This is a genomic window from Rummeliibacillus pycnus, assembly GCF_050459865.1.
Lineage (GTDB): Bacteria > Bacillota > Bacilli > Bacillales_A > Planococcaceae > Rummeliibacillus > Rummeliibacillus pycnus_B.
The window spans coordinates 57,672-115,342 of record NZ_JBCMNM010000048.1; the positions used below are offsets into that span (position 1 = coordinate 57,672).

Annotated in this window: 53 protein-coding genes and 1 pseudogene (2 of these 54 cut by a window edge); 38 read left to right on the forward strand and 16 right to left on the reverse strand. The window is 33.9% G+C overall.

Annotated features, from left to right (window positions below):
* On the forward strand, positions 1–1,096 hold the 3' portion of the coding sequence (locus tag ABE048_RS12050) for a recombinase family protein (protein ID WP_430311517.1). The gene continues 497 nt to the left of window position 1, outside the view; the window shows 1,096 of its 1,593 coding nt (coding positions 498–1,593); the start codon falls outside the window, past its left edge; its stop codon occupies positions 1,094–1,096.
* Positions 1,097–1,180: 84 nt separating this feature from the next.
* Here the strand turns inward: ABE048_RS12050 and ABE048_RS12055 are convergent, their stop codons facing one another.
* Complete coding sequence (locus ABE048_RS12055; protein ID WP_430311518.1) at positions 1,181–1,798, reverse strand: hypothetical protein; 618 nt, start codon at positions 1,796–1,798, stop codon at positions 1,181–1,183.
* Positions 1,799–2,542: 744 nt separating this feature from the next.
* Between ABE048_RS12055 and ABE048_RS12060 the strand changes: the two genes are divergently transcribed.
* Positions 2,543–3,268 carry a hypothetical protein gene (locus ABE048_RS12060; RefSeq protein WP_430311519.1) on the forward strand — a complete coding sequence of 242 codons (726 nt, stop codon included), beginning with the start codon at positions 2,543–2,545 and terminating at the stop codon, positions 3,266–3,268.
* A 95-nt stretch (positions 3,269–3,363) separates the two neighbouring features.
* On the opposite strand, the gene ABE048_RS12065 is transcribed toward ABE048_RS12060, so the two are convergent.
* The 3 genes from ABE048_RS12065 to ABE048_RS12075 form a co-directional block, all read right to left on the reverse strand.
* Positions 3,364–3,735, reverse strand: a complete 372-nt coding sequence (locus tag ABE048_RS12065) for a DUF3888 domain-containing protein (RefSeq protein WP_430311520.1) — start codon at positions 3,733–3,735, stop codon at positions 3,364–3,366.
* 171 nt (positions 3,736–3,906) lie between these two features.
* A complete protein-coding gene (locus ABE048_RS12070; protein WP_430311521.1) occupies positions 3,907–4,353 on the reverse strand; it encodes a hypothetical protein in 447 nt (148 codons plus the stop codon).
* Positions 4,354–4,443: 90 nt separating this feature from the next.
* Positions 4,444–4,782 (reverse strand): DUF3889 domain-containing protein, encoded by a 339-nt coding sequence (locus ABE048_RS12075; RefSeq protein WP_430311522.1) that lies wholly within the window; start codon positions 4,780–4,782, stop codon positions 4,444–4,446.
* A gap of 198 nt (positions 4,783–4,980) precedes the next feature.
* On the opposite strand from ABE048_RS12075, the gene ABE048_RS12080 reads away from it, so the two are divergent.
* The 8 genes and pseudogenes from ABE048_RS12080 to ABE048_RS12115 all read left to right on the forward strand — a co-directional run bounded on the left by ABE048_RS12080 (position 4,981) and on the right by ABE048_RS12115 (position 14,079).
* On the forward strand, positions 4,981–6,453 hold the full coding sequence (locus ABE048_RS12080) for a WD40/YVTN/BNR-like repeat-containing protein (protein WP_430311523.1): 1,473 nt from the start codon (positions 4,981–4,983) through the stop codon (positions 6,451–6,453).
* A 148-nt stretch (positions 6,454–6,601) separates the two neighbouring features.
* On the forward strand, positions 6,602–7,165 hold the full coding sequence (locus ABE048_RS12085; protein WP_430311524.1) for a DUF3888 domain-containing protein: 564 nt from the start codon (positions 6,602–6,604) through the stop codon (positions 7,163–7,165).
* 125 nt (positions 7,166–7,290) lie between these two features.
* Positions 7,291–7,923 (forward strand): annotated as a pseudogene (locus tag ABE048_RS12090) (SpoVR family protein); the annotation flags it as partial.
* Positions 7,924–8,301: 378 nt separating this feature from the next.
* Entirely contained in the window at positions 8,302–11,295 is a 2,994-nt protein-coding gene (locus tag ABE048_RS12095) for a S8 family serine peptidase (RefSeq protein ID WP_430311525.1), read from the forward strand.
* A gap of 157 nt (positions 11,296–11,452) precedes the next feature.
* The gene (locus ABE048_RS12100; RefSeq protein WP_430311526.1) at positions 11,453–11,890 is read left to right on the forward strand and encodes an SRPBCC domain-containing protein; all 438 of its coding nucleotides are present in this window, start codon (positions 11,453–11,455) and stop codon (positions 11,888–11,890) included.
* Between the two features lie 261 nt (positions 11,891–12,151).
* Complete coding sequence (locus tag ABE048_RS12105; RefSeq protein WP_430311527.1) at positions 12,152–12,340, forward strand: cysteine-rich CWC family protein; 189 nt, start codon at positions 12,152–12,154, stop codon at positions 12,338–12,340.
* Between the two features lie 86 nt (positions 12,341–12,426).
* On the forward strand, positions 12,427–13,275 hold the full coding sequence (locus tag ABE048_RS12110) for an AraC family transcriptional regulator (RefSeq protein WP_430311528.1): 849 nt from the start codon (positions 12,427–12,429) through the stop codon (positions 13,273–13,275).
* A gap of 198 nt (positions 13,276–13,473) precedes the next feature.
* Entirely contained in the window at positions 13,474–14,079 is a 606-nt protein-coding gene (locus ABE048_RS12115) for a DedA family protein (protein WP_430311529.1), read from the forward strand.
* A 114-nt stretch (positions 14,080–14,193) separates the two neighbouring features.
* Here the strand turns inward: ABE048_RS12115 and ABE048_RS12120 are convergent, their stop codons facing one another.
* Complete coding sequence (locus ABE048_RS12120; RefSeq protein ID WP_430311530.1) at positions 14,194–15,543, reverse strand: uracil-xanthine permease family protein; 1,350 nt, start codon at positions 15,541–15,543, stop codon at positions 14,194–14,196.
* Between the two features lie 287 nt (positions 15,544–15,830).
* Between ABE048_RS12120 and ABE048_RS12125 the strand changes: the two genes are divergently transcribed.
* Positions 15,831–16,808 carry a Rieske 2Fe-2S domain-containing protein gene (locus ABE048_RS12125; protein WP_430311597.1) on the forward strand — a complete coding sequence of 326 codons (978 nt, stop codon included), beginning with the start codon at positions 15,831–15,833 and terminating at the stop codon, positions 16,806–16,808.
* Positions 16,809–17,661: 853 nt separating this feature from the next.
* Here the strand turns inward: ABE048_RS12125 and ABE048_RS12130 are convergent.
* The gene (locus ABE048_RS12130; RefSeq protein ID WP_430311531.1) at positions 17,662–19,335 is read right to left on the reverse strand and encodes a ribonuclease J; all 1,674 of its coding nucleotides are present in this window, start codon (positions 19,333–19,335) and stop codon (positions 17,662–17,664) included.
* Positions 19,336–19,589: 254 nt separating this feature from the next.
* Positions 19,590–23,039, reverse strand: coding sequence for a S8 family peptidase (locus ABE048_RS12135; RefSeq protein ID WP_430311532.1), 3,450 nt, complete (start codon positions 23,037–23,039; stop codon positions 19,590–19,592).
* 617 nt (positions 23,040–23,656) lie between these two features.
* On the opposite strand from ABE048_RS12135, the gene ABE048_RS12140 reads away from it, so the two are divergent.
* A complete protein-coding gene (locus ABE048_RS12140) occupies positions 23,657–24,094 on the forward strand; it encodes a universal stress protein (protein ID WP_430311533.1) in 438 nt (145 codons plus the stop codon).
* Between the two features lie 246 nt (positions 24,095–24,340).
* On the opposite strand, the gene ABE048_RS12145 is transcribed toward ABE048_RS12140, so the two are convergent.
* The 3 genes from ABE048_RS12145 to ABE048_RS12155 form a co-directional block, all read right to left on the reverse strand.
* Entirely contained in the window at positions 24,341–25,087 is a 747-nt protein-coding gene (locus tag ABE048_RS12145) for an amino acid ABC transporter ATP-binding protein (protein WP_430311534.1), read from the reverse strand.
* 15 nt (positions 25,088–25,102) lie between these two features.
* Positions 25,103–25,762: an amino acid ABC transporter permease gene (locus ABE048_RS12150; protein ID WP_430311535.1), complete on the reverse strand. Its 660-nt coding sequence runs from the start codon at positions 25,760–25,762 to the stop codon at positions 25,103–25,105.
* Positions 25,763–25,908: 146 nt separating this feature from the next.
* Positions 25,909–26,685, reverse strand: coding sequence for an amino acid ABC transporter substrate-binding protein (locus ABE048_RS12155; RefSeq protein ID WP_430311536.1), 777 nt, complete (start codon positions 26,683–26,685; stop codon positions 25,909–25,911).
* A 546-nt stretch (positions 26,686–27,231) separates the two neighbouring features.
* Between ABE048_RS12155 and ABE048_RS12160 the strand changes: the two genes are divergently transcribed.
* The 19 genes from ABE048_RS12160 to ABE048_RS12250 all read left to right on the forward strand — a co-directional run bounded on the left by ABE048_RS12160 (position 27,232) and on the right by ABE048_RS12250 (position 47,510).
* The gene (locus tag ABE048_RS12160; RefSeq protein WP_430311537.1) at positions 27,232–28,401 is read left to right on the forward strand and encodes a PLP-dependent aminotransferase family protein; all 1,170 of its coding nucleotides are present in this window, start codon (positions 27,232–27,234) and stop codon (positions 28,399–28,401) included.
* Positions 28,402–28,864: 463 nt separating this feature from the next.
* Complete coding sequence (locus ABE048_RS12165) at positions 28,865–29,116, forward strand: DUF2935 domain-containing protein (RefSeq protein WP_430311538.1); 252 nt, start codon at positions 28,865–28,867, stop codon at positions 29,114–29,116.
* A 239-nt stretch (positions 29,117–29,355) separates the two neighbouring features.
* On the forward strand, positions 29,356–29,877 hold the full coding sequence (locus tag ABE048_RS12170) for a YbaK/EbsC family protein (protein WP_430311539.1): 522 nt from the start codon (positions 29,356–29,358) through the stop codon (positions 29,875–29,877).
* A gap of 126 nt (positions 29,878–30,003) precedes the next feature.
* A complete protein-coding gene (locus ABE048_RS12175) occupies positions 30,004–30,789 on the forward strand; it encodes an alpha/beta fold hydrolase (RefSeq protein ID WP_430311540.1) in 786 nt (261 codons plus the stop codon).
* A gap of 453 nt (positions 30,790–31,242) precedes the next feature.
* A complete protein-coding gene (locus ABE048_RS12180) occupies positions 31,243–31,380 on the forward strand; it encodes a teichoic acid D-Ala incorporation-associated protein DltX (RefSeq protein WP_430311541.1) in 138 nt (45 codons plus the stop codon).
* A 19-nt stretch (positions 31,381–31,399) separates the two neighbouring features.
* Positions 31,400–32,902: a D-alanine--poly(phosphoribitol) ligase subunit DltA gene (dltA, locus tag ABE048_RS12185; protein WP_430311542.1), complete on the forward strand. Its 1,503-nt coding sequence runs from the start codon at positions 31,400–31,402 to the stop codon at positions 32,900–32,902.
* A complete protein-coding gene (gene dltB, locus ABE048_RS12190) occupies positions 32,899–34,062 on the forward strand; it encodes a D-alanyl-lipoteichoic acid biosynthesis protein DltB (protein ID WP_430311543.1) in 1,164 nt (387 codons plus the stop codon). Before dltA ends, dltB begins: the two co-directional genes overlap by 4 nt.
* Positions 34,063–34,082: 20 nt before the next feature.
* A complete protein-coding gene (gene dltC, locus ABE048_RS12195) occupies positions 34,083–34,316 on the forward strand; it encodes a D-alanine--poly(phosphoribitol) ligase subunit 2 (RefSeq protein WP_430311544.1) in 234 nt (77 codons plus the stop codon).
* Complete coding sequence (gene dltD / locus ABE048_RS12200) at positions 34,313–35,488, forward strand: D-alanyl-lipoteichoic acid biosynthesis protein DltD (protein ID WP_430311545.1); 1,176 nt, start codon at positions 34,313–34,315, stop codon at positions 35,486–35,488. The genes dltC and dltD overlap by 4 nt, the downstream gene beginning before the upstream one ends.
* A gap of 221 nt (positions 35,489–35,709) precedes the next feature.
* The gene (locus ABE048_RS12205; RefSeq protein WP_430311546.1) at positions 35,710–35,895 is read left to right on the forward strand and encodes a hypothetical protein; all 186 of its coding nucleotides are present in this window, start codon (positions 35,710–35,712) and stop codon (positions 35,893–35,895) included.
* 313 nt (positions 35,896–36,208) lie between these two features.
* On the forward strand, positions 36,209–37,954 hold the full coding sequence (locus ABE048_RS12210) for a methyl-accepting chemotaxis protein (protein ID WP_430311547.1): 1,746 nt from the start codon (positions 36,209–36,211) through the stop codon (positions 37,952–37,954).
* Positions 37,955–38,568: 614 nt separating this feature from the next.
* The gene (locus ABE048_RS12215; RefSeq protein WP_430311548.1) at positions 38,569–39,165 is read left to right on the forward strand and encodes a VanZ family protein; all 597 of its coding nucleotides are present in this window, start codon (positions 38,569–38,571) and stop codon (positions 39,163–39,165) included.
* Positions 39,166–39,220: 55 nt separating this feature from the next.
* A complete protein-coding gene (locus tag ABE048_RS12220; protein ID WP_397540036.1) occupies positions 39,221–39,373 on the forward strand; it encodes a Fur-regulated basic protein FbpA in 153 nt (50 codons plus the stop codon).
* A gap of 145 nt (positions 39,374–39,518) precedes the next feature.
* Positions 39,519–41,345 carry an asparagine synthase (glutamine-hydrolyzing) gene (gene asnB / locus ABE048_RS12225; protein WP_430311549.1) on the forward strand — a complete coding sequence of 609 codons (1,827 nt, stop codon included), beginning with the start codon at positions 39,519–39,521 and terminating at the stop codon, positions 41,343–41,345.
* A gap of 33 nt (positions 41,346–41,378) precedes the next feature.
* Positions 41,379–42,377, forward strand: coding sequence for a C39 family peptidase (locus tag ABE048_RS12230; RefSeq protein WP_430311550.1), 999 nt, complete (start codon positions 41,379–41,381; stop codon positions 42,375–42,377).
* Positions 42,378–42,981: 604 nt separating this feature from the next.
* Positions 42,982–44,196: an ATP-grasp domain-containing protein gene (locus ABE048_RS12235; protein ID WP_430311551.1), complete on the forward strand. Its 1,215-nt coding sequence runs from the start codon at positions 42,982–42,984 to the stop codon at positions 44,194–44,196.
* A 3-nt stretch (positions 44,197–44,199) separates the two neighbouring features.
* Complete coding sequence (locus tag ABE048_RS12240; RefSeq protein ID WP_430311552.1) at positions 44,200–44,901, forward strand: aspartate/glutamate racemase family protein; 702 nt, start codon at positions 44,200–44,202, stop codon at positions 44,899–44,901.
* An 87-nt stretch (positions 44,902–44,988) separates the two neighbouring features.
* On the forward strand, positions 44,989–46,278 hold the full coding sequence (locus tag ABE048_RS12245) for a DEAD/DEAH box helicase (RefSeq protein WP_430311553.1): 1,290 nt from the start codon (positions 44,989–44,991) through the stop codon (positions 46,276–46,278).
* A 2-nt stretch (positions 46,279–46,280) separates the two neighbouring features.
* Positions 46,281–47,510 (forward strand): aminopeptidase, encoded by a 1,230-nt coding sequence (locus ABE048_RS12250; RefSeq protein WP_430311554.1) that lies wholly within the window; start codon positions 46,281–46,283, stop codon positions 47,508–47,510.
* Positions 47,511–47,827: 317 nt separating this feature from the next.
* On the opposite strand, the gene ABE048_RS12255 is transcribed toward ABE048_RS12250, so the two are convergent.
* Positions 47,828–48,181 (reverse strand): DUF4870 domain-containing protein, encoded by a 354-nt coding sequence (locus ABE048_RS12255; protein WP_430311555.1) that lies wholly within the window; start codon positions 48,179–48,181, stop codon positions 47,828–47,830.
* A 367-nt stretch (positions 48,182–48,548) separates the two neighbouring features.
* Between ABE048_RS12255 and map the strand changes: the two genes are divergently transcribed.
* Positions 48,549–49,301: a type I methionyl aminopeptidase gene (map, locus tag ABE048_RS12260; RefSeq protein ID WP_430311556.1), complete on the forward strand. Its 753-nt coding sequence runs from the start codon at positions 48,549–48,551 to the stop codon at positions 49,299–49,301.
* Positions 49,302–49,457: 156 nt separating this feature from the next.
* Here the strand turns inward: map and ABE048_RS12265 are convergent, their stop codons facing one another.
* Positions 49,458–50,186, reverse strand: coding sequence for a tryptophan-rich sensory protein (locus ABE048_RS12265; protein ID WP_430311557.1), 729 nt, complete (start codon positions 50,184–50,186; stop codon positions 49,458–49,460).
* Positions 50,187–50,343: 157 nt separating this feature from the next.
* Between ABE048_RS12265 and ABE048_RS12270 the strand changes: the two genes are divergently transcribed.
* Positions 50,344–51,114, forward strand: coding sequence for a polyphosphate kinase 2 family protein (locus ABE048_RS12270; protein ID WP_430311558.1), 771 nt, complete (start codon positions 50,344–50,346; stop codon positions 51,112–51,114).
* 75 nt (positions 51,115–51,189) lie between these two features.
* Positions 51,190–51,735, forward strand: a complete 546-nt coding sequence (locus tag ABE048_RS12275) for a GNAT family N-acetyltransferase (RefSeq protein ID WP_430311559.1) — start codon at positions 51,190–51,192, stop codon at positions 51,733–51,735.
* A gap of 158 nt (positions 51,736–51,893) precedes the next feature.
* On the opposite strand, the gene ABE048_RS12280 is transcribed toward ABE048_RS12275, so the two are convergent.
* The 3 genes from ABE048_RS12280 to ABE048_RS12290 form a co-directional block, all read right to left on the reverse strand.
* On the reverse strand, positions 51,894–52,454 hold the full coding sequence (locus ABE048_RS12280; protein ID WP_430311560.1) for a beta-class carbonic anhydrase: 561 nt from the start codon (positions 52,452–52,454) through the stop codon (positions 51,894–51,896).
* 85 nt (positions 52,455–52,539) lie between these two features.
* On the reverse strand, positions 52,540–53,538 hold the full coding sequence (gene mreBH, locus ABE048_RS12285) for a rod-share determining protein MreBH (RefSeq protein ID WP_430311561.1): 999 nt from the start codon (positions 53,536–53,538) through the stop codon (positions 52,540–52,542).
* Positions 53,539–53,889: 351 nt separating this feature from the next.
* Entirely contained in the window at positions 53,890–54,030 is a 141-nt protein-coding gene (locus tag ABE048_RS12290) for a hypothetical protein (protein WP_430311562.1), read from the reverse strand.
* Between the two features lie 409 nt (positions 54,031–54,439).
* Between ABE048_RS12290 and motA the strand changes: the two genes are divergently transcribed.
* The gene (gene motA / locus ABE048_RS12295; RefSeq protein ID WP_430311563.1) at positions 54,440–55,243 is read left to right on the forward strand and encodes a flagellar motor stator protein MotA; all 804 of its coding nucleotides are present in this window, start codon (positions 54,440–54,442) and stop codon (positions 55,241–55,243) included.
* The gene (gene motB / locus ABE048_RS12300) at positions 55,227–56,042 is read left to right on the forward strand and encodes a flagellar motor protein MotB (protein ID WP_430311564.1); all 816 of its coding nucleotides are present in this window, start codon (positions 55,227–55,229) and stop codon (positions 56,040–56,042) included. Before motA ends, motB begins: the two co-directional genes overlap by 17 nt.
* Before the next feature lie 55 nt (positions 56,043–56,097).
* Here the strand turns inward: motB and ABE048_RS12305 are convergent, their stop codons facing one another.
* On the reverse strand, positions 56,098–56,319 hold the full coding sequence (locus ABE048_RS12305; protein WP_430311565.1) for a DUF1128 domain-containing protein: 222 nt from the start codon (positions 56,317–56,319) through the stop codon (positions 56,098–56,100).
* A gap of 165 nt (positions 56,320–56,484) precedes the next feature.
* Here ABE048_RS12305 and ABE048_RS12310 point away from each other — a divergent pair, with 165 nt between their 5' ends.
* Positions 56,485–56,844, forward strand: coding sequence for a YtxH domain-containing protein (locus ABE048_RS12310; protein ID WP_430311566.1), 360 nt, complete (start codon positions 56,485–56,487; stop codon positions 56,842–56,844).
* Between the two features lie 27 nt (positions 56,845–56,871).
* On the forward strand, positions 56,872–57,671 hold the 5' portion of the coding sequence (locus ABE048_RS12315; protein WP_430311567.1) for a YihY/virulence factor BrkB family protein. 211 nt of this gene lie beyond the right edge of the window; 800 of the gene's 1,011 nt are visible here — the first part of the coding sequence; its start codon is at positions 56,872–56,874; the stop codon falls past the right edge of the window.

A 57,671-nucleotide genomic window follows, 5' to 3' on the forward strand; every position in this document is an offset into this window, starting at 1 on the left:
TGGATTTCAATACGAAAAGGATAAAAATGGAAATTCAATTATGATTCCAATACCTCATCAAATTGATAATGTGAAAGAAATCTTCAATTACTATAAAAGAGGATATGGTTTCAAGCGTATTGCAGCCCTTATGAATGAAAAACACCCAAAAGACACAATGGGAAAATGGGTGGCAGAAAGTATTAAATCCATCATTACCAATCCTTATTATGCGGGATATACTACAAGTCAAAGAATTGTACCTGGTTCAGGAAATTCAGTTCAGGATAGGAGTGAATGGAAAAAAGGTAAGTGTGATAAAATTCCAGCTGTTATTCCAGAAGAAGAGTGGAATGAATGCATGGAACTGTATGAGGAGAAAAAGAAGGGGAAAATAACTCGAAATAAATATATAACCCCCTATTTATTCATTGATATACTTCATTGTAAATCCTGTAAACAAAAAGTGATCGGTAAAAATTACACTCCAGGGAAAAGAAAAAAAGATGGCGGAAAATATGAAGACCAAAGGTTTTATATCTGTAAAGGGTGTAAACAAAAGTGGGATGTTAATAAGGTACACGAGTATTTATTTAGTGAAATTATGGGTGGATGGCATTATCAATATCTTTCAAGAAAAAAAGAGGAAATACAATCTGATATTATGGAAAAAATCCAAGAAGAAATACAAGAAATAGAAGAAAGTATAAAAACCTTCAAAAAGGATTTATTTAAATATACGGATAAACTAAAGGAAGTTGAAATAAAACAAAAAGCATTAATGGAAAAGAATCCAGAACCAGATGATCTTCAACATGCACTAGTTCAATATCGAATAAGTGTTCAGAAAAGAATTGATTTGTATGAAAAAGAAATACAAAAGAAAGAAAATGAAAAGCAGCAACTTTATTTGTCTTATGGTGATGTTGAAAATTTCAAAGAAATCACCAAACAATTTACAGGTTTTAAATATGATTTTACGCAACCTGAATTCAGAAAATTGGTCTTATTTTTATTGGATAAAGTAACAATTAGCGGAAAAGAAGAATACCAGTACGAAATAATGGCTAAAGTAGATCTTAGCGAAAGAGGAACCATATTCTTAGGATTTAATTAATGATTGAAGCAAGGATGGAATCAATCCATTCCTTGCTTTTTTCTTTTGGTTTGCTAAATAAGATTGATGTATTACATCTTGTAATTACTCATATTCACATAGCTTAGGAACCACAAATTCGGGAAAAGTTTTGATTATTTTTTCATATGTTGAGAAATGAGATTGGTTTGAGATAATTACAATATCGTCTCCATCATAGCCAATCCAAAAGATGCTTGTATCATCTTCTACTTTAACTACTATTGCTTCTGCAATTTCGTTTCCCCAATTTCCTTTCCATTTTCTTTTTTCTACACTAAATATATCTTTTTTTGTGGACCATAAAGCTAATTCATTCTCACTACCAAGACTAAAGTAGATAGGGAAAATCTCCTGAAACTGCTTTTCGGTCTGGATTTCAGCAACTAGAACGGATCTTTTCTTTTTCTTAGTTAAGTATCTGCAACTGATATTGAATTCCTTGCAAGTTTGTTCAAACTCATCTTTCCAATAGGAAGGAATTTCAGAACAAAAATAAAGTGGAAATGATTTAATATTTTTCATCCACCAAGAGATTAAATTCCTATCACATACTGCTTCATCTAAGCTATCAATAGAGAAAACATATGGTGTAGTGCCTTCTAACGCAAAGGGGAAAAACCCTCCAGCTTCAGGGTTTGAGTCATAGTAACTCTTTGGAAAATAACCTACTTCTATCTCCAATTTTCTCTCCTCCTTAATTCTAATATTTTATTTGTTTTTTTTCATAAGTGACAAACGCCCTCTAATCATTAGTTCAAAGTGTATTGTCAACAGAGTTAATTAACATAGCTCTGAATTAAACCTTTAGTAAAGTTACCATAGTAAAATTATTTGGCAGTTTTTATTATAGTAATGTTATGAAGCTAATAAAAGATAATCTTTGAATTATTAGGACAAGTGGTAAACAGGTAGTAAAGTTCGGCAATGGGATAGGAACAGCTATTAGTAAGCATTTCGCAGTTCGGCAAAGGGATAGGGTTGGGATCCCGACCCTATCCCTTTGCCGAAACAGCTTGTCCTAAAAAATAGGCTTGTCCTATATATATCAAGGCTTTGATACTCAATTATTTATAAGGAATTTCATTGTTGCAAAATAAGGTTCGGCAAAGGGATAGTATCGTGATTTAACAGTTCGGTACAGGGGTAATTATTCTAATAATGTTACGATAGTAAAATCATAATAGATGAGAAATACTTGTTGTTGAATGACAACAAAGGCGGGTACTGACATTCAACGATATGTTTGGCAGTCAACAAATTAAAATCATATTTAAAACTCGATCCATTAGTCATGGGTCGAGTTTTACGATTATTGTAATTGTCAATTAAAGGTCTTTGAATATTTGCAGAACAAATTCTTTAACGACGGAGTTTAGTGGAATAAACAGTCAGTTATAGAGAACACTAAATATGAGGTGTTTTCTTATGAAAAAAGTTCTTATATTAATGATTGCCATTTCTCTTTTTACTGGTTTAACAGAAACTAAAGCAATGATAAATGGATATGATGAAATTGCAAAGTCTGATAAAGCGGATGTTACTCTTTATGCTAAAAAGATGAATGGAGTATATACAGATTTTAAAATTGATTTTCAAGGCGGAGTTCTTACAAGACCTTATTGGATAAATACAACAAGTCCTACGTGGTCCCCTCAAATTATGTATGAGGACATCAATAAGGATGGAAAAAATGAGTTAATAATAATTTTGACCAAGGGTACTGGTACTGGCATATTAGAACGAGAAGTTCACGTTTTCCATATCCAAAATCAACTCTTAAATAAGAAGCTTGTTAAAGTTCCAGTTGAAATCCTTGTTGATGACCCAATTGCAATTGTATTAAAAAACGTAAAGACCGATTTATCATCCAACAAGGCTAATATTAGTATAGGCGACAAGAAATATACAATTGATATTAAACCTTTAGGTATTAAACCCGAACATCTCTTTACTGATATTTACTTTGGCAATATTATCAACTTTGAAATAAAAGACAATCAACTTATTGCAAAAATCGGAGGTCAAATTTCTCCAGCAGGTGGGAATATAGGCGATATTCTAATTACGTATAAGTTTAAGGATAAAATGTATCAAGCAAAATCAATTGAATTTAAACCAAATGTGTTGAATGACAAAAAAATCGGGAACTGACACATTTGAGCACGATTCTATTTTATTTGAATCGTGCTTTTTATTAGTTTGATTCATAATTAACGGGGCAGTTTAGTTGAAGGGGTTAAAAGGAGTTACTCGTTTGCTTTCAACCTTCTGCTTTTGAAATCAATAGCATGCCAGTCTTCAGAACCCGTATTACTAAAAGTAATGGTCACTAAATCATATGGAGGATTATGAGCTCCTTCGAATGTTGTTACCTGCACGGTGACATTAAACCAATAGCTACCTTCTCTTAATTTCTTGATTTGTAAAATTCCTTCATTATAATACTGCTTAGGTTCGCCATAATGTTTCTCGATTTCTTTATCAATAAAGGGAAATAGCAAAGCGAGAATCACGTCATCGCGCAACTGTACATCATTTTTAGTTACGGTTTCAGCTTTGGCAGGTGAATAAGAGAAAAGAGTTAAGCAGGCAATCAATATTAACATGCTTTTTTTCATAAAAATCCTCCATCCATTTTCTCTTATCATGAACAATTAAGAAAATCTTATTAAGTCAACTGGAGCAGGTTAGAAGATAAAAAGATTAGGGTTAAATTATCTAGTAACAATCAGTCCTAAAAAGTAAATCTCGATCATAAAATCGGGATTTACTATTTCAAATCTAAATAGTTATCGAGGGTTCTCGTTGGAAAATTCCTCTGTTCCTGCTTGTTCGCTCCATCCCTTAAATTCACCCTTCAATACAGCCTCTTTTTTAGCTAGACGACTAAAACTTCCTCCTAGAAAGTTTCCTTTCATATCGTAAAAAATGGCTTTCTCTACAAGTACTTGAGCGTCTTCATATACAGAAGCAAAAAAATATAGTTCTGTCCCTTTATAATCAGTAGGTAAAGAGTCGAGAGCGTATTTCCCTAATTTCTTTTGTATTTCATCTAAATTACTACCGTTTACTTTTTCTCTGATATTCAAAGTTGCATTTTTATACTCTTTGTAAGGATGCTCATTTTTAGATAAAGAATTATAAAATTCATCTGCTGAATTATCTTTCGCTTGAACAAACGTAATATTTAAACAAGTAAATGCTAGGATCATTATTAAGAAATACTTTATCTTCAAAAGATCACCTCCTTTTGTATTATTATTATCGATTTAATAAAATCCATTCGATAATTTGAACGCTTAGTTGGCTTTATTATTTTGATGTGGTTACTTAGTAGTTTCTCTTAACTTAACATCGATTATTTGTTCGGTTTTATTGTCTAATTTAACATCAACATATACTCCAAATTCTTTGTTGTTATCCTTTAACCAAAGCCTGAACTTTTCTACAGAGTAGTCTGTTATAGAAACTCTTCCTATATGAAAATAATCAATAATTGTCGCTTGGGGGTACTTTTCTTTTGTCTTTTGAATAGCAACCTGTCCCCATTTATAATAAGGGGAAATTGTTTGTTCCAAACTTTTAGATTCATTCAAAGTTATTGTTGAAAAATCTCCAAAAAATAATGTATGAAGAGCAAATTGTATTGATAAAATTGTTTTCATGATTTATAAACCACCTCTTTAATTTAGTCTTTACTTATTTGAATTAAGTCATTCGTAAGCCTCTTGTTCACTTATTGGTGAAAAAAAGTAAACAGTTAACACTTGTGGAAATAGCAATATCATTTCAAGAACGATTTATTTACTAAAACCAATTAAATTGGGCAAACTACCTTAACTATTAAAATTAGGTGGAAAAACATGGGGAAAATCCAATTAACTTTATACGTTTTGATATTTGTTTTATTTCCAACAGGGATACTGTTTACCTCTACAAGTGCAGCTGGTCGTGAAGTAATCGTTTCAGATGGTGAAGCTACGCTAAAAGAAGCGATTAACATTGGATTCCAGAGAGCAAAAAAATGGAATGTAAACGCAACACTTTCAAGAGTAAACAGTGTGGATGAAACGATGGGAGGTTCGAGAGGAGAAACAGGAAAACGCTTTAAATGGTTTATGACCTTTGTGGTTCCAGGTACAGATGATTTTGTACTAATTGGTATCTCAGAAAAGAAAATCACCTTGTTTAGACCAGGTAAACAATCTCAGGATCCAACAATACCCTACGATAAGATTAAGTTTGATAGCTCCGATGTTCTTCAGCTGGCAAAGGATAAATATGGACTAAAACAAGGAAAAGATTGGGCAACAGGATATCATTTTACACTTGATAATATCGATGGCAAACCCATTATAAATGTGTTTGGAAATGATAGAGATAGTCGTTTTACTTCAATTTCATTCAATGCCCAAAATGGAGATGTGGTCAGTGCCGATCATAAATTACCATACGGTGGAGGTTTAATATCCAAACGTATTGGTACCGATACCGTAACAAAAAAAGGAATGGCGATTATGGGGGTTGTCGCTAGAAATAACAATTTAGTGGTATGGGGAGACAAAAAGCCAACACAATTTAGTACAACCAAGCAACCTTTTATTGAATTGAGTCATAACAACGGAGAATCATGGACAGAACTCCTAGTTAATAAATATGTAACACATGCGTGGTTTAATAAGAATGATCAATTATACGCAGCAACCGAAAAAGAATTATGGGCAGGCATTACATCAAAAAGTAAGGGAACAAAAATCCTTTCATTAGACCACAAGATTGAGCGCATTGATTATTCGATCAACAACCATATAGCCGTGATATCAAATGGAAAGATTTACTACACAAACAATCAAGGGGAAAATTGGAAACAAGCCATTGTACCTCAACCATTTTTTGTGATTCAAATCTCGAATAATGGTGATTTGGTAGGATTAACAGAAGAAAGGAAGGTTTTGCTAAAGACAAATGATGGTTGGAAAGAGATAACTATGCCGAATCGTAATGATGAACCTAATGATATGATAGTGATTAATAATAGGCTATTTATTACAACACAAAGTGGAATTTGGACCCGAGATCTTCAAGAGGGAAATTGGAGAAAAATTAAAGTTGATGAAGAGATAGTTAAATTCATTAAAAAAGGCGAGAAATTATTCGGATACACACATAGAGGTGAAGCTATTTATTCCATCAACACGAAAGACGAAAGAAAACCTGAAAAAGTGTTTGATGCGGTTGATTTAGTCGTTATGGATGTGGATATCATAGGAGATACGTTATGGATTGCAACTATACCAGGCTATTCATGGGAAGAAATGGATAAGAACAAGAGATAATAAAAAAATAAATTAAAAAGGGGTGCCAATCTAAAAAATTGGTGCTTTTTTATGTTGAACTTTTGTACTAAAGAATAGGATTGTTCAAGGAATAGTTGTAGTTAAGCTGGAGAAAATAATCCTAAAAAATAATTTAGGAGAGGTAAAATTGAACAAAAGCATTTCACTTATCTTGTTCTTATTAGTTATCTTTGCGATGAAAAATGGGACAGTATATGCAAATACAAGTGATTTTCCTCAACCATTTGAAGAAATACTCCCTGAAATTGGGTATGTAGCAGTGGAAGAAGCATTAGAAGATGCTGAACAACATTTAAAAAAAGAACTCAAGCTACCGATTAGATTACCCCCGATAACTTTTTCTAACCATCCTACAGAAACAAAAGCCACACGAGAAAATTTATTAGAAGATGTAGTAATTGACCTTTTACGTCCACAAATGGAAAAAGTAATAGAAGACTATTATGGAACCGCCTCCGAAATAGGAACCATTTGTGAAAAGATTATTGATATTAAGAAGCTGGATCATCCAGGTTCTTGGCTTTTTGAGACTAAATTAGAGTTTACAACTTACACAGGAGCTCATAACCCTTTAGATATTTTTACGGTTGCATTAAAAAAAGATTGGGATACAAACGGATGGATTATTCAGGATTACAAAGTAAAAAAGTTTAACCCAAACAAAAAAGATAAATGTAGAAGTCCTGTGTAAGTGTAAACTTCATGGAGGATATTTGTTTAAAAAGTATAAACTTCAACTGTAGATAGGTTAGGTTTTTATTTCATAATTCGGAACAAATAGTTCACTAATCCATATAAAAAACATCTATGCGATAGGATGGCTGGGCTTCTTACTGGCATCAACGTATCATGAGAGAATTAAATTTAACAACGACTGAAACAATTGATTATGCGAAGTTAAATGCGGGCGTTGTTCAGCCATCTAAAACTTCGATTAACCCATATTATTTAGGGATAAAAATTTATGAAGATATAGAAAAGAGATATGACAACCCAACAGAAGAAATGAAAAGATTAGGAGTCAAGCCGAACTCAGGTCGTGAGAAAATTTTTGAAGTAAGAGAAGTTGAATCGGATATGTCCTTTATCCGAAACTATTTGACCAAAGATTTGGTTAAACAAGAGGACCTTTATTTATTTGAGAAAAAGGGATTGGACTACCGAATTACAGACAAAGATTATAGAGCAGTACGTGATCAACTTGTATCGATGAGAGTGAATGGTGGATTCCCATACATCGTTGTGGAGAATGGAGATTATTTAAGAAATGGCGAATTGTATCTAGTTCACGGCTATGAAGGGATGGAACTCGATCCTAAATATTTAGAACATGTCCTACCGAATATTTATCAATTATGGGGACGCCCTGTGCATTTAAGAACAGTTGTTGAGGAGAAATTTGTGCTCTATTCATATGATGGTAAAAAGAATTCTAAGAAATTTTTATAAAGCTAAATAGGGAAAACGTCAGCCCATGAATGGTAGATTTCATGGGCTTTTTATGATTTTTTAAACGATTCTTGAATTTTATATATAAAACAATCATATTCCTTCCAGCATCCAATTAACATTCAAAAAGGCAAATAAGACGAGCCTATAACGTTATGACTATTATTAGTAGTAATTGATTTTGATTGAGTCTACAATATTAGGTATTAAGTAATGGTTTATATATTAAAATATTCCAAATTTGTATTTTGTTTTATTGAAATATAAGAAAATAGTTTAGATTATATAATTAACAAAATATTGTTTTGAAGTATTCGATAATTACAGATATGATAAGTGAGGAAGGATTTTCCTTAAAAATTACGAGGGGGTTATTATGTGAAGGTTAACAAATTAAGTAAAGTAACTGCTTGGTTACTTGTTTTTGCTTTGATATTTGGATTCATGATTCCGCAAACTTATCATGCAGAAACAATCTTTGCGACATCAATTACAGATGCAACAGCTATTACAGAGGGAAATGCAATTGATGGAACATTTGAACAGCCTGGAGTACATTGGTATAAAATCACGCCAACAAAAGAACAAATTTCAGAATATTCTCATCTGAAAATAGAAGTAAATAGTGATCAAGTAGTGAATGTATCTGTCTACTCTAGTAAAGAAAATGCAGAGAAAGATCAAACTTTTGAACAATATTCTACAGGAACAATTCCTGGAACACCAGCAATCATTCAATTTCCATATGCTTGGGACAATACTTACTACATAAAGGTTGAGTATTACGGACTAATAGAAAATATTGATGAAACAGGAAACCAAACAGTAACTTCAGTTGCACCACCACTTGATAGTGCTGATTTTGGAAATGCTAGTTATACTTTAAAAACAAGCTCTGTAAAATTACCACCAATTACAGAGGATGCAACAGGAGCAACATGTCCAGTTGAATTTAGTGTAAACGGTAAAAGCAGTGCAAAGGAAATGTTGAATGATCTTCGTTTATTCCGTGATGGAATTCTTTCGAAAACTGAACAAGGTCGTCAATTATCATCTCTGTACTATAAAGCAGCGCCATTCGTTCTTGCGAAGTTAGCATTCAACAAAAATATTAAAGATGATCTTTTTAATAATTTAGTTGTTCTTCAACCTTTAATCGATGATTTAAACACAAATGGTGCAAGTAGCTCTCGTGTAATTAGCAAAAGCGAAGCTAAAGCTATCAATGCATTATATAAAATCGCAAATGATGCAGTACCAACTAAATTAAAAACAGAAATGGAAAGTCTATCGAAAAAAGCAAATCTTACTAGCCTTGCAGGTGAAAGAGTAGTAGACGTTGTTAATCGAGTAGGTATTAAGTTACCACAATCTTCAAGTGGTAAATATATTGTGAAGTTAAAAGAAGGTAAAACATTAAATTCAGTTCAATCAAAAATCAAAGGAAGTAACACGTTATCTACTTTATCAGCTGTAGATGAAAAAGATGAACTATTTGATAATATGTATGTTGTTAAGATGAATAATCAAAATTCAGGAATGAGTGCTAAGGCACAAGCAACTTCACTTCAAGCTACTGTTTCACAAGTGGAGAAACTTCCTGAGGTTGAATTTGTTGAGCCTCTTCAAACATATCATGCTCAATCGAATGATATTGAATCAGCCTATCAATGGTCATTGAAAAACCTTGGTGGAGATGAAGGAATAAAAGGTGCTGATATTCGTAACGATAAGTTACAAAGCCTTTTAAGTAAACGAAATGTAAAAGATACACTAATCGCAGTTGTTGATACAGGTGTTGATTATACACTTGCTGATTTAAAAAATCGTGTCCGTACAGATATTGGTAAAAACTTTGTAGATAAAGATCAACCTCCGTTAGATGATAATGGACATGGTACGCATGTTTCAGGAATTATTGCAGCAGAATCTAACAATGGCTATTCGATGGAAGGAATTGATCAAAAGGCAAAGATTATGCCTGTTAAAGTTCTGAATGCAAGTGGTTCAGGAGATACAGAACAAATTGCTTATGGTATCAAATATGCTGTTGATCATGGAGCAAAAGTTATTAACTTAAGTCTAGGTGGAAAATATAGCCGTGTACTAGAATATGCTCTACAATATGCTGCTTCAAAAAATGTTGTTGTTATAGCTGCTAGTGGAAATGATGGACAATATGGAATCTCTTACCCTGCCTCTTCAAAATATGTTATATCTGTAGGAGCAACGAATACTTTAGATATTGTCTCTGATTATTCAAATTATGGGGAGGAATTAGATTTAGTTGCACCCGGAACTAAAATTCCTAGTATTGTACCTAATGGAAATGTAACTTATATGAGTGGAACATCAATGGCTACACCACATGTAACGGCTGTAGCAGGATTACTTTTATCAGAAAATCCAAAATTGAAAGTAGCCGATATTCGTAAAATTTTACACGAATCATCCGATAATGTAGCATTTGAAGAGAAGGATAATGAAGAAGAAGATAGTGGTAGTATTGTAGATATAATCGGCGGTGGATCCGGTGGTGCTGATTCGGAAGATTTATATATTCCTATAGGTAGTGATCTTGTTTCAGGTTATGGAAGATTAAATGCATTTAGTGCAGTAAGTACTGCTGATTTAAAAGTAAAAGTAAACCCAATTATTGTGGGGAAAACTTCAGTAACAGGAAATGCTATAAAAGGTGCCAAAGTTGAAGTTAAAAAGGGAACAAAAGTAATTGGAAAAGCAACAGCTTCTTCAAAAGGAACTTTCTCAGTGAAAATTCCAGCACAAAAAGTAAAACAAAAACTTCAAGTTACTATTTCCGATTCAACTGGTCTTGCAAAATCAACACTTACTGTATACGTTGAAGAAGAGAAGTTAGCAGTAGCTCCTTTAGTAAATACAATTAGTAACAAAACAACTTATGTAACCGGATATGCTATGCCAAAAGATAATGTAGTGATTAAGGATGCTTCAAAGAAAATCATTGGCCAAGGTAAAGCCGATAGCTACTATGAATTTAAGATTAAAATCAAGAAACAAAAAGCTGGTACTAAACTTTATATTACAAGTGTAGATTCAGCAAAACGATCAAGTAAGATTATTAAAGTTGTGGTAAAAGACAAAATCGCACCCGCAACAACAAAAGTAAATACAGTAACTAGTAAAACAACAGCTGTTAAGGGTAAAGCAGAAAAAGGCTCAACTGTAACAGTAAAAGCAAAGAGCAAAACAATTGGAAAAGCTAAAGCAACTAGTAAAGGAAACTTTTCAGTTAAAATCAAGAAACAAAAAGCTGGAACTTCATTGTATGTAACAGCGAAAGATAAGGCAGGAAATACAAGTAAAGCTAAAAAAGTAATAGTGAAGAAATAATAGAGGTATTTACAGTCTTTTATTATGATTTGAACTCCGACTAAGGTCGCTTTTAAAATGGACCTTAGTCGGGGTTCTTTTTAATCTTTCTAGTTTGCTAATTAATTTATTCCTATTATAAAATTATAAGTGAAATGGAAAGTGAGGAGACAAATGGATGAACAACCTAACGAAAATGAAAATATTAAAACCAGCTTATGAAGTTTTCGAAGCCTTTGTTGACCCTTCAAAAATAGGCAATTTTTGGTTCTCAACGAGTTCAGAAAGATGGGAACAGGGCAAGACCATTACGGTAAGATATGATGAGTACAATGCTCAACTAGAATTGACGATAATAGAAATTATAGAAAATGAAAAAATCGTTTTTCAATGGGGCGAAGATGGAGAAGCGCATATCGTAACCATTACTCTCGAAAAAATAGATCAAATGAGTACGATTATTGAAATTATTGAAGAAGGCTTTAAAGAAAATGATGATGATTTTGTAAACCGAATACTAGAAAATAAAGAGGGCTGGGTATATATGTTGACCTGTTTAAAAGGATATCTAGAATTTGGGGTCTACCAATTAAGAAGTGCATTAGTGTTGGATTAGCCAATAACCAGAAAAGGGCCAATTTCTAAAGAAATTAGGCTTTTTTGTTTTGTTGAAAATAGCCTTCATAAAATAGAGGTACTATCTTTACATACAAAGTAGTTTTATATAGATTTTTTCTTAAAAGAAAGGGCAAACTTTTACCCTCTTTTTGATAATTTGAATTTATAGGTAAAGGGGAATTCTACGTTTTGGTAGAATTTATGTATGGATAGATTGATTAGAAAAGGAAGTTTGATACTGTTGAAAGGAGTGCCAAATTTGCAACTGGATAAAAAGCATTGTCCGATATGTGGTGAGGAAAACCATTGTAAGGCTAGTACTAATGAACAATACCAATGTTGGTGCATGAAAGAAAATATTCCAAAAGAAGTTCTTCAGTTGGTTCCTAAAGAATTGAAGGGGAAATATTGTATTTGTCAAAATTGCATTGGAAAGTATAGAGAGTAAATTAATTACTGTCCAAAAAAAGCAATAAAAGACCAGCGTATTTTATCTAGAATCTTTAAGATATGTATAAGGAGTGAAATCATAGCATGTGGCTACAATCCATTCAGCAGGCGATTGACTATATCGAGGAAAATTTGATGAGAGATTTACATTTTGAACAAGTAGCGAGTGTTGCGAATTCTTCTTCCTTTCATTTTCAAAGAGCATTTTCACTTTTAACGGGGATGACTCTGGGAGAATATATAAGAGGAAGAAGATTGACATTGGCAGCCCAAGAGATTGCAGAAACTGATTGCAAAATAATCGATATAGCATACAAGTATGGCTACGAAACACCTGAAGCATTTGCTAAGGCATTTCGAAAGCAACATGGTATGAAGCCAACAGATGCAAGAAATCATTCAAATATGATTCATTCTTATAATAAGCTTGTCATACAAGTACAATTGAGAGGAGCGGAACCAATGAATTATAAGATTATTGAAAAGGATAGTTTTCATGTGTTAGGTGTAAAGCGTACTTTTTCAAGTGCAAATGGGGAACAATCAAAGAAGATAGCTCAATTTTGGCAAGATGTAAATCAAGATGGCACAAGTGGCAGGTTAGCAGCGCTAATTGATGGTACAGTTCAAGGGTTAATAGGTATTTGTGAAGTTACCGAAAAAAATGTAATGGATTATTGGATTGCAGCAAGCCATGAAGGTGAATATGCTGGAGATTTTGAAACCTATTTAGTGCCTGCCTCCAAATGGGCAATTTTCGAAGTACATGGTGCAATGCCAGCTGCAATGCCGATCATGTGGCAAAAGATATTCCAAGAATGGCTTCCTTCTCACCCATATGAATTAGCTGAAACACCAGAATTAGAAGTATACGGAGAAGGAAATCCATCAAGTGATGATTATTATTCGGAGATTTGGGTTCCTATTAAGTAAGAATATAAAAAAGAAGAACTGAAGCTCATCAAATTTTTTGATGGGTTTCTTCATTTACAGCAACTATTGCATTAATCTTTCGGAATAATAGTATTTACTTTACATTATTTAACCTACAATCTAAATTAAATAAAGGATGCTGAAAATTCAATCGACTGATTGAAAAGCAAGAATTTGGATTCGTAGGTGGGATGTTAAGTGGAGCAGCATTTGGATTATTTAATTGAACATTTCGGGTACTTTGGCATCATTATTGTGCTAGTTGGAGGAATTGTTGGAGTTCCTATACCTGATGAAGTTCTTTTAACATATGTTGGATATAATGTGTTCCAAGGAAAGCTATCGTACATAATTTCATTAATCAGTGCCTTTATAGGGGCTACGGGAGGAATTTCGCTTAGCTATTTTGTTGGTTACAAATTCGGCTTACCTTTATTAAAGAAGTTTGGTCCTAAATTTCACATTACAGAAGAAAAAATCGATAAAACGAGCGCTTTGTTTTATAAAATTGGACCCGCTTTATTATTGATAGGCTATTTTATCCCTGGAGTACGGCATCTTACTGCATATATAGCTGCTATAGATAAATATCCATTTAAAAAATTCGTAGGTTATGCTTATACCGGTGCGCTTTTATGGAGCTTTACTTTTATCACTTTAGGCAAAATCCTGGGTGAAGAGTGGCATAAAATTGGATTTTATCTGTCAAAATATCATGTATATCCCATTTTAGTGATTGTTCTGAGTATGATCATAATTGTTTATTTGTTTTTGAAAAAGAAATCAAATAAATTGATGGAATAACAAGTAATGAAGGTTGAGATTTTGCAGATAGTTCGAATAACTATAACAAATAAAAGGTTGATTCAAAACTGTTTTTGAATCAACCTTTTTTTATCAAAGATGCTTAATTTTTTATTAGTTGTGGACTGTAGATTCTTTCACTTTTGCAACTTTAGCATCCTCTTCGTTTGGAATGAGAAGATTAAGAATTAGTGCAGCAAGGGCACCTACAGCTGTACCAGAAGATAAAATATAATTCACAAATGGTGGTACGCTGTTAAGAATTTCTGGTGGAAGAACGATAGTGCCAACTGTTAAAAGGATAGGAAGTCCAATAACCATCATATTACGGTCATTGATTACTACGTTTTGGATTACTTTTAATCCGTTCATCACAATGGCAACACAAACAATACCAAAAATTGCATTGATAACTGTAACAGGAACACATGTAATGATTGCTGATAATTTAGGGATTAAGCCTAAGATTACAAGAATAATTCCTGCGCTAATAATCGCTCTTTTACTAGCTACTTTTGTGATAGCAATAATTCCTGCATTAGAAGAATAACCAGTCATTGGAGTACCACCAAAAAGTGAGCCAACAAAGCAACCAAGACCTTCTCCAACAGCTCCACGATTTAATCTCTTTTCATCTAATTCGCTATCAGTAACCGTCGATACTACAAACCATGTTCCCGTTGTTTCGATTAATACAACTAAATAAATGAAAACCATCGTTAAAATAGCCTGTAAATCAAAAACTGGTTTACCGAATGGGAAGAAACTAGGTAGTGAAAACCAAGCTGCATTTTTTACAGAGGAGAAATCAACTTCACCGAAAAATGATGCTGTAATTGTTCCGAATACAATAGCAAGAACAACAGAAGTCAAACGGAAGAATGTACCAAAGCCCTTTGCTTTTCGACCCAATAACATGAAAATAACTAATACTGCTGCAGAAACAAAAGCGATGAAAACATTATGTCCAACGTTACCAGGTGCATGGTAAATACTATTAAATGCACTTGGCATTAACGAAATCCCTACGATAACAATAACAGTGCCACCTACTAGAGGTGGGATGACTTTCTTCACAGCCTTAGCAAACCATTTTAGTGGATAACCAAGAAGTGCAATGATTAATGCGCCAGGCAATAGACTACCAAAAACAGCTCCTAATCCAAGTTTTCCTCCAATAGCTGCTAGTGCGCCAATTGGAATATAAGAGGGGCCTTGTACAACTGGCAATTTAAGCCCACCAATTGTTTGAATAAGTGTCGCCATCCCTGCTGCTAAAAAACACATTTGAATAAAGAATGTTGTATTCGATGTACTTAATGATAATAGTCCAGCGATAATGATTGGTGCAATATATAAGTCCATGGCAAGAACATGTTGTAAACCTAATAAAAAGGCTTTTCTCCAATTAATCTTCTCATCGACTCCGACCATAATGTTCGGATTTTCGTTGTTTTGTTCCACTGTGTTTTCTCCTCCATTTTTATAGATAGATAAAAATAAATATAATAAAAGCCTGTGGTGAAGATACGTAATAATAGTGTTTGTATGTATTTCTAAGTTTATTACTATTATTTCTATGGTAATTTTTTTAAAACCATACCTGCATTATAAAGAACCGTTATGCTTATGTAAATACCAAAAATACATACAATTTAAAAATTCGTTAAATAATTGTTCGTGTTTTTGTATTGACTTTACAAATTTTACTCCATAAAATATAGCTAAGAGATATAAAAGGGAGAAGTGAAATAATGATAGAAGATCAAGTGTTACGCAGTGGCTGGGTTGTTGCTTGTAAAGAAGAAGATGTAAAAGAAAAACCATTACAAGTAATAATTTTAGGGGAGAGAGCTGTTCTCTATAGAAATGAACAAGGAATCCATGCTTTCAAGGATTTATGTATTCATCGTGGTGCTGCTCTTTCACTAGGCTGTGTAAAAGATGGCAATCTTGTATGCCCTTATCATGGTTGGCATTATGACTCTGAAGGAAAATGTACGAAAATTCCGCAACTTCCTGAAGGCCAAAATATCACATCAAAAGCGAAAATATTTAAATTTGGTTGTAAAGTTGCTTACGGATTTGTATGGGTTAACTTAAATAATAACAATCCGGATTTCTTCCAATATCCTGAATATAATGATAGTAACTTCCGTAATGTTCTTTGGGGCCCACAAGAAGTTAATGCAAATCCTCCTCGTATTGTGGAAAATTTCTTAGATGTTAGCCATTTAGCATTTGTTCACGAGGGGTATCTAGGTGTTCAAGAAAAGCCAGAGATTAATGACTATAAAGTGCACTCAGAGGACGGAAGAATCTATACAGATGAGATTATCATTTACCAACCAGATCCAGATGGTACGGGTGTGGCAAAAGATGTTCTTTATACGTACGAAGTTCTTACGCCAATGACAGTTCGCTTCACAAAACGTGAACCTGAGAATAACACAAAAATGACAATCTTACTTACCATTTTACCGATTGAAGAATGCAAATCAATCGCATATGGAATCTTATCTTTCGACTATGAAACGGGTCAAACAGATGAAGAAATCATTGAATTCCAAGACATGATTTTTGCACAGGACAAGCCAATTGTTGAAAATCAAAAGCCAGAAGAATTACCACTTGATCTACAAGTTGAACTATCATTAAGATTTGACCGATTAAGTATTGCTTACAGACAATATCTAAAACAACTTGGCGTAACTCTAGGAGTAGAATAGGTAGTATTAATTAATGTGATAAATTACAAATGCTCTTCATTATTCGTTAAACAACGAATAATGAAGAGCATTTTTTCTTTGTAATGAGGACGTAAATTGCTGAGAGAGCGAATACAATTTGAAAAAGAGCGAATAAACGGAGTGAAAGGGCGAATAAATAGAAATAAAGAGCGAATAAACAGAAGTAAAGAGCGAATAAATAAATTAGATACAATCTGCGAATAAACTAAAGAGAATGGTAAATACAGAGTAGCATTTTCCTTCATGAGGAAGACTTAAATTGCTGAGAGAGCGAATACAATTTGAAAAAGAGCGAATAAACGGGTGGAAAGAGCGAATAAACAGATGGAAAGAGCGAATAAACAGAGTGAAAGAGCGAATAAATAGAAATAAAGAGAAATAAAGAGCGGATAAATAAATTAGATACAATCTGCGAATAAACTAAAGAGAATAGTAAATACAGAGTAGCATTTTCCTTCATGAGGAAGACTTAAATTGCTGAGAGAGCGAATACAATTAAAAAAAGAGCGAATAAACGGATGGAAAGAGCGAATAAACAGAGTGAAAGAGCGAATAAACAGAGTGAAAGAGCGAATAAACAGAGTGAAAGAGCGAATAAACAATAACAAAGAGCGAATTAATCCATACACAGAGTCAAAAAAATAAAGCAGTCAATGGAATGATCTATTCAATCATCCTATTGACTGCTTTTTCCCCTCATAAAAGGGCAGTACCCCCCACCTCAAGGTTTTTGGAAAACCGAAGAAGTATAGGTGGGGATTACTTCCTGTAAAAGCCCGATTGGTTCAACTAACAATTAGTGGAAAAAACCACTGATTGAAGTTTCACTTTATTAAATTTCAATGATAATTGGTAAGATCATTGGTTTTCTTCTCGTTTGAGTGAACAAGTATTGACCAACTGCTTTTTTTACTTTTCTTTTCACTGGATTCCATTGTTTTGCTTCCTCTGTCTGTATATCCTCAACCGTTGCTACCACTAAACGATTAACATTTCTTAAGAGATTTTCGAAGTCCTTTGCGTAGACAAACCCACGTGAAATTGTATCTGGTTCAGAAATAATAGATCCATCCGTTTTACTGATAGTTAAAACAATAACGAGCATCCCATCTTCGGAAAGCTGTTTACGGTCACGTAATACGATTTCTCCAACTTCCCCAATATCAACACTATCCACATACGTATCACCAGCAGGGATTTTACGCGTTTGGCGAGCCTCTCCATTTTCAATATCAACGACATCACCATTTTTGATAATAAATGTGTTTTCTCTTTCTACCCCTACGGATTCAGCTAATTCTCGATGAATATATAGCATTCTATATTCACCATGAATTGGGATAAAATATTTTGGCTTCATCAGTGACAGCATCAGTTTTAAATCCTCTTGATAGCCATGACCTGAAACATGCATTCCTGTTATGCTTGAGGAACCATAAATAACTTTGGCACCAAGCTGAAATAGGTTATTCACGATACGTGATACATCTTTTTCATTGCCAGGAATAGGGGAGGCAGCTAGTATCACTGTGTCATCGGGTAAAATTTGTACATCTCGATTTCCTGAATTTGACATACGGGAGAGTGCAGCAAGTGGTTCACCTTGACTTCCTGTACATAGGACCACGACATCTTCTGGTGGAAGCTGCATGACTTTTCGAGCATCGATAATCATTCCGGGAGGAACATTTAAATAGCCACGTTCAATTGCTACAGCTACAACATTCACCATGCTACGACCGAGTAAAGCTAATTTCCGATTTGTAATTTTGGTAGCCTCAACTATTTGTTGAATCCGGTTTACATTAGAGGCAAAAGTAGAGATGATAATTTTCCTTTTGGCACTTAAAAAGGCTTCGTCAATATGTTTTCCAACTAAACGCTCAGAAGGCGTTGAACCAGGTCGTTCAGCATTTGTACTTTCAGAAATAAGTGCTAACACACCTTTTGTACCAATCTCAGCCATTTTATGAATATCAGAACATTGATCATTCACCGGGGTTAAATCGAACTTGAAGTCACCAGTATGCACGACAACTCCCTCTTGAGTATGGAAAACAATTCCAAGGCAATCAGGAATACTATGGCTTGTCTTAAAAAAGGTTACCTTAATATTGCCAAAATCCAAATCTGAATTGGAGTCAATTTGGATTAGTTCTGTCTCTCTGAGAATTTTATGTTCCTTTAATTTTATCTCAATTAATCCAAGCGTAAAGCGTGTGGCATAAATAGGTATGTTTAATTTTTTTAAGAAGTAGGGAATACCTCCAATATGGTCTTCGTGTCCATGAGTTACAATTAAAGCCTGAACTTTATCTTTATTTTCAAGTAAATAGGTGATGTCGGGAATGATTAAATCGATTCCTAATAAACTTTCATCGGGAAATTTCCCCCCACAGTCAACTAGGACAATTTCATCTGCGTATTGAATTGCATACATATTTTTACCAATTTCGTTTATACCACCTAAGGCGAATATGGATAATGCATTCTCTTGCTTAGCCAAAAATATTACCTCCTACTATTCAAAACTATTCCAACAGTTTTAATATATCTTGCTATATTGGTTGAATATTACATCATCCTTTAGTATGGCTAGCTATTCTTTGTCTTATACGAAAATGCGTATGTAAAAGTTTAAATAAGAGGGTTTTTTAACTATCAAATCAAAATTGATCACTAAAGGATGAAGTTTACGCTCTTAACAAAAAGATGACCCAATAAAGCTACCTTTAATAGCCTTCTTGGGTCATCTATTTTTTACTTGATTTTTAGTGAAAGTTTGTACGGATCTATTGAACTGCGACCTTTGGAATCACGAACTTTTACGTAGTATGTTCCTTTATTCAAATTCAAGGATACGATTTCTTTGTCACCTTGTTCATAAATATCTGATTTTGCAACTCTTTTGCCATTACGGTAGATTTCAATCATGCCGTCTATTTCTTTTCCTGCATCAAGTGAAAGTGTTACTTGATTTGCTTTCTTAGATTCATAAACGTACCAATCAGAATCGCCATCTTCATATCCTGAGTTGAAGAAACCTGTTGCAGAATATAATTTACTGCTGTTTTTCTTAAACTTAAGTGGTTTAGATGGTTGGTTTTTCGTTATTTTCGATTTTGCATCTTCATCTTGTTTATTTACAGGATTAATTTTTAACTGATATGGCCATAAGGTAATACCAGCCATTGAATCGACAAAACTATGTGCAATTACGAAATAAGATATGCCTTTTTTCGCTTCAAAGGAGCCAGTGTTTGTTCCATCTTCTGTTATGTTCATGATGTATGATGAGCGATCAATATCTTGTTCATCAAGCTTATGGTTTTTATTTACATCTTCTGAAATTTGTATCAATCCGAAAAATGGAGCTAATAATTCTTTCGGATATTTCGATTTAAGTGACGATGTTAGTTCCGTTCTAGAGAATTTGACACCGTATATAGAATCTTTAGGCGCAGTAAAATAATAAGAGTCGATATCATTTGCTGTAGAAAAGTTTGCTGTTACACCTGTTGTAGGGAAAGTTTTTGCTTGTTCTGGTTTATCATTTTCTTCATACTTGTCACTTTGATTACTAACAAGTAATTTTGATGTAATTTGGTATCCATCGTATGGGATTTGGAATAAATTATAATTTGGACTTACTGACAGATAATATTTTTTATTTGCTTTTAAACTTGCAACAAAATGATCTTTTATCCAATCTTCTGAATCCCAGTCCTCGTTTGTTGCAACAGTTGAAAGGTTTTGATATGTTTTTCCATCTTCACCTTCTTCAGTAACAACCTCGTATAAACTAACAGTTGGAATATTCTTTGATGGAGTAGGTAAGTTAAATTGATAAATACCATCACTAGTTGGTGTTAGTTTAAACCAATCTTGGTCTGAAGTATTTTGAAGATATCCTGTTGCAGATCCACCTAATTGATATGAACGAGCACCGGACTCCAATAATTCAATTTGCTTTGAAGAATCACTTGGTCCCATTTCAAGGAATGTGGATGCAAAATTACCACCATAGATTGTGATTCCTTCTCCTTCTTCTTTATATAGTGTTGATTCGTCAAGGCCGTCTTCATCTTCGGGAATTGCCTTTCCTTCCAAGTTTACGCTATATGGAATTGCTGAAGCAGCAGGTCCTTTATCCCCAATACCGCCAAAATTACCGAATAGCAATTGGAGGATGTTAAAATCTGAAAATGAAGAGTTGTTTGTTACTTTTAGGTAATATTCCTTATTAGGTTCTGTTTGGAACATTAATGTTTCGCCAACACTTGTACCGCCATTATTGCTTGAGAATAGAGGATATATCTCTTCACTAGGAATTCCTTCTGAAGGAATTTCTTTGCCGCCTTCATCTGACATTGATGGGAATATCTGTTCCTTTTCATAAACAGAGAGACTTAAATCCACGCCTGGGATTCCAGTTACACTAAATTTCATTAATTGTGCTTCTTTTGAAGTAAAGTGGAAGTAGTCTTCATCACTTTTTTCACCTGTCATAAGGAGGCCGTCTTTGCTATATGGCCAGTTTTCAATTTTAATAGGTGTTTCTAATGTAGTTTCATCTTCAGGAAGTTGGTCTAATTTATCTACTTTTAATGTAGCATGTGATTGTTTTGCATTTGAATCATCATAGCTTCCATTCACATCTTTAATACCAATGGCAACTGTTCCACTAAAAGGAGCCTGGATTAGTTTACCTTCTGTTTTGCCTTCTGTTACATCATTGACTTCCGTTTTTTGTTGCTCATTATCACCAAAGAATTGAATCGTCATTTTGTAGTCATATTGAGATGCACCAGCCAATGAAGCTTGAATATATTGGCCTTTTTCTACAGGAAGTTTCACCCATTTTTGTTCTGATGGTTTGGTAAAGTTATGTTTGATTTCTGCAGGTGCTACAATTTTCTCTGCATTATTTAAGATTTCCTTTTCTCCCCATTTAGCTGTTACTAGGGAAGGGATTTTCTTGACGTCAAATTTTAATGCTGCAACTGGGTTAATTAGACCACTACCATATTTATTATCAAATCCTTTTTCACCTAAATCTGTTGCTGTTTTTTCTAGAATATATTCTACTTCAGCTGGCTTAAGATTTGGATGCTTGGATAATAGTAACGCTACTGTTCCCGCAACAACTGGAGATGCCATGGATGTCCCACTTAATTTTGTAAAGGTTGATCCTTTTTGAAGATCGTAGAAGGAAGAATAGACATCTTCACCAGGTGCTACTACGTCAGTTGAAGGGCCATATGATGAATAGTAACTTAGTTTTTTCTCTTTATTAATAGAGCCAACGCTAATGACACCTTCATATTTAGCTGGATAGACAGCCATATCAGATGCTTCATTTCCAGCAGCGGCAACGACTACAACACCCTTGCTAATTGCTTTATCTATTGCTTCTTTTAGAACATCAGAAGGAAGGGAGCCGCCCAAACTCATATTAATAACGTCTGCGCCTTCATCCACTGCCTTAAGAATGGCATTTGCAATTGTATAATCGAAAGTCCAAAAATCGCCATTAAATACATCTAAAGAAAGAATTTTTGCAGCTGGATCTAAGCCGTAGCCACCGATACCATTATCTTTTTTACCAGCGATAATTCCTGCAACGTGTGTTCCGTGAGTATCGGGTGTAGTTGGATTCATTGGGTTAATAATGTTTGTTCTTTTAATGATAGAGTCTTTCAGTTCAGGGTGATTATGATCAATCCCAGTATCAATGACAGCTACTTTAACCTGATTTTTCCCTGCAAGCTTTTGTGCATCTGCCGTTTTTAATAGGCTATGCATATATTGCTCGCTTACTTTTGGGTCGACTGTTCCTGAAAGTTTGTATTTTGGACTTAGGCCTACAGATATGACTTTCTTATTCTTTTGAAGTTTTTGGATTGTCTGCTGTAGGTTCTTTTTATTTTTGACTTTAACAACTACATAATTAAGACTTTTAATATCGCTTATTACAATATTTCCACCAAGATCACTGTTAGATAATTTACTTGAATATTTAATAATAATCGTGTCATCACTATAATTTCCTGTTTTTTGGGTAGTTTCTGTCTCGTCAGTTTTACCAAGCGTTTTTAGCATAGTTGATGCGGAGCCAGTTTTTGCGGTTGCAGCAAAGCTACTAATCGGTGTAAGAACTAATGCACAACTTAAACTAGCCGCTGCAAATTTTTTTGTAATAGATTTCATAAGATTCCCCCTTAATGAAACAACTATAAAATTATTAATATAGTGTTCCTATAATGTTAATATATACCATTATAGTTTATATATTCTTTAAAAAATATAGAAAATTTGAAATATTTTTAACAATTTATAAAAAATGTAAATAAATTAATCGAAATCCATTTTAGGTTTTTTAATATGAACATTTCATATATCCGATTATTTCATTGTGGAGCGAAAGACGGCGAGTCCTCGAAAATGCATTCGCATTTCCTTCTTGCGACGAGTAATCGCAGGAGCACATCTTTTAAAGAACAAAGCCTAAGAACGCCACTTCCTGTGGCAACGGCTTCGTGACCAACATCGTGTTGGCTCGAGGAGATTGAAGCCAAGCCCGTGGAAAGCGCCGTCTGTAGCGAAACATTTAAATCTGAATAATGAAAAGTGAATGTGTTGAAATAAAAAATGCATTCTAAGTGAAGCTGTATAAAAATTATCAGTACTCTTTAACAATCCCAATATAAAGTAAAGGAAATAGTAGTAGGTGAATGTAATTTTGGTGATAAATGTTCATAATATAGATTCTTCGTGGTTATAATTTTAGGTGGTATAATTAGCTTATAAAAGGGAGGTATAAAGTTATGTTATTTACTTATAAAAACATTATTGTTGGTATTGATGGTTCAAAAGAAGCTGAGGTTGCATTTAAAAAAGCTGTAGAAATTGCCAAACGAAATAACGCTACGCTACATTTGGTTAGTATCATTGATTCTCGTGTGTATTCTGCGCTTGAAGCTTATAATTTTTCAGAAGAAGAAAAACGCGCTGAAGAATTTGCTACAACTTTGTTGGAAGACTATAAAGAAGCTGAAACCGCTGGTATTGAAAATGTCAATATAATCGTACAATACGGTTCTCCTAAATCAGCAATTACTCAAGATATTGCTAAAAAAGTGGAAGCGGACTTGATTGTTTGTGGTGCAACTGGTCTTAATGCAATTGAACGCTTCTTAGTCGGCAGTGTTACAACAGGTATCGTTCGCTCAGCTGATTGCGATGTACTTGTTGTCCGTCCATAATAAGCACAGACAATTTGCAACAAAGCTATAATATGTCAGTATTAAAAATATAGAACAATAAATTTTGTGGAGAAGAAATGGAACTGTTTCTACTAATTTAAAGTATAAAAGAATTGCGAGTATCGTTATTTTTATTTCTTAAAATATTTCCATACTCCCAAAAGGTATAGAACCAATAAAAAAGCTGACCAAAGAATTTTATTTCTCTGGTCAGCTTTTTATTTTATTCCTTCTATAATCTGATTACTATTTTAAGCTTCGGTTAAGGAACGCTTTTGTTCGTTCGAATTGTGGATTGTCAAATAATTCTTGAGGAGTACCAGACTCTAGAATCTCACCGTTGTCCATGAATACGACACGGTTAGCAACTTCTCTAGCAAATCCCATTTCATGGGTTACGACGATCATCGTCATATGTTCTTCTGCTAAATCTTTCATAACTTGAAGTACTTCACCAGTTAGTTCAGGGTCTAGAGCAGAAGTTGGCTCATCAAATAACATAATTTCAGGATCCATCATCAATGCTCTAGCAATCGCTACACGTTGTTTTTGACCACCCGAGAGTTTTGCAGGGTATGCAGAAGCTTTGTCAGCAAGTCCAACTTTCTCTAAAAGCTCCATGCTACGACTACTAATATTTTGGGAGGATTCTTTCTTTACTAAACGTGGTGCCATTTCGAGATTCTCTTGGACCGTAAGATGTGGGAAAAGATTAAAATGTTGAAATACCATGCCCATTCTAGAAGTGACGCGTTTAATCTCTTGTGGTTTTGCATAAACCCCATCTTTTACAAGATAATCACCCGCTACTGCAATACTTCCACCATTTATTTCTTCGAGATGAACAAGACTTCTAAGCATTGTACTTTTACCAGATCCAGAGGGTCCAATGACCGCTACTACATCATTTTTATTTACATCAAATGTAATTTGTTTTAATACATCAAGATTGCCAAATGATTTTTTTAACTTGGATACTTCAATGATAGCCATAATGACCACTCCTCTCTATTCAAATGTAAACCGACGTTCAATCCATTTAAAGATTAATGTAAGTATTAGGGTCATGATAAGATACATAAATCCTGCAACAAAGAATGGAACGATCGTAAAATCACGGTTTACTGCAGCTTCTGCATAGTGTAATAATTCAGGAACAGCTACTGCATAGAGTAATGCTGTATCCTTCACAAGTGTGACCGATTCGTTTGCTAACGATGGAATAGCAATACGGAACATCTGTGGCAGAATAATACGTGTTGTTGTTTGGAATTTATTTAACCCAAGGACTTGTGCGGCTTCATATTGGCCTTTATCAATTGCTAACAAACCACCACGGAAGATTTCTGCAAAATAAGCAGCATAGTTAAGAACAAATCCGATGCATGCTGCTGTAAAGCGGTCTAATACTAAATATTGACCAATACCTGGAATCATGGGTAGTCCGAAGCAAATTATTAATAATTGAAGTAATAGTGGCGTACCACGCATTACATAAATATATACTTGAGCTAACCATGAGATTGGTTTAAAGCTACTTTTCACAGCCAATGTTAATAAGAAACCAAGGGGTATAGATAATACAATGGCGATTAGAAATAATAGTATGGTCATTTGTGATCCTTGTAGCATTGGTTTAATGACCGTAATGAGATAGTCTAAATTCATACAAGTGTTCCTCCTAAATGAAACTTGTCGATTGACAAAAACGATTGTGCTTTATCAGAATTAGGGAAATTGCATTTTTTATTCCGATAAGATAAAAACAAAACAGGTTTCCAAAAAAGGAAACCCGATTTTGACTGTTAATTATTTTACTTTAATACTTTGTTTTCACCAAACCATTTTTTGGAAATTTCAGCAGCTGTACCGTTTTCGTTCATTTTATCAAGTGCTTTTTGTAATTTGTTAAGTAATTCTTCATTACCTTTTTTAACTCCTACACCGTATTCTTCAGGCGCAAGGGATTCATCAAGAACTTTGAAAGTACCTTTTTGTTTTGACATATAATAATCAATTACTACTTCATCAATTACTACTGCATCTGTACGACCACTTTTTAAGTCATTCAAGGCCATTACATTATCAGAATACTCACTGACATTTTTTATTTTTGATTTAATAGGACTAGCATCTAATGCATCTGCTGCTGAAGATTGTGCTTGTAAACCAACTACTTTACCATTTAAATCATCTAATTTATTAATTTTTGAATTGGCAAGTGTTACGACTACTTGAGAATTTTTTAAATATGGTTTTGTAAAGTTAACTTGTTTTTTACGTGCGTCCGTAATCGTATATCCATTCCAAATTAAATCGATTCGACCACTGGATAACTCAGATTCTTTCGTTTTCCAATCAATTGGTTGAATTTGTACTTTATAACCCATTTCTTTTGCTGCAGCTTTAGCGTAGTCAATATCAAAACCAACGATGTTATTTTTTTCATCGCGGAATCCCATTGGAGCGAATGTATCGTCAACACCTATTACAAGTGTTTTATCATCTTTGGAAGCAGAGTTAGATGAACAGCCGGCCATCACACTGAAGATCGCTACGATGAACATTGTCATAATTGCAAAACGTTTCATAGTTGAAAACCACCTTTGATTTATATTATTAAATATTGGTTCAATTCACTTTAGTTCACTAGTGCGTTAATACATTATTAAGTTAGTACAGTATATCATTGTTTTGTAGAGAATGACAATAGCTTTTTTGATATATGAATTCAAGTGAATTAATGTTAGATTATTCAGTATATTATTATTCAATTTTTAGGCATCTTATTCGTAGTAGGGTATAAAAAAACAGGAGAATAAGCTTCTACTTCCTTTATTGTTAAAAACGTTCTGCTAACTTCAATAAATAAGGAAGTTTATTATAATTATTATTCAGTACCCACAGAATAATTGCGACTCTTACTAGCTGCGATTTTATAGCAACGCCACATCTAATATATAGTATACTGAGACTAATATATTTGAAGATATAAGTAAGCTAGTAAATTAATCTACAACTGATTAATTTACATTTCTATTTTACTTAAATATTCTAAAAAATATTGACAATTCCCAATGTTTTGTGATTTGCTATGATATAAAACAAATAAATATAGTTCAGAAGGAGAATGGATTATGGTGCAAATTTTTTCAGATAGAATGTTAAAAACAGATAGCTCATTTATTGCACAAGTTATGCGATTAACTGAGACAAAAGATATTATTTCTTTCGCAGGAGGATTACCAAATCCAATTTCTTTCCCAGTAGCGGAATTCCAAGAATCCATGAATCGCGTTTTACAACAATCAGGTGAAAGAGTTTTCCAATATTCAGGAACACAAGGCTATTTGCCATTACGTCAATGGATTGCAGATCGTTATAAAAAAAGATTTGATATAGACGTAACTGCAGATGACATCTTAATTACAACTGGTTCTCAACAAGGATTAGATTTGATGGGGAAAGTGTTGATCAATAAAGGGGATAATGTAGCTGTAGAAAGCCCTTGTTATCTTGCGGCTATTCAAACCTTTTCACTTTTTGAACCAAACTTTTTGCCAGTTAGCCTTGAAGATGACGGCTTAAATTTAGAAGAACTAGAAGCTACACTGAGAAATGATAATGTGAAATTATTATATACTGTTCCGAATTTCCAAAATCCTACTGGGTTAACGTATTCAAGAGAAAAAAGAGAAGCTATTTATGAAATTATCAAGAAAACGGATACGATTTTAATTGAAGACGATCCATATGGTGAACTTCGTTATGAAGGAGAATCATTACCATATATTGCAGGTGGGAAATCTGACAACAGTGTATTATTTGGTTCATTCTCAAAAACATTATCACCAGGAATGCGTATTGGTTTCCTATGTACAACGAATAAAGAGTTAATGGGTCATTTAATCGCAGCAAAACAATCTTCAGATTTGCATACAAATGTAATTTCTCAATATGCAATCTATGATTATTTGGCAAATAATGATTATGATAAGCACATCAGCCAAATTACAGAATTGTATAAAGAACAATGTAATTCGATGATTGCTTCTATGGAAAAATATTTACCAGCTCATGTTACATTCACAAAACCAGAGGGTGGTATGTTCTTATGGGCTGACCTAGGAGAAGGCGTATCATCCGTGGAAGTCTTTAATCGTGCGATTGAAAATAAAGTAGCCTTTGTTCCGGGGGATCCATTCTATACGAATGTAAAAGGTGCAAGCACATTACGACTAAATTATACGAATTCAGATCAAGCAACAATTGATGAAGGAATTAAGCGTTTGGCATCGGTATTATAAATAAGAAAGGAGGGTAGATTTGAAATAATCTATCCTCCTATGTTAAAAAATCATTTGATTACTACGCTTAGAGCATAAATGAAAAAGAAGTGAATTATTTAAACGTATGGAGAGTTCTTTTAAATCCATGCGTTTTTTCATTGCGTCAAATAAAAAAAGCTTCTTTTAGAAATGCAACTCTCAAAAATATTCAGTTTCGTTTTTCAGAGGTAAAGAAAGTTGATTTTAGTGGCTCTACAATGGATAAATTAACATATAACTTTTTGAAGGCAGGAAAAGCTGATTTGAGTAATGTAACGATTTTGTAATTTTAATTACAGTGACTCCAAAAATAAAAATGCAGACTTATACAAGATATTTGTACATTGTCCTGCATTTTTTTCTATTGGAAAAGTTTCGACTAGTACAATCCTTATTTGAATATATTTAAGTGATGAAAAGAATAAAGGAGATGTAAATTTTTTTGCCTGAATATTTGCAGAGCTCAATGTTTGAACATCAATTTTGGCTTGAAATTTTAATGAATCACGGGCAATTTATCCGTGACTCTCTTTATCCATCTGAGAAGGAGGATATTGAACAGGCAAAGACATTTATCCAGCGCTATTCTAATCTTCACATGCAAGTAGGCTCCTTAAATGAATTAAATGCAAGCTCATTTGCTGAAACAGCAGACGAAGCAGCAGAACAGTTAAATAGGAGGAGATTTCCTTAGCATAATAGTTATTAATATGAATTTGCCTATTCTTCAGAAAGAATTTTTATAATGGAGAATAGGCATTTTCCTATTAGGATATAAATAGGATGGTGGAATAATTACTTCCTTGAAACAGTTATGAAGCAAATGATAATAGATAAATATTTAAATCTAATTATTTTGATGTAAAATATAATTATCTGAATAATCAATTTAATAGTAGACGTTGCAAAAGAAATAATATTGGGGTGATTAAAATGGCAATCGAACTAGTAAGAGAACATTTTAAAAAGTATGGCCTGGAGCATAAAATTATGGAATATGAAGCTTCAAGTGCAACAGTAGAACTTGCTGCAGATGCTTTGGGAGTAAAACCAGAACGCATTGCAAAAACACTTTCTTTTATAAATGAAGATAGCTGCATTTTAGTAGTAGCAGCTGGTGACGCAAAAATTGATAATGCCAAGTTTAAACACAAATTTGGGGTAAAAGCCAAGATGCTTACACCAGATGAAGTACTTGAAAAGGTTGGGCATGCGGTTGGTGGTGTTTGTCCTTTTGGCATACCAGAAAGTATTCCTGTCTATTTAGATGTATCCCTTAAAAGATTTAAAACGGTATACCCAGCATGTGGGAGTAGTAATAGTGCAATCGAGCTTTCATGCGATGAAATATTTACATATGCCAATGGACAAGATTGGGTTGATGTTTGTAAAGGTTGGCAAAAGGATGATTTCAAAGATGGAGATTTAATAAAAAACACAAGAACATATTCTTAGTGGTAACACACTTGTTTTGTTTAATTTTGAATATCCTAATGAAAGATCTTTGGTAGCAGAGATTCACCAATTTTCCTTCAGATGAATAAGGTATGTTAGAAAATACTATTCAAATGGAGGGGTGTTGTGGGGTATTTTGTTTCTGTAGAGTCAGGAGTCAATTTATATGTTGAAGATCTAAACCCAACTGGCGAAAAGACCATCCTATTTATACATGGGTGGCCATTGAATCATAAACAATTTGAATATCAATTTAATGTTCTTCCTGAGAGAGGGTATCGATGTATCGGTATTGATTGGAGGGGATTCGGTCAATCAGATAAACCCATGAGTGGCTACGATTATAATAGGTTAGCAGATGACATTGCTTCTGTAATCACTACTCTTCAATTGGAGAATTTCACGTTAGCTGGACATTCAACTGGAGGAGCAATAGCACTTCGTTATATGGCAAGGTATAATGGATATGGCGTTCGCAATCTTGTCTTAATCGATGCTGCGGCACCAACAGGTTTTACTCCAGAAACAGCAGCAAAATTCCTAAAGGAAACTTACAATGATCGTCCGAATATGTTAAGGGATGTAACGGACAGCTTTTTCTTCCAATATATAACAAAACCTTTTTCTGAATGGTTCTTTCAAATGGGATTAGAAGCGGCGAGTTGGTCAACAGCTGCTATCATTAATACACTTAAAGATGAAAAGATTGAAACAGAATTTCAAACTATTTATGTTCCTACTTTAATTATTCATGGTATTCATGATCAGGTTATTCCATTTTCTCAAGCAAAAATCATATATGAAAAAATAAAAGGTTCAAAGCTTGTAGCATTTCATTATAGTGGCCATGGTCCTTTTTGGGAGGAAAGAGAAAAATTTAATGAGGTGTTAATCGATTTTACCTCGCGTTAGATGCGAATTAAATCGTTACTATGTATCTGTACAATGACAATGTGAAATGACATCGCATCTGCCTTAAATCAAGCCGATTTAACTATTAAATATTGTGCCAGCATGCTTGGTGCTGAGTAAGAAATCGGAAGAATCATTAACAGAATCTATTTAATAACTCCTCCTTTGGGGAGTTTTTATTTGTCGCTAAGTGGAAAAATCAGGTACATAAATATATGCTATAAGTTATATTAAAAATAAATTAAAATAATGTTTTAAACGAAATCCAGTGGTATTGTCTAGTTGTTCCTTCTAAATAAGAAGGGTTAACAAATCCTTATTAAAATGATACAATGTCCCTTGGCTGAAAAGTTAGCAAATATATTAATATAACATAATGAATGAATAAATCCTAGTGAAACCTTTATTAATTTCATTCGTACTATAGTAAAGCGGTAGAAAGGGAGTGGAGGTTTGCAAAAATTAATAGAAAACGGAGGCTTTCGTTTTATTGCATATACCTTATTTTATGTTGTCATATTAGTATTACTTGTATTGATTTACGGATTCCATGATATGAATGCTGGTCCGTTTATTTATACGGAATTTTAAATGAAAGTGAGAGTTACTTATGAGTGTTCTGCAAAAAATTCATGAAATGTCTTTGTTATATCCTGAACGCATCGCCTATCAAGTAGATGAAGAAACATTAACTTATGGCGAGTTGTGGAAACAATCTGATCTTGTTGCAGCATTTTTGATCCAAAATAAAATAGCTGCTCAAGCACCAATTGCCGTTTATGGGCATATGTCACCACAACAAATTATCGCTTTTTTAGGAGTAGTAAAGGCAGGGCATCCTTACATTCCGTTGGATACATCTATTCCTGATGAGCGTATTCAACATATATTGTCTGCATCGAATGCAGCAATGCTACTAAATACAGAAAAGATTAATATTAAACGATCTCTACCAACTTATGAAGTGAATTCTGTACTGGAATTGTCTGATTTAAGTTCAAAAACAATATCTCAGAGTAATTGGGTTGAGGGTGAAGAGATCTTCTATATTATCTATACTTCTGGAAGTACAGGGAATCCAAAAGGTGTGCAAATTACAGCGAATAACTTAGAAGAATTTGTTATGTGGCTTGAGGATCATGCTCAATTGCAAGATGGTGTATATCTAAATCAAGCACCATATTCTTTTGATTTATCCGTAATGGATCTCTATCCTGCGTTGACAAAAGGACGTTCATTATATGCATTAACAAAAACGGAAATTGAACAACCAGCAATGCTTTTTGAATCATTACAACGGTCGAACGTAAATGTTTGGACTTCAACACCGTCATTTGTGAAAATTTGCATGATGAACCCACTTTGGAATGAAGAAATGATGCCTTCAATCAACAAGTTTTTATTTTGTGGAGAAGTATTGCCGCATGAATTAGCAAGTCGTTTGCAAGAGCGATTTCCACAAGCGCAAATTATCAATTTATATGGCCCAACAGAAACAACTGTTGCGGTAACAGCAGTTGAAGTAACTAAAAGTCTTCTTGAAGTCTTTAATGTTTTGCCCATTGCAAAGGCTGATTCCGATCGATTGATATTACTTGATGAAGCTGGAGATATCGTGAGCGAAGGAGAGAAGGGGCAACTTGTTATTACTGGTCCAACAGTAAGTAAAGGGTATCTCGGTGCACCTGAGCAAACTGATAAAGTATTTAAACTTTGGCGCGATGAAGATGTGTATTATACAGGTGATGTTGGTTATTACCAAAATGGCTACATCTTCTATTCAGGTCGTTCTGATTTCCAAGTGAAGCTTCATGGCTATCGCCTAGAAATTGAAGAAATTGAGAAAAAGATTGGATCATTAAATGAAGTAAGTGGTTGTATCGTACAGCCAGTGAAAGTACAAGAAGAAGTAGTGTCTTTAACTGCATTCGTTGTACTAACCCAAAAGACAGATGAAAAACCATTCCAAAAAACAAAACGATTAAAAAGCGCATTATCTGAAGTTGTCCCAAGTTATATGGTGCCAAAGAAGTTTATATATGTGGATCAACTTCCTTTGAATGCAAATGGTAAAGTGGACCGTAAAAGATTGGCGGTAGAAGTAACGATATGATACCTTATGGTGATTTTACATTCTTCTTTATCATCGGTATTTTATTGATACCTACAATCATATTAGGACTTAAAGGAAAGTCATCGAAAAAGTATAACATGTTTATTTCAGTTATCATCTTGGCGATTATTTTTAGTTCATCAGTTAAGAGTATAGTTTCGTTGGTACTATTTACGATTTTCCAAGTGCTATTAATTAAAGGATATCAAGCGTATCGATCAAAGAATAATAATGGTACCGTTTTTGTAATTGCTGTTTTACTAGCAATTCTACCGCTTGTAATGGTGAAGATACTGCCTTTTTTAGGGCTTAACAATGTCTTTGGTTTTTTAGGTGTTTCTTATATTACGTTTAAAGCTGTACAAATGATTATGGAAACACGTGATGGCATGATCAAAAAGCCGATTTCTATCGTGGAACTTATCTATTTCCTTTTGTTTTTCCCATCGATTTCATCAGGCCCAATCGACCGATGGAGACGATTTGAAAAGGATATGAACCATGTCCCAGATCGTGAAGAATATCGTGAGTTATTATTTAATGGTATTAATAAAATTTTCCAAGGATTCTTATATAAATTTATCATTGCATTCTTACTCTACAATAAAGTTTTATTGTATTTGCCAAATCATACTTACAATTATTTAACACCTTTTGAAGGACATCTTGCCTATATGTATATTTACAGTCTATATCTATTCTTTGATTTTGCAGGATATAGCGCATTTGCAATTGGTGTAAGTAAAATTATGGGTATTAAAACTCCTGAAAACTTTAATTTACCATTCTTAAGTAAGAATATTAAAGATTTCTGGAATCGTTGGCATATGAGTTTATCATTTTGGTTCAGAGATTATGTCTATATGCGTTTTGTTTTTTGGATGACGAAGAAAAAATGGCTAAAGAATCGTTATACAGTATCTTATATAGGCTATTTCTTATTATTCCTTCTTATGGGCGTATGGCATGGATTAGAATGGCACTTTATCGTGTATGGTTTGTATCATGCAATTCTTATTGTGTGCTTTGATAAGTTTGAAAGATGGAACAAAGTGCATAAGTTCTGGCCTAAAAATAAATGGACCAATGCTATTTCAATTGTGATTACATTCCATTTTGTATGTTTTGGTTTTTATATTTTTTCAGGCAATTTATTTTAATTAAAAAGGGGTTTATTTAAATGGAAAAACAACAAGTATTTGAAGTATTAGCTGCTGTATGTGAAGATGATGTTATTTTAGAAAATCCAGATATTGAACTTTTTGAAGAGGGTTTACTCGATTCATTTGGTACAATTACATTACTAGTTGAAATCGAAGAAAAACTAGGTATTAATGTACCGATTACAGAGTTCACTCGTGAAGAGTGGAATACACCTAATCATATTGCGGAGAAATTAGCTGAGTTAGCATGAAAAAGATAACATTCCTTCCTCTAGTGATTGCAATCATTATATTTTTGGCTTTTATATTTTTCCCTAATCGCTGGTTGAAGAGTTGGATAACAGATCAAAGGGTAGAAGAGGCAAAGATTGAAATGAATCCTCTTATGTTCCAAGGGGCGTATTTGCAAAGTCAAATGCTAAAAGATAAAAATGCTCTTCCGATTTACGGATCATCTGAACTGGAACATTTTGATCCTTTCTATCCTTATAATTACACAAAAGCAGCAGGTACACCCTATTCTACTTTTATGGTAGGACGTGGAGGAAGCCAAAGTATTACACATTTCTTAAATTTTGCTGAGCAAGAGAAAAACTTGAAAGGGAAAAAAATCGTTTTTATCATATCCCCTCAATGGTTTACAGCTCAGGGAATGGATGATTTCCATTTTTCTCCCAACTATTCAATGCTTCATGCGTATGACTTGGCATTCAATCATGAAATGAATCCTAAGTTAAAGGAAAAAGCGATGCGACGTTTATTACAATTTGATACCGTTAAGAGAGATCATCTCTTAGTATCAATGTATAAATATGAATTAGCAAAAGATAAAATGCCAATATTAGGACGAGCAACAATGGCAATTGGTTATATGAATCGAGCACTTCTTGAGAAGAAGGACTTATATTATTCATTGATCAATGAAAAGGATAAAAATCTACATGCGAAACCATCTCTTATAAAAGATCAAACATTTGAACAACAAATAGCTAATGCAGATGCATATGGGAAAAAACGTATTACAAACAATGATTTAAATGTAAATGATAAATACTATAATCGTAATATTGCACCAAAATATAAGCAGTTAAAAAACTTCAGAAAAGATGTTGATTATTCTAAATCACCTGAATATGAAGATTTTCAACTTGTGATTGATGTGTTAAAAGATGCAGGTGCGAAACCGATATTCGTTTCAATTCCAATGAATGGAAAGTGGTATGATTATGCTGGCTATCCAAAAGAAAAACGCCAAGCTTACTATCAAAAAATAAGAACGATCATAAAAGACTCTAACTATCCTTTAATCGATTACTCATCTCATGAGTATGACCCTCATTTCATTACTGATACAATTCATATTGGATGGAAAGGATGGGTATATCTAGATCGAGATATGGATCGTTATTGGAAAACTAAATAAATGATTGAAGAGCTGTCTTAAAAGTGATTTCCAACACTTATAAGACAGCTTTTTTTAACTTCTAAGGTAGTTCGTATAGCTCAAGTATCTCCTCTTTATGATTTTTTTGGAAAACATTTGTCCAAAATGTGAATAAAATGTTGACAAATTGTGTCTGAAAGCGTTATTATTATGACATAAAGTTGTCACATTTATTTGTATATAAAAGAGGGGGATGCAAAATGAATTATACTGATATTATTTTAATTGCTGTAGCATGTATGAGCATTCCATTGGTTTGTGCAATTTTCTTCGATGCATTTTACGCAGAGAAAAAAAGCAAAACCTTTTCATTGAAACGAGTTTCTTGTTGGTATGCTTTGTTTTTCGCTTTATCTTTTGTTCCATCCTTAATGTTTATCTCTTAATAATATATTTAAGTAAAAAAAAAGAACCTTCTTTCTTAGAAGGTTCTTTTTTTATTGATTTTATTAAAAAACTGATACAAAAACAGTATATATATCATGGCGGATATGAATGGAAATGGGATTTTCTACTTATTTCACTATATCAATAGTGCAAAATATTTACAAAAATATGTATATTAAAATCAAAAAAATTACATTATAATAGTCTTAAAATAATGAATTTAGTTTTTAAGTTAAAAGAATTATCTAGTGGGAAAACTTTATTGTTTGCTGAAAGAATCTATTATAAGTTTAAGAAAAAAGGAGAGACGCTATGTTTTCAAAAACGAAAAATCATTATCAATATTTTTCTGAAATTTCAGGTTCTGATATTAATGCTAACGAACGATTTCAAGTTAAATTAGATTTTCTAGGTTTATCTTCTATTAGAAGAGCTTCAGTTCAAGAATTAAAAGTATTGTATGATGCACATCATAATGAAATACTGGATGGATTTTATAGTTATTTAATATCTTTTCCAGGCTTCAGAGAAATAATTGAAAAACATTCATCTGTTGAGAAATTAAAAATTACATTTGATAAACATTTCAGAAGTTTATTCGAAGATCAATTAGATTTGCAATATATCTTTAATCGAAGAAAAATTGCCTATACACATGCAAAGATAGGTGTATTACCTGACTGGATGATTTCAGCCTATACATTAATTAACCAAATAATTATTCCATTAATCATTGAGAATTATGGCCGTAATCGTAAAAAAATGATGGATGTGCTATTAGCCTATGAAACACTTGTGAGTATAGATCAACAACTTATAGTAGAGACATATATTGAAATTCAAGCTGGTTCAATTGTTAATGGATTAGGTGAAATAATTGCTTTTAATACTCAACTTGATCAAATCAAAAATTTAATTCAGTTTCAGGAAATGCAAAAGCGAGATGTTATTTCGGCAAATAGTTTGATGGAGCAATTAGATGCTAGTATTGAGGAAGTTTCTGCATCAATTGTAGATGTTTCAAATGATACACAAAGTTCATTAGAAGAGTTGAGTAAGGGAATTCAGTCCCTTAGAAATGTAAATGAATTAATGAGAACGACTGATCAAGGACAAGAAAGTATCAAAGAAAATGTTAGAGAATTAGAGAACAGAGTGAATAACGTTACAAACTTGATGGAATTTATCAAGGGGATTGCAGAACAGACAAACTTATTGGCATTAAATGCATCGATTGAAGCAGCTCGTGCTGGAGAAGCAGGCAAGGGGTTTGCTGTTGTGGCAGAAGAAGTTAGAAAATTGGCAGATAATACAAAATCTTCTGTGCAATCTATTTATGGAGACATACAAAAGCTTCTAGAAATTACAAAGAACATTAGTACACTAACAAAACAATCTGCCGATGACTTACATATGGGTGTAAACGAAACATCCAATATTACAACCGCATTATCTACATTAAATGATACATTACAACACCAAGGGGCTAGTATTGAGGAAATTGCTACTGCTACTCAACAACAAGCAGCATCGGCTAACGATATCACTATGAAAAATCGTAATATAGCAGAAAACGCGATAAAGAGTAAAGAAATCTCAAATGAAACGGGTGAAGCGATTTACTCTTTAAGTAAAATGATTGATAATTATCGAACAAAAACGATATCTAAAAACTTCATCATTAGTCAGGAAGATATTATTTCACTCACTATTACTGATCATTTATTATGGCGTTGGAAAATTTATAATTTACTGTTGGGTTTCGAACATTTAACAGTCGATAACGTAAAGTCACATAAAGAATCGCGTCTTGGAGAATGGTATTATGGACAAGGTAAAGAATTATTAGGCAATGAACCGGTATTTATAGAAATAGAGGAACCACACACACGTGTCCATGAAGTAGCACGGAAAGCAGTAGAGGCTTATAATAATGGCAACAGCGAATTAGCTGAGGAATATCTAGTACAAGTAGAAAAATGTTCAAACATTGTGATTGATAAACTCACTAAATTACGAGAAATTATCATTACAAGTAAACAACTTTATCAACATTAAAGTATAAGAATGTGATAATTTTCCTGCAACAAATCTACCGAAGCGATGCATGAGTAATCTTTTTCTACGACGATGATCGTCGATTCGCCTGCGAAAAGCGAAAATAATCTTCTTCAAGTAATAGTCCATTTGTAATAAAAAAGTTATCAATGCAATAGTTTTTCAGGCAACACGAGTATGCGAATAAATAATAGAAATCTTTTCAATTGATAAAAAGGCTGTCCTAAAAGTGAGCTATTCATGCACTTTAGGACAGCCTATTACTTTTGAAAAGCTTGTACAGCCTATACTATTTTAGCTGTTCTGAGAACTAAGATAAAAGCTTACATGAATATGCATCATTATAATAGAAGATATTCAAATTTTCTTCCAAGATTATTCCAAGTAAAATTTTAAATGTCCTATAGTAAAATCGTTTTAAAACCCATACTTTTTTGATATTCTTTTTTGCGAAAAGGTAAAATAGTCTTTGTACGAAATCATAAGGAATATGGTATCGTAGAATATAGAGGAAAAGTATATTAATGAGAAGATTGTTAAAGAAATTTAATGTTTTTTTGCAACTTATTGTTATATAATTTGTCCTGATATGTAGAAAGAAATGAGTGACGAAGTTGTCTTATATACTTCAATATACACTTGATATGATGATTGTAATGATCATTGCAATTCCATTTGTTGTGTATATACGCTTTAAATCACGGAAAAAACAAGATATTAGCCTAGAAAATCGTTGGCATGAAGTTGGAATTATAACGTTTTGGGTTTATTTAATTGGTTTATTTTATGAAACCATTATTCCCAAAAATGGCGTTAGTCTTCAATATGCAGAAATGCGAATTCATAATCTAGACGCCCATGGTGTTAATCTGCATCTATTTCGTGTGTTTACAGATGTTTATAATGCCATTCATTATTTAGACTTATGGCAACCGTTTTTCATTAACTTTCTTGGTAACATCGTAATCTTTATGCCAATTGGTTTTCTACTACCATTACTTTGGCGGAAGATGGAGAAGTTCTTCTTTGTTTTTATTACTGGACTAGGATTGTCATTATTTATCGAGACAATGCAGCTTCCCCAATATAGAAGTACTGATGTAGATGATTTATGGTTGAATACTTTAGGCGCCATATTAGGATTTCTCATCTACAAACAATTTGCTAAGCGGATACCTAAATTGAAAGAGAAATTTAAGCCTTTCGTTTAGAACATGAATTTTTGGGGAAAATGTCATAATACAGTAAGGGAAGAAGGGGTACAACATGAATAACCAGAAGATTACAGCTGAAGAACGAAAAAAGAATCATGTGATGAATCATTTAATGGAACTTGGCGTGTTTAAAATAAATGATAAACAACTATATCAAGTACCATTAGAAGTATTGATGAAAGAATACAAAAAGCATACGAGCTAACAGGTTGCTACTATGTGGCAATCTTTTTCGGTATAAGTCAAGTGAAAATAAGAGTATAATCAAAAGATGTCGAATGTTACATAGTACATTCAAAGACGTGCTAAATTAAATAGATTGAATGGAATAGATAGGAGAATAAAATTATATGTGTGGATTTACAGGATTTATCGGTGAGGTTTCAAACTCTGACGTTGTGTTAGAGAATATGATGAACCAAATTATTCACCGTGGACCAGACTCTTCAGGGCAGTTTACAGATGATCAAGCAGCACTTGGGTTCCGCCGCTTAAGTATTATTGACGTAGCCAATGGTAGCCAGCCTCTTTATAACGAAGATCAATCATTAGTATTAATCTTCAACGGTGAAATTTATAACTATAAAGAAATTAGAGATGACCTTATTGCAGCAGGCCATATTTTCGATACAGATACAGATAGTGAAGTATTAATTCATGGCTATGAGGAATACGGCACAAAATTAGTGCAAAAATTACGTGGTATGTTCGCATTCGTTATTTGGGACCGCAACAAAAAACGCTTATTTGCAGCGCGTGATATGTTCGGAATTAAACCATTCTACTATGCACATATGAATGGTACATTACTATTCGGTTCAGAAATTAAAAGTTTCTTACCACACCCACACTTCGAAAAAGTACTTAACGAAAAAGCACTAAAACCATACTTAACATTCCAATTTCCAGTATTAAAAGAAACTTTCTTTAAAGGTGTTTTCAAATTACCAGCAGCTCACTACTTAACATTTGAAGATGGTAAATTAGAAATCACACGCTATTGGGAACCAAAATTCAATCCAGAAGAACGTCCACTTAATGAGATTGTAGAAGAAATCGATTCAACTGTTCGTGAATCGATTGAAGCTCATAAATTTTCAGACCCAGATGTTCTAGTAGGTTCATTCCTATCTTCTGGTGTGGACTCAAGTTACGTTGCTTCTGTATTAAAGCCAGATAAAACTTTCTCTGTTGGTTTCGCAGCAGAAAAATTCTCTGAAGTGGATAATGCAAAAGCATTATCAAATGAACTAGGTATTGAAAATGTCAACGAAGTATTAGACCCTGAAGTTTGCTTCAATAAACTTGATGAAATTCAATATATGATGGATGAACCACACTCTAACCCATCAATTGTTCCTTTATATTTCTTAGCAGAGCTTGCTAGAAAACATGTTACAGTTGTTCTTTCTGGTGAAGGTGCTGACGAATTATTTGGAGGCTATGCAGAATACGATGAAACACCTACAATGCGTAAATATAAAAAAGTACCGCAATTTATACGTCGCCCTATTGCAGAAGTGGCCAAAGCTCTTCCTGAAATGCGAGGTAAGCACTTCTTAATGCGTGGAGGTCTGCCTGTTGAACAAACATTTATTGGACAAGCGCATATTTTCGAAGAAGAAGAATCAACTGCGATTCTTACAGATAAATATAACCATGCTCCATCTGTTGCAGATATCGTTATGCCAGTGTACAAGAAAGCAGCTGGTGAAGATGATTTAACGAAGAAACAATTGTTGGACTTACAACTATGGCTCGTGGACGATATCAATTTAAAAGCGGATAAAATGAGTATGGCTCACTCAATTGAGTTACGTGTACCATTCCTTGACCGTGAAGTGATGAGAGTGGCTTCTAAAGTACCTTCTCACTATCGAGTTAACGAAAAAGATACAAAATACGCTTTCCGTCAAGCATCACAACGTGCACTTCCAGATGAATGGGCACACCGTAAAAAAATAGGTTTCCCAGTACCAATTCGTCTTTGGTTAAAAGAAGATAAATACTACAATCAAATTAAAGAAGCATTTGAATCACCTGAAGCTGCACAATTCTTTGATCAACAAGCAATCGTTAAATTGTTATCAGAACACTACGAAGGCAAAGCGAAAAACCAACGAAAAGTATGGACAATTTACATGTTCTTAGTTTGGTACAAAAAATATTTCGGCTAATTGTTCCTTTAGCTTAAAAGAGGATGATCAGCGTTGTTTAAGAGAAGTAAAATGCCTCGGCATTTGCTCCTCTTTTGCTTTTTAATGCTTTTTATGAGTGGCTGTTCTAGTATTTTACCGGCAAAAGAAGAGAAAATGGACGAAGGAATCAAAGTACTTATTGTTGCATTTGGAAGCAGGGAACCTATTCCAGACATGAAAGTTAGTGTACGTGATTTAGACACGGACAAACTAGTTACAACTGCAACAGGTGATTCTGAAGGAGAAGTTACGCTAAACGGTTTAAAGACAGGTCATAGTTATTTATTTGTCCCATCATCATCTGAATACACTTCTGATGTTACAAAAGAGCCAACTAATGTAGCGAAGGTTGTAAACGTAAAGGAAGATACATCTTATGTCGTCCTTGAAACATATTATCAAAAGGAAAATCAACGACTGGATGTACCTGTCATTTTACAAAATCCACAGCTTCCACATGGCTGTGAAATTACAGCAATGACGGCCGCCTTTAACTACTATGGTCTAAATCTTAATAAAATGAAGATGGCAAAAAAATATCTACCAACTGAAGAAGTAATTGATAAAGATGGAAAGAGAATTGGTCCAGATCCAAATAAAGCTTATGCAGGTGATCCTGCAAATGAATTAACTGGTACATATGCCTTCGCCCCTGTTATTACAAAAGCAGCAAAAAAAGTAGCACATGACTATAAAACCGATTTAAAAGTGACCAATCTTACAGGTGCAAGTGAAAAGAAAATAATTGATAAGGTACAACAAGGCATTCCTGTTATGATGTGGGTAACACTCGATTTATCGAAGCCAAAGAAAAAAGAAGGCTGGTATATAGAGAATACCAATAAAAAACCTAAAATGTACCGCAATTTACATGTAGTGGTTTTAACAGGATATGAAGATAATAAAGTAATTGTAATGGATCCATTGCATGGCTATGTATCACATAATGCGAAAAAATTCTTCTCAAGCTATAGAGATATGGGCTCCCAAGCTATTGCAATTGAGAAATAAATGAGAGATTATATAATTATTTGATATTTTTTATGGCTAAACTAAATGATATTGAATATATTCATAGATTTTCTCTTAAGATAGCCTTTTGTGAAAAATTATAAAGTGGTAGAAAAACGAGACTCCTGCGGGAAAGCACTGAAAAGTAAAAAAACATGAAAATATATAATAAAAATCTTGTGTAACAATCTTATTTGAAGTGGAATTAGCGGAGACTCCTGTGGGAAAACGAGCTAGACGAGACCCCGGAGCGCAGCGAGGAGGCTCGTCAGTTCGCCCACGGAAAGCGGAGCTAATTCCACTTCAAGTAAAATCAGATTTTTACTTTAATTTTTTGCATGCAACTATTTTTTTCAGTGAACTCAACGAAATTGAGTGAGGATTCTTTCTTGCTTTTCTGCGCAAAGCGAGCGGTCTCTACCCAAATTAGTTTACAAACGAAATCTTGAATAATCTTAGATATATTGAATAACAAATTCAAGTTGAACAAAGCCTTGAAAATTACGACATCAAAATAAGACATTATTCGTTTATAAAGAAAAAATATGATAAACTAATGGCATTAAAAATTAAAATAAGTACAAAATAAGTGAGATGATAAGAGATGGCAGAACAACCATTTTTACCAATATTAATCGGATCAGATATGAATGCATATGGTATGGCACGTGCTTTTTATGAAGCATATGGAATCAAAGCAATAGTAGTCGGCCGAGCACATTTAACACCAACACAAAATAGTCATATTCTACATTTCAAACAAGTTTCAAACTTAAAAGAAAACTTTGTAGAAGAAATGAAAAAATTAGCAAAAGAGTACGAGCAAAAAGACTTACTACTTATGGGTTGTGGCGATGATTATGTCAAACTCATTATTAAAAACAAACCAGCTCTGGAACAATATTTCACTGTTCCTTACATTGATGAATCTTTAATGGACCGCATATTACTGAAAGAAAACTTCTATAAAATGTGCGAAAAATATAACTTCAGCTATCCTAAAACAGATACTTGTACGTTTGAGACATATGAAAACTTCCAAGTGAAAGTTGAATACCCAATCATTATTAAAGCTTCTAATTCAGTTGCATATTGGGCTTGTGAATTCCCTGGGAAGAAGAAGGTCTTCATAGCACATGATGAAGCAGAAAAAAATGCTATCTTAAAAGCAATCTATAGCTCATCTTACAAAGACCACTTAATCATCCAAGAATTCATCCCTGGTGATGACTCATATATGCGCGTATTGAATGCATATGTTGCAACAGATGGTGAAGTGAAGCTTATGTGTTTAGGTAACCCAATTCTTGAAGAACACTCTCCAGAAGGTATTGGTAGTTATGCGGCCATCATCACTACTTATGATAAAGATTTAATGGATCAAGTCCGTTTCTTCTTAGAAGATATTGGTTTTACAGGTATTGCAAACTTCGATATGAAGTATGATTATCGTGATGGCAAATATAAACTATTTGAAATTAACCTACGTAATGGGCGTAGTAGCTACTATGTAACTGCTTCTGGTTATAACTTGATGCAATATGTAGCAGATGACCGTATGTTACACATTCCACAAGAATGTACTTATGCAGATAACGAACATTTGTGGAGTATCATTCCAAATGGAGTATTATTCAAATACGCACAAAACAAGGAGCTTAAAGCTAAAGCTCGTAAGTTAATCAAAGAAGGTAAAGCAACAAACTCTTTATTCTACAAAGAGGATATGAATTTTAAACGTTGGTTCAAACTTACATTGAATAGCTTGAACTATTATCGTAAATACAAAAAATACTTTAACAATAAAGGTCTGTCTTAAGTTATGGAAAAGAAAGTACTCGGTATTATTGGTGGCGTGGGACCACTAGCAACAATGCTGCTTGGTGAAACGATTGTCCGTAGAACGAAAGCATTTAGCGATCAGGAGCATATGCATTTTATCATTGATAATGATACGCGTATCCCTGATAGAACGGCCTATATCCTAGATCACTCTAAACCAAATCCACTACCAGTGATGGTTGAGGATGCAAATAAGCTTGCTGATTCGGGTGCAGATCTGATTTGTATTCCTTGTAATACAGCGCATAATTTTTACGATGATTTACAAGCAGGTTCTTCAGTTCCTGTGTTGCATATGATTCGAGAAACAGCGAAAAAAGCACATAAATTAAATGCAAAACGTGTAGGAGTACTTGGTACAATCGGTACATTGACATCCAATATGTATCAAGAGGCTTTGATAGATGAAGGAATAGAGCCAGTTGTTCCAGATGAAGCAATGCAGCAAAATCTTATGACCGTGATTTATGACTATGTAAAAGCAGGCAAGAAGGTTTCAAAAGAGCAATGGCAACCAATTGAAACTGCCATGAAGAATATGGGTTGTGACTACATCATATTAGGTTGTACAGAGCTATCAGTTGTGAATCGTGAGTTAGCGCTAGATGATTCGTATATTGATGCATTGATTGTATTAGCTGAATGTGCGATTACTGGTTGTGGTTACGAATTATTAGACTAAACATTGAAAGACCTGTCCTTTCTGTAAGGGACAGGTTTTTACATAATGTAAGTTATTTAATATAAATGAGAGAAGGTGTGGGAAACAATGTCATTCTTAACTTTACTGAATGAAGATTTACAAAAAAAGTGGACTTTCCCATCCACAATGCCAATCCAAGATCAAATGATTCCGGCACTATTAGATGGAAAAGACGTAGTAGCTGAATCCCCAACAGGTACAGGTAAAACATTAGCTTATCTATTACCGATACTACAAAAAGTAGATGGTGCAAAAAAAGCAACGCAGGCACTAATCGTTGCTCCATCCCAAGAATTATGTATGCAAATTGTAGAAGTTATTCGTACATGGACTGCCGGTACAAATATTACGGTTGTTCCATTAATTGGTGGGGCAAACCCACAACGCCAAATCGAAAAATTAAAGAAAAAACCAACCATTGCAGTTGGTACACCAGGACGTCTAAATGAGTTAGTTAAAGAGAAGAAATTGAAGTTACATGAGCTAACTACAATCGTTTTAGACGAAGGAGATCAACTACTAAGCCGCGATTATCGTGTCATTGTAAAATCATTTATCGACGGTGCAGATCACGAACGTCAAGTCGCAGTGGTATCAGCAACGATTACCGATGAAATCGAATTAGTAGCAAATCGTATGCTCCATGATCCTTTACGTTTTCAAGTAAAAGTAGATAAAACATTAACAGGTAGTAAGGTCGTACATTCCTTTGTAAAACTACAAGAACGTGACAAAACTGAATTTCTACGTAAATTATCACATGTATCAGGAGTTCGAGGACTTGCTTTTATGAACAATTTAGATCAAGTCTTAATGAAGAAATCTAAGCTTGAATTCCGCAATGCACCAATTGTGGCACTACATTCTGAGATGAAAAAAGAAGAAAGAAAAGCTGCTTTAGACAGTTTCCGCAAAGGAGAAGCGCGTATTCTAATTGCAACAGATATTGCAGCGAGGGGCTTAGATATAGAAGGATTAACGCATGTTATTCACGTAGACGTTCCATATACGAGAGAACAATATGTCCATCGTTCAGGACGTACAGGACGTGCAGGAGCAGATGGAGAGGTTATTACATTACTTGCATATCACGAAGAACAAGCTTACCATAAACGAGTTCGTGAACTATCAATTAAACCAGTTGAAAAAATTTGGTCTAATGGCCAACTTGTAGAAGGACACGCAGAAATTAAACAAGTTCGAAAACAAACAAAGCCAAATGGTAATTCTAAATCGCAAAACTCATATAAAAAGAGTAATGAAAGTAGTTCATTTGGAGCTTCTTTTAAGGATTCTGGAAATAAAAAACACTTTACTAAGAAATCTAATAAAAATAATAAGAAACGGGGGAATTAATGGTGACATTTGAAGAAAAGCTAGAACAATTTGCTGAATTGGCTGTAAAAGTTGGCGCTAATGTTCAAAAAGGAAAAACTCTTTTGATCAATACAACTACAGATACAATTGAATTTACACGTTTAGTCGTAAAAAAAGCTTATGAAGCAGGCGCTGCTCGCGTAACAGTGAATTTCTCTGACGATATGATTAATCGTGAATTTTTCGACAATGCACCAGATGACGAATTTGCAAAATTTCCTCGTTGGATTAGTGAGCAACGTGATGAACTCATTGAACGTAAAGGCGCATTACTATGGATTGATGCTGCGGATCCAGATAATTTAACAGGTGTCCCTGTAGAAAAATTATCCGCTCATCAAAAAGCATCAGGTAAAGCTTTAGAAAATTATCGCGATGCTGTTATGAATGATAAGATTGCATGGTCAATCATTGCTGTTCCTTCAAAAAAATGGGCTGCGAAAATATTCCCTAATTTGAAAGAAGAAGAACAAGTACCAGCATTATGGGAAGCTATCTTTAGAACAGTTCATATAGGTGAAGGGAATGTCATTGATAACTGGGAGCAACATTTGAAAAATTTAGATGCACGTGCGGACCTTCTAAACAAGAGACGCTATGCTAAATTACATTACACAGCACCAGGTACAGATTTAACAATAGAATTACCAGATAAGCATATTTGGTGCACAGGTGCTAGTCATACTCCAGATGGCACTTCATTTGTTGCGAATATGCCGACTGAAGAAGTTTACACAATGCCTTTAAAATACGGGGTGAATGGTTATGTTTCCAATACAAAACCACTTGCATTCCAAGGTAATATTATCGATCAATTCAAAATTACATTCGAAAACGGTAAAATTGTAAAAACAGAAGCAGGCGTAGGTGCAGAACTACTTCAAGAATTAACAAAAGCAGACGAGGGTTCACAATACCTTGGTGAAGTTGCATTAGTACCACATGAATCTCCGATTTCAGCTTCAAATATTCTGTATTACAATACTTTATTTGACGAAAACGCTTCAAATCATTTAGCAATTGGCGAAGCATACCCAACATGCTATGAGAATGGCAGCGCTCTTACAAGAGAACAACTTGAAGAAAAAGGTATCAATACATCCATTACACATGAAGACTTCATGGTAGGCAGTGGTGAAATGGACATTGACGGTATCTTACCAGATGGAACAGTAGAACCAATCTTCCGTAAAGGTAGTTGGGCGTTTTAAACAAAAACTAAAACTCCACTCATTGTTGAAATGGGTGGAGTTTTTTTGCGGAAAATTGATAGTAGTATAGATTCAACTAATGAGTAATGCAAAGAAATGACAATTCGCCGCAAGGATTGCAACCCACGGCGAGCATCGAACTATTTCTTTATAGGAGCCTTCTTCTTTTTAGCATCAATTGCTTTTATGATGATTGGATAAACAATTGGAGCTATCTTAATAGCAGCTTTTACAACTTTTCGTACTTGCATAAATGAGCACTCCATTCTTTAAGCTTTTCTATATTTCACAATAATAAATACCGCAAATTTGAAACTTTAAACTCTAAGAACTTTTACACCTTGAATAATATTCCAAATAACAACGCCAAGTGATAGTACTACCTCTACGATGATAAAAACTAACCAAGCAATCACTAGGAATGCACTACTACTTGATTCATCCATCATGCTCATCTCATAACTAAACGGACTTGCTGCTATTAAAGCAATGAATAGAATTACCCCAATAATAGTGGGGATTAGTAAAAGAAGATGAGAGATGAATGCACGTTTTGCATGTCTTTTTACTTCTCCATCGTTAGCTGCAAAATAGACGATTAATGGTAAGATAAATCCGGCAAAAAATATACTAAAATAGCAAAGGGCTGACAGTACGCGATTATTATCCAATATTGACACCTCCATTACTATACATACGTATGGAAATGAGATAAAGATTCGTGTATACTTCATTTATTTTAGTGAATTAAATCAGTTTTTAAACATACCATGTTATCATTTATACGATTTAATTTAGCTAATAAATATTCTTCATCTATAGATGAGAAACAAAGTAATCATTGCAAGTAAAAAGGAAAGTGAATGTTAGACTTTTTATGATTATTGTTGATGTTTTTACAATTAATGTATCCTACTATTCGGTTTAAATAATGAAATTATCCTAGTGATATGCATACACTAATACACGCGAACGTAAATTTTGAAGAAATTGTGGTATAGTTAAGTGTAGATATTTAATGAGAAGGGATCGTTTGAAATGATTGCAAATACGCAACAAGAAATAGACGCTTTAATGAAAGCTGGTCGTGCAATGGCTGAAATTCGCGAAGCTATGAAAGCCGCAACAAAGCCAGGTGTGACAACAAAAGAATTGGATGATTTAGCTGGTCGTCTATTTGAGGAAAAAGGTGCTGTTTCAGGCCCTAAAGCAGAATATGATTTTCCAGGGTTCACTTGTATTAGTGTAAACGAACAAGTTGCACATGGTATCCCAGGTCATTACAAACTAAAAGCCGGAGACTTGATTAACATTGATGTTTCAGGTCATGTTGATGGTTATTATGCAGATACAGGTATTTCATTTATCGTAGGAGACGTTGACTTACCAGAGGTTCAAAAAATCTGTGACGTTGCTAAAAGTGCATTTGATCGTGCAATGACTAAAGTCAAAGCAGGTTCCCGTCTAAACCAAATCGGTAAAGCTGTTGAACGTGAAGCTCATGATCATGGCTTATCAGTAATTATGAACTTAACTGGTCATGGTGTAGGTCGTTCACTGCATGAAGAACCACAATACGTTTTAAATTACTTTGATGCTTGGGAACGAACAATTCTTAAAGAAGGAATGGTTCTAGCTGTTGAACCATTTATCTCACAAAAAGCAGAACACATCGTGGAAGCAGGTGATGGCTGGACTTTCATCACTCCAGATAAATCACTTGTAGCACAACTTGAACATACAATCATTGTGACGAATGGTGAACCAATCATTACGACAAAAATAGATTAAAAAAGAATTGGCTAAAAGTTTCTTTTGGCCAATTCTTTAAGGTAGTGTATTGAAGCAGGAGTAAATGCTCCGCAATGTACACAATAAGTATAAGGGGGTGTCTCTTATAAAGGGTAACAAAACACATTTAAGACACCTCTTCAAAGCTCTCTGAACTTATTCAGAGGGCTTTTGTTTTTTTATAAAAATAATACCGACCACTAATACACCACTCAAGAAAAGGGCAGCAGTCGTTACAAGTAATTCTTCAAAACCATTTTTAAATGCAATACCAATAAAAGCCCAAATATATACGATAGGGAAAAGTATATCATCATAATGGAAACGGATATGCAATGCTATTGCAGTTCCACATGTAAGTGTAATAACGGCCCATAAAGGATCGCTAAGTCCTAAAAAACTCCAATGATTATGAGTAAAGAGAAAGGCAATATTCATAAAAGTTACAATACTAACCCAAGCAAGGTACAACGATATTGGTAATCGCCCACCCCATGAACGATGCCAAGCAGGATATGTAAAATACAAACCTGTTAATGAAAGAAGCATTAAAATGATCGACAAAATAGACCATGTAAAAAATTCATAATGCCAAAGATAAATCCATAACATATTAAAGATAGAACTAGTTACAAACAATACTGTTTGTAATAGACTAATCTGAAATTTATTGCGATGATTTTTCCATAAAAGATAAATCCAATAGGCAAAAATAATATAAATAAATACTCTAATAATATAAACATACCTCGCTGGACTAAATAGGACAGTATAGCTATTGGAGATTTCACTTGTTGTATGACCATTTAGTGGAATCATATTAGCGGCTACACTAAATATAATCATTGCGATATAAACAATTGTAATGACGATTAGTCTGCCCAATAAAATCTCCTCCTTTGATTAGATTTATAAACAAAACTAATGATTGATTAAATCAGTCATCCATAAGTATACAATCGTTTTGCTCCAACAACAAATATCATTTTAGTGAACTTTGCCGTAATATGTTAATATGGAAGAAAAAAGGGAGCAGATAAAGGTGACTAAGCACATAGAAAATATGAATTTAGATAAACAGTTAGATGAAAATTTTTCCTACAAAAAAGAGTTAAAAAAGCTACAATTCGAGATGCTCAACATTCAGCAATTCCTTTTTAAGCATAATATTGGATTGATCATTGGCTTTGAAGGTATGGATGCAGCAGGAAAAGGTGGGGCTATTAAACGATTAACAGAACGTTTAGATCCACGTGGATATGTAGTGCATCCAATTGCTGCACCAACTCAAAGTGAACTAAAATATAACCATCTTTATCGATTTTGGAAACGCCTTCCCGCTCGTGGTCAAATCGGTATATTTGATCGTACATGGTATGGAAGGGTACTAGTAGAACGTATTGAGGGATTCGCTTCAAAGGATGAATGGGGACGTGCTTATGAAGAAATCAATCAATTTGAGAAATTATTAACGGATGATCATTTCATCCTAATGAAGTTTTGGATTCAAGTATCAAATGAGGAACAGTTAAAAAGATTTAAAGAACGTCAAGAAGATCCGTATAAAAAGTGGAAACTGACGGATGAAGATTGGCGTAATCGTGATAAATGGCCACTATACGTAGAAGCGGCTAATGATATGTTTGACAAAACAAATAAAAAAAATACTCCATGGATCTTAATTGAAGGAAATGATAAAAAATATGCGCGCATTAAAGTGTTAAAGGAAACGATTAAACATGTAAAAAAAGAATGTGCACGTTTTGGTCTACAAGTTACAGATCCTGCAGAGGCTACTGCTCAAGAAGTTTAGCAGTAATTATTATATAGCTGTATAAAGTAACTTAATAGCTTTACAATGCTATCACAAAGGGTGGGTATGGTTAGTATGGTATTTTTAGAGGGGCAGCGTTGTTATTTACGTACATTAGAAGTAGCGGATGTAACTCCATATACAGAGATGGTTGCTCGCAATATGCGTTACTGGTCTATTCATGAGCCATTGCATCCGCCTGAATACTACACTGAAAAAGTACAATTGAAGAAAATTCAAGATTCTACTCGACAGATGCATGCAAATCGTGAGTATAGTTTTGGTATTTTCGCTTCTGGGACGACCCAGATTGTTGGACATATTTCAGTATATTCGATTAGACGCCTACCTTTCTCAAGTGCATTTGTCGGTTATTCAATGGACGAAGTGCATACTGGAAAGGGGATTGTTTCTGAAGCACTTTCAATCGTTTCAAAGTTTGCATTTGAGGATTTATGTATTCATCGTTTGGAAGCATATGTTTCACCAAAAAATGTAGCTTCAGTACGAGTATTAGAGAAAGCGGGATTTCTAAGAGAGGGTTTACTACGAAAATTGCTATATATTAATGGTAAATGGCAAGATCATTATTTGTATGCATTAATGGAGGATGATTATTGAAAGGGAAAGGCCGCTTGGCGGAGATGGAGAAGTAATGTTCTCAAAATATTCAACGGAATGTAGAGAATTGTTGTCGAATTTCCCAGGAAATATGTCAGAATAACGTAAAAAGCGATTTCCTCAAATTTTAAGGAAATCGCTTTTTACTCTATCAATTTTTATTTGTTTCCATCAACTACAACATCTAAATGACCTGTTTTTGGGTCAATTACTAATCCATGGACAGGAATAGAGTCTAAAATTAAAGGATGATTTTTTATCAGTTCAACACTGTTACGAACGTTATCTTGAACATCATCAAAACCATGTAACCATTGATTTAAATCTACTCCTGAATAGTTAAGTATATCTAGTGTTTCTTGCTTAATTCCACGCTCCAGCATTTTTTGTAGCATTTTATCAGGGGCAACTGCACTCATACCACAGTCGTAGTGACCTACTACAAAAACTTCGTCTGCTTGAAGCTCATAAATTGCGACTAGTAAACTTCGCATGATTCCACCGAATGGATGGTTTAAAATTGCACCAGCACTTTTGACCATTTTAACATCCCCATTACGAAGATTCATCGCTTTAGGTAGTAATTCGACTAGACGGGTATCCATGCAAGTTAAAACTACAAAATGTTTATCAGGGTATTTACTTGTAATGTATGGCTCATATTTTTTTTCATTCACGAAGGATTCATTGAATGTAAGAATTTCATTTAGAATAGACATGCGTTCACTTCTCCTTTTCACTTCCCCTTTGCATTACATTACTAATTGTAAAATATCTATTCTAAAAAGAAAATATTGAATTGTTTTATTTTTTTAGTAAATGAATCGTATCTAATGCTTTTCCGGTACCTACTGCTACAGATTCCAATGGTTCAGGAGCTAAATGTACAGGTACGTCTAATACAATTGAAAGCCATTCAGTCATGCCTTTTAATAGAGAACCACCGCCAGTTAGTACTATCCCACGATCGACAATATCACCTGATAATTCTGGAGGACAGCTTTCTAGTGTTCTACGAATCAATTCTAAAATAGATAATAGACTTTCGTTTAAACAGTTTTGAATCTCAAGAGAAGATACTGTGATTGTTTTTGGAAGTCCAGTTACAATATCACGTCCGCGAATTATCATTGTTTCAGTTGGATGTTCAATCAATGCATAGCCAATTTCTTGTTTGATTTTTTCAGCGGTTGGTTCTCCGATTAAAACATTAAATTCTTTTCGAGCGTATTGAATAATTTCTTCATTCATACGATCACCACCAAGTTTCATCGTATTAGAAGTAACGACTCCACCAAATGAAATAATTCCGACTTCTGTTGTACCGCCACCTATATCTACGATGACACTTGCTATTGGATCACTAACAGGTAGTTCTGCACCGATTGCTGCTGCAACTGGTTCCTCGATTAAGTAAACTTCTTTTGCACCACATTGTTTAACAGCATCTTGTATTGCTAAACGCTCAACAGAAGTTGCTCCAGATGGTGTACATACAACGACAGTTGGTTTACGTAATGATGATCCCATTTTTTTTGATGCCTTTTCCATCATGGCTTTAATCATCGCTGTTGTCATATTAAAGTCAGCTATTACGCCATCTTTTAATGGACGCATTGCTTGGATTGACATAGGTGTTTTTCCAATCATTTCTTTAGCTTCTACCCCAGTAGCGATGATTTCGTTTGTGTTCGTGTTAAATGCTACAACTGATGGTTCATTTAAAATGATGCCCTTACTTTTTGTATATACTAACGTATTGGCTGTGCCAAGATCGATTCCAATTGATGTTGTCGAAAACATACGTAAAATTCCTCCTCTTAAGAAAACGGTTCTTTATCAAATGTTGGTAAGTTGGGGAATACACCTTCACATTTCAATTGCTGCTTGCTGAAATATGAGAATACCACAATAAATAGTATAGAACCTAAAAACCTTTAGTTACATAAGTATAAAGTATATTTTTTATATTAAGTATGTTATTTAATGGTATATAACAATTATTTCAGTTTAATATGAAAAGATAGTTGGTAGAAAAAGTAGATTAATGGAATTTATATAGTAGGAAAGATTTTGATTGTTATAGATTTGTTAAATAAATGTGAGGAGAATTTAAAAAAGAGCTCCTTGCAGTTTGCAAGGAGCTCTCCTATATTAGAATTTAGTTTTTGGTTTTGGATCTATGATATGTGAAGTAGAAGAATCAAGACCTACTCGTAAATAGTGTATTAATAAAGCACCTGTAATTAAAAGTAAACCCATCATTCCACCTACAATTGCAATAAATGATGCCATAATCGATAGCCCTCCCTAAAATTAAATATATTCATTATTAACTAGTATACATGATTCTAGCTTTTAAAATAAGGCTAAAATATGAATTCTATAAAATCTTACAATGATTTTATAGAACATTATTATCATAGCACATTTTACCGAAAAGAAAATGGTTATTTATAGTAACGACTATTGAGATTAGAATGCCCAGTTACCATTACGAAAAACAGCTTCTACTTGACCATCTTAAAAATACTAAAATAATTGTAACAATTTAAAAAAAATAAGCAAATGCGACAAATTTAAATAATATACTGTCTATTTTATGAATTTTCGTCAAATATCCTTTATTGTTCGACGCGAAATATTAACATTAAGAAAAAATGACCGAAATAATAACAAGAATGACGACTTTGGAGGTACTAAAATGGATTTATCATCAGTTGTGGGTCTAATAATGGGCGTCGTAGCAGTAGTTGTGGGTATGTACTTTAAAGGTGTGACTCCAGATGCGTTGCTTAACCCAGCAGCACTCTTAATTATTATCTTAGGGACAATGGCAACAATAACAATTGGGTTTCCTAAGAGTGAATTGAAAAGAATACCAAAACTATTCAAAATCATATTCACGGAGCAAAAGCTAGTAAGCGATGTAGAAATTATTAAAATGTTTTCTCAATGGGCAGATTTAGCGCGTCGTGAGGGATTACTAGCTTTAGAAGGTAAAGTTGCTGAAATTAACGATCCTTTCTTGAAAAACGGTTTAACTTTGGCTATTGATGGTCAAAATGCAGACTATATTCGCGATGTCTTAACTGAAGAAGTAGAAGCAATGGAAGAGCGTCATGGAAGTGGATCGCAAATTTTCACTCAAGCAGGTACATATGCACCAACATTAGGGGTACTCGGTGCAGTTGTTGGTTTAATTGCAGCGTTGAAAGATATGAGTGACATAGACAAATTAGCGCACGCCATTTCTGCGGCCTTTATTGCAACATTGCTAGGGATTTTTACAGGTTACGTTTTATGGCATCCGTTTGCTAATAAGCTTAGACGTAAATCTAGTATTGAAGCACGTCAAAAAATGATGATGATTGAAGGGATTCTTTCAGTTTTAGAAGGGGAGGCTCCTCGCGTAATTGAACAAAAACTTGCTTCATACTTAACAAAAGAAGAACGCCGACAAATTATGGATGAAAGCGGGGCGAGCGGCCTTGGCAAAGAAGACTAAAAGAAGAAAAAAACATGATGAAGAAATGTCAGAGGCATGGTTGCTTCCTTATTCCGATCTTCTTACACTATTATTGGCATTGTTTATTGTATTATTTGCAACTAGCTCTGTAGATGCTCAAAAGTTAGCTCAATTATCTGCAGCGTTTAATGCTGTGTTTGAGGGAGGTAGTGGGGTAATGGATAATCCTTCCCCAGTAGATCCAACAGACCCAAAAACTATATCGAATAGCAAAAACTCAGCTTATGTAGAAGACCAAAAATCGCTTTCTAAAATAAAAGGAAAAGTGGATGATTTTATAGCTGTAAACGAGTTAGAAAAACAATTCGAAACAAAGTTAACTGATGAGGGTCTTCTCGTTACAATTCGAGATAGTGTGTTATTTGATCCTGGTAAAGCAGATGTGAAAGAAGAACACAAAGCTACAGCAAAAGAATTGTCAAAACTTCTAGTATTTGAACCTAAAAGAAATGTAGTGATCACAGGGTACACAGATAATGTTCCAGAGCGTAATGGTGAGTTCTCATCGAACTGGGAACTAAGTGTAATGCGTGCAGTAAACTTTTTGACACTGATTGTAGATAATAATCCAAAATTAGACTCATCATATTTTAGTGCTAAAGGTTACGGAGAAAACAAACCGATTGCTTCAAACGATACAGCAGAAAATCGCGCTAAGAACCGTCGTGTAGAAGTACTAATTCAACCATTAGTGAAAAAAGATGGTACTTCAACAGATCCTTCTAGTCAGACGGATTTATCAAAACAATCAAATAAAGAAAATACAACAAAAGAATAATATAATTAGTATAGAAGCGGAAGCTGCTAGAGTTTGACTAGCAGCTTCCGCTTTACTATTTACGTAATGAGCCAAGTTCTGCAACGATTGCTTGCATTTCACTTGGACTAAAGGCTTGACGCTTCATTACCATTTCATACAAAAAAACTAACTCTTCGTAATTATTTGTATCAAAGTGTTCAGGTTTCATCGCATCTGCATTAACCATACGTAGCTTATCTTTAATTCCTTCAATCATGAAAGTTACATTTTCTGTAGATGGTTGTGTAAGATTCAAAGGGATTCCTCCTATCTTTTATTCCATTCATTTACTACAGTATCATTTCACGATGGCATTTGATTGTCAATTCTTATTTGTAAACTTTAAAAGAGGTTTGAAACTGTTTTACAAGCAAAGTAGTGGGGTATAATAATATATATAGATGTTTGGAGGAGGATAAATATGTCTAACAAATTAGTTACAGGTATCGCATTAGGCGCAGTTGCAGGTGCAGCATTAAGTATGTTGGATCGACGTACGCGTGAAACTACAACTAAAAGGGTGAAGCATTTTGTCATTGATGTGCAGTATTATGCATATAATCCTGAAGAATTAGTCGGCAAAATCCAATCTACAACTAACAAAGCTCAATCTATGTATCATACTTTTATGCATGACAAAGATTTCTATTTGGAAAAGATAAATGAGATTCAAGAATTAACTCCTCAAGTAAAGGAGATAGTTCTTGAGACAAAAGATGTATTTACAGCGGGTATTGAAAAAGAGAAGAATTCTCCCTCTGAATCAGTTATTCATCTATAAGTTACTCATACAAAGGGGGAATCCCTTATGGGGAAAAGTAGAAAACGTATGAAGCTTTATAGAAGATATAGTTTTTCAGGAAACTCCAAATCGATGTCAACTCGTAGGGGAGATAAATCATCTGAAATCTTCAATAAGATGAAACTTATGCATTTAGAAAAAAAAGATAAGCTAGATCAGAAATATGATGTCACAGAGCTAAAGGGATTTATTTTGGCATTTTTCCAAAGGTTGAAAGATGCGGATATTACAGGATTTGGTGCGCAATTAGCGTATTTCTTCCTATTATCGTTATTTCCATTGCTAATCTTCTTAATGACATTATTACCCTTTTTGGACTTTTCCGGGGATATCATATATATGATTCTGGAGAAAATGCTACCGAATGAAGTGTATACAATGGTTGAAGGAACGCTTACAGAGGTGCTTGAAAATCGTAATGGTGGGTTGCTATCAATTGGGGTAATCGGTACGATTTGGTCTGCGTCTAATGGCGTAAATGCGTTAGTGAAATCATTAAATCGTTCTTATGACAAAGATGAAACGAGACCATTTATAGTTGCAAGATTTATGTCTGTCGTGTTTACTTTAATGTTGATCATGCTAATTGTCGTCGCACTTGTCCTTCCAGTGTTCGGTGAACAAATTGGTTTGTTTTTATTTTCTGCATTTGGGTTTGAGGAAGACTTTTTAATCGTTTGGAATAAATTCAGATTGATCTTACCACCAATAGTAATCTTTATTGTCCTAACATTAATGTACTGGATTATGCCAAATATTAAATTGTATTTAAGAAGTGTGTTAATAGGAGCATTATTTTCTACAGT

What these genes read in the sequence shown, in the direction of transcription:
- ABE048_RS12060 (WP_430311519.1), top strand. Translation starts at nt 2,543, where the DNA reads ATGAAAAAAGTTCTTATATTAATGATTGCCATTTCTCTTTTTACTGGT.
- ABE048_RS12065 (WP_430311520.1), bottom strand. Translation starts at nt 3,735, where the DNA reads ATGAAAAAAAGCATGTTAATATTGATTGCCTGCTTAACTCTTTTCTCT.
- ABE048_RS12075 (WP_430311522.1), bottom strand. Translation starts at nt 4,782, where the DNA reads ATGAAAACAATTTTATCAATACAATTTGCTCTTCATACATTATTTTTT.
- ABE048_RS12080 (WP_430311523.1), top strand. Translation starts at nt 4,981, where the DNA reads ATGGGGAAAATCCAATTAACTTTATACGTTTTGATATTTGTTTTATTT.
- ABE048_RS12100 (WP_430311526.1), top strand. Translation starts at nt 11,453, where the DNA reads ATGAACAACCTAACGAAAATGAAAATATTAAAACCAGCTTATGAAGTT.
- ABE048_RS12110 (WP_430311528.1), top strand. Translation starts at nt 12,427, where the DNA reads ATGTGGCTACAATCCATTCAGCAGGCGATTGACTATATCGAGGAAAAT.
- ABE048_RS12135 (WP_430311532.1), bottom strand. Translation starts at nt 23,039, where the DNA reads ATGAAATCTATTACAAAAAAATTTGCAGCGGCTAGTTTAAGTTGTGCA.
- ABE048_RS12140 (WP_430311533.1), top strand. Translation starts at nt 23,657, where the DNA reads ATGTTATTTACTTATAAAAACATTATTGTTGGTATTGATGGTTCAAAA.
- ABE048_RS12145 (WP_430311534.1), bottom strand. Translation starts at nt 25,087, where the DNA reads ATGGCTATCATTGAAGTATCCAAGTTAAAAAAATCATTTGGCAATCTT.
- ABE048_RS12150 (WP_430311535.1), bottom strand. Translation starts at nt 25,762, where the DNA reads ATGAATTTAGACTATCTCATTACGGTCATTAAACCAATGCTACAAGGA.
- ABE048_RS12155 (WP_430311536.1), bottom strand. Translation starts at nt 26,685, where the DNA reads ATGAAACGTTTTGCAATTATGACAATGTTCATCGTAGCGATCTTCAGT.
- ABE048_RS12160 (WP_430311537.1), top strand. Translation starts at nt 27,232, where the DNA reads ATGGTGCAAATTTTTTCAGATAGAATGTTAAAAACAGATAGCTCATTT.
- ABE048_RS12170 (WP_430311539.1), top strand. Translation starts at nt 29,356, where the DNA reads ATGGCAATCGAACTAGTAAGAGAACATTTTAAAAAGTATGGCCTGGAG.
- dltA (WP_430311542.1), top strand. Translation starts at nt 31,400, where the DNA reads ATGAGTGTTCTGCAAAAAATTCATGAAATGTCTTTGTTATATCCTGAA.
- dltB (WP_430311543.1), top strand. Translation starts at nt 32,899, where the DNA reads ATGATACCTTATGGTGATTTTACATTCTTCTTTATCATCGGTATTTTA.
- dltC (WP_430311544.1), top strand. Translation starts at nt 34,083, where the DNA reads ATGGAAAAACAACAAGTATTTGAAGTATTAGCTGCTGTATGTGAAGAT.
- dltD (WP_430311545.1), top strand. Translation starts at nt 34,313, where the DNA reads ATGAAAAAGATAACATTCCTTCCTCTAGTGATTGCAATCATTATATTT.
- ABE048_RS12205 (WP_430311546.1), top strand. Translation starts at nt 35,710, where the DNA reads ATGAATTATACTGATATTATTTTAATTGCTGTAGCATGTATGAGCATT.
- ABE048_RS12210 (WP_430311547.1), top strand. Translation starts at nt 36,209, where the DNA reads ATGTTTTCAAAAACGAAAAATCATTATCAATATTTTTCTGAAATTTCA.
- ABE048_RS12220 (WP_397540036.1), top strand. Translation starts at nt 39,221, where the DNA reads ATGAATAACCAGAAGATTACAGCTGAAGAACGAAAAAAGAATCATGTG.
- asnB (WP_430311549.1), top strand. Translation starts at nt 39,519, where the DNA reads ATGTGTGGATTTACAGGATTTATCGGTGAGGTTTCAAACTCTGACGTT.
- ABE048_RS12235 (WP_430311551.1), top strand. Translation starts at nt 42,982, where the DNA reads ATGGCAGAACAACCATTTTTACCAATATTAATCGGATCAGATATGAAT.
- ABE048_RS12240 (WP_430311552.1), top strand. Translation starts at nt 44,200, where the DNA reads ATGGAAAAGAAAGTACTCGGTATTATTGGTGGCGTGGGACCACTAGCA.
- ABE048_RS12245 (WP_430311553.1), top strand. Translation starts at nt 44,989, where the DNA reads ATGTCATTCTTAACTTTACTGAATGAAGATTTACAAAAAAAGTGGACT.
- map (WP_430311556.1), top strand. Translation starts at nt 48,549, where the DNA reads ATGATTGCAAATACGCAACAAGAAATAGACGCTTTAATGAAAGCTGGT.
- ABE048_RS12275 (WP_430311559.1), top strand. Translation starts at nt 51,190, where the DNA reads ATGGTATTTTTAGAGGGGCAGCGTTGTTATTTACGTACATTAGAAGTA.
- ABE048_RS12280 (WP_430311560.1), bottom strand. Translation starts at nt 52,454, where the DNA reads ATGTCTATTCTAAATGAAATTCTTACATTCAATGAATCCTTCGTGAAT.
- mreBH (WP_430311561.1), bottom strand. Translation starts at nt 53,538, where the DNA reads ATGTTTTCGACAACATCAATTGGAATCGATCTTGGCACAGCCAATACG.
- ABE048_RS12290 (WP_430311562.1), bottom strand. Translation starts at nt 54,030, where the DNA reads ATGGCATCATTTATTGCAATTGTAGGTGGAATGATGGGTTTACTTTTA.
- motA (WP_430311563.1), top strand. Translation starts at nt 54,440, where the DNA reads ATGGATTTATCATCAGTTGTGGGTCTAATAATGGGCGTCGTAGCAGTA.
- ABE048_RS12310 (WP_430311566.1), top strand. Translation starts at nt 56,485, where the DNA reads ATGTCTAACAAATTAGTTACAGGTATCGCATTAGGCGCAGTTGCAGGT.